Here is a 56,275-nt window from a genome sequence, read left to right as displayed (position 1 = left end):
GTCGAATTTGCGACCGATCAGGTTCTTGGCAATCTCACTCATGTCTGGCTCCCCTGCTCACTCTTGAATCACACGAAGGCTGATGGCTGCGGCCGGGCAGTCACGTACCAGTTGTTCGAATTCACCTTTGCGCGAAATGTCCACGAAACGCTGTTTGAGGTGGGCAATGTTCGCCACCGAATCCAGCTCGAAGACATCGTCCGCCCCCAGGCACAGGCCATAGCCCTGGCACTTCAGGGCATCGAGGATCACTTCTACTTTTTCGCTCGCCATAGCACGGCTCTCTTGTTCTTGTTGTTACAGAAATACGCCGAGGTTGGGCGTTTGCAGCACGGCATGGGTGATCAAGGCCTTGCGCTTGAGCAACCTGAAGCCGTCTTCGCTGACACGCAGCAGGTCGTGGCGGCGCACCGGGATGACATCGCCCGGATCATCGTGACCGCGCTGGCGATAGAGGATCATGGCGCTGACAACCTCGATCACGTCCGCCCGCTCGGTGGCATCCACCATCACGCTGCCCACCACGCGCAAGGTGCGTGACGGCGGGACTTCGGCCCAGGCGTGGTCGCTTTCCAGGCGTGCGATTCGGGTCTGGATGTGCGCCTTGCAGTCCTTGATGCGAAACGCGCCGGGCGGGAACTCCTCGGCATAGTTGCGCATGGCAATACGGATCGGTACGTCGTAGTCGATCTCGTCATCGAGCAGGGCGAACCAGTCGCGGAAGCGGCGCTCATCGAGCATCAGCGCTTCACGGGCAAGAAAGTCGGCAGCGTGCTCGTGCAATTCGTGGATCTTCTTCATCACTGGCACCCTCCTTGATCGTCGCACGGCTCGGCGTGTTTGCTGGCACGCTTGCCTTCGGTCATTTCCTTTACCCAGCGGCGCCAGAAGCGCTCCTGGCTGTACTCGCCATAGATCGAGGGGTGGAATTCGCCCGGCCCTTTCCAGTCCGGGTCGGGGCCGCCGCGCTTCTGCTGATAGTGCAAACGCATGCCCTTGGACAGCGCCCAGGGGCTGGCCGCGACTTTAGCGATGCCTTCCCACACCGCGGTATCGTCCTGCTCGAAGATGCCGCCGGAGCCAAAGCCGAACTGGCCCGCCATGTAGGCTTTGTCGTGGAACGACTCGGGCAGGAAGGCGTATTCCAGCTCGTAGTTCCACAGTTCCATCACCCCTGGCGCCACCGGCTGCCACATGCGAATGCTGGTGAACGGAATCGGCATGGCGCCCGGTACGTCGGGCTGCGGAAAGCGCAAAAAACTGAAGTTGGGGAAGACCGTGCCGATGGTAGGCGGCACTTTCTTGAGCATCTCCAGTTGCACTTCGTCGAGCTGGCTCAGATCGAACTGATCGCGGTACTCCGGCGGGTAGCCCCAGAGGTCGAACATCGGTGCGATCAGCTCCGGCAAGGCGTGGCCGATAAAGCTGTTGCCGTTGCCGAAGTCATAACCGCTGGCCAGGCTGCTGACCTGATTGACGCCAGGGATGAACTCCGACAACGATGCCGACAGGTGCGCAGTACTGACGTGGTAGGCATCGCCACTGAAGTTCTCCGCCCCGCTCTTCCAGTCGGCCTTGACCACGAAGCGCTCCGGCTCCTTGAGCACTTTCATGCCATCGGGGTGCAGGCCGAACAGCGCATCGAACATCCACGCGGCGCCTCCCAGGTACTCGCGCAACGGCGGTACGTCTTCGCTCAGCGAGGCGAAGACGAAGCCATGAATCGCCTCGACCTTGGCCGCCCGCAACAGCGACCACTCTTTTTTGTCCAGCGGGCCGCCATAGGCGTCCTTGAGGTGCGGCGCACCGGCCCAGTCGCCGTTGTTGCGATAGACCCAGCCGTGGTACGGGCATTTGAAATGACGGGTATTGCCCTTGTCCTGGTGGCACAGCTCGGAGCCGCGGTGCCGGCAGTGGTTGAGCAGCACGTTGATCTGGTCATCGTCGTCACGGGTGACGATGACCTTGTCGATACCGATGCGGCGCAACACATAATCGCCCTTCTCGGGAATCTCCGAGGTGTGCGCGACAAAGATCCAGTTACGGGTGAAGATCCTTTCCATCTCTGCACGGAACACCGCGTCGTCGCGGAACACCTCGACCGGCAGCAAACCTTCGTCCATGCCCTGCGAGACGCGCTCGCACAGGTCGTCCAGGTACTGGTCCGGGTTGCCCGGATAGATAAGATCATAATTGATCATGGGGGTTGCTCTCCTCACTGCTTGTTCTTGTTTGTCTTGAGCGCTTGATCCGTCCGGCTAGGGACTGGTCTGCTCCAGTACCGGCAGATCCATGTTGCCTGCCACAGGTTGCCGCCCGGTGACCGGGGCTTGCCTGGGTTTCAACAGAAAGACCGACAGCGCAGGTACCAGCACCAGCGCGCCGAGCATGTTCCACAGGAACATGAACGCGAGCAGCGCGCCCATGTCGGCCTGAAACTTGATAGGGCTTGCCAGCCAGGTGGCAACGCCGATGGCCAGAGTGATGCCGGTGAGCATCACCACCTTGCCGGTAAAGATCAACGAGCGGTAGTAAGCCATCGACAGCGGCTGGCCGGCCTTGAGTTGCACCAACATGATCGACAGGATGTACAGCGCATAGTCGACGCCGATGCCGACGCCCAGGGCGATGACTGGCAGCGTGGCGACTTTCACGCCCATGCCCAGGGCGACCATCAAGGCCTCGGCGAGCAGCGAGGTCAGCATCAGCGGCAACACCGCGACAATGACTGCGCGCCAGGAACGAAAGGTGATCAGTGCCAACAGCGCGACCAATGCGTACACCAGCAGATTCATCTGCCGCCAGGCGTCGGCGACGACCATGTTGGTGGCCGCTTCGATGCCCGCGGTGCCCGCTGCCAGCAGGAACTGCACCTCGTCGGTGTTGTTCGCCGCAGCAAACTGCTCGACGTGGCTGACCACCCGCGACAAGGTCGCTGCCTTGTGATCGGTCAGGTACACGTACAGGGTCAGCAGCGAGCAGCTGTCGTCGTAGAGCCCCCGCGGGGCACTGGCGGTAATGGTATTGAGCATGTCCTGGTTGGGCACGAAGTCGTACCACTTCGGGTTGCCCTCGTTCAGCGCAGCACTCATGCGCCGGCTCAGCAAGGCCAGGGTGTCGGTGCTTTCCACCCCTTGCAGCTGGCGCAGCTGCCACTCCAGTGCGTCGACCTTGTTGAGGATCGGCAACGCCGAGCACAACCCCGCCGGGGTCTTGACCATGATCGCCAGGACATCGCTGGAGGCCCCGTAGTTGCCGTTCATGAATGCCATGTCACGGTTGTAGCGGCTGTCCTGGCGCAACTCCGGCGCGCCGGGATCGAGGTCGCCAATCTGCAGATGCCGGGCAACCCCCCAGCCCCCCAGGGCCAGCAGCAGGCTCACGGCTATGGCGCCGATGGCCCAGCGCCGCTGGGTAAAGCGGTCGAGCAAGCGCCACAGCAGGTGCCTGGCTACGCCCTGTTGCTCGGCGTGTTCGGCACGCAGGCTGCGCTGTGCGGCACGGGGCGAAACCCCGACGTAACTGAGCATCACCGGCAGCAGGATCAGGTTGGTGAAAATCAGGATGCCGACGCCAATCGATGCCGCCAGGGCCAGCTCGCGAATGACCTCGATGTCGATCACCAGCAGCACGCCGAAGCCCACCGCATCGATCACCAATGCTGCCAGGCCGGCGCCGAACAGCCGGCGAAAGGTCAGGCGCGCGGCCGTGAGCTTGCTGACGCCACGACCGACATCCTGAAGGATGCCGTTCATTTTCTGCGAACCATGGCTCATGCCGATGGCGAACACCAGAAACGGCACCAGGATCGAATAAGGGTCGAGGGCAAACCCCAGGGTCGGTAGCACGCCGAGCTGCCAGACCACCGCGATCAGCGACGCCACCACCACCGCAGCGGTGGAGCGCCAGCAGCGGGTGAACCAATAGAGCACGGCGCTGCTCAGGGCCAGGGTGATCAGGAAGAACACCAGCACGCTGCGCACCCCCTCGATCAGGTCGCCTACCAGCTTGGCGAAGCCGGTGACGTGCAGGGAGTAGCCGCGTGCTTCGTACTTGTGGCGCAACTGGTCGAGTGTGGCGGACAGCGCTGCGTAGTCCAGTGGCTGCCCTTGTGCATCATTGGCCAGCAACGGCAGGAAGATCGCCGTGGAGCGGCCGTCGGTGGCCACCAACCGGCCGATTTCACCGGAACGTGCGAGGTTGGCACTCAGTTGCTGCAGGCTTGCGGGCGAGCCGTCGTAACCGTCGGGAATCACCGGACCACCTTCCAGGCCGTCTTCGGTGACACCCGCCCAGCGGGTTGACGGCGTCCACAGCGACTTCATCTGCAGGCGGTTGACGCCGGGCATGAGGAACAGCTCGTCGTTCAACTCGCGCAAGGCCTCCATGTACTGCGCGTCATAAATCGTGCCGTTGGGATTGCCCAGGGCGATGCGTACCGCGTTGCCCAAACCCACGAGGTCTTTCTGGTGGGCAGTGAAATTCTGGATGTAAGGGTGCCCTTGCGGAATCATTTTCTCGAAACTGGCCGACAGTTCGAGGTGACGCAGCTGGTTGGCGAAAAACACCGTCAACAGCAGGCACAACAGGACGACGATCAAGCGGTTGTTGAAAATTGCACGTTCGACCAGAGAGCCTGAGCGCGGGTCAAAATCAGCCATCGGGGCACGTCCTGGCAGCGAGATGTTCAGGTTCATTTCAGGTTCTCCGCCTGCCCGTCGAGACGCAGCGTGGTCACCCCGCGGCTACTGAGCAGTGCGACGCTTGCGCCACTGACCGGCACGATGCCATTGAGCGAAGGCAGCGCCTGCTGGCTCAACTGCACCAGGCTGTCGTGCTGCAGGCCCAGCACATGCCCGGCCTGCGTCACGAGGTAAAGACCGCCATCGGCATCAAGGGTAGAGCCGGTAAAGGAAGACGCATCGCTGGCCGTAAGGCGCTGCCAGCTCGCGCCGCCATCCTGGCTGCGCAGCAGGCTGCCCTTGAGACCGGCAACGACGATGTCGTGATCACCCGGCAGTTCAGCGGTGAACAAACTGCCTTTGTAAGGCGTCTCCAGGCGCGCGAAAGTCGCACCGCTGTCAACGGAACGCAGCACCAGGCCGCGCTCACCGGCTACCAGCAGGTCGTTGCCGCGTTGGCGAATGGCATACAGGTGAAGACCGTCGGGATTATCCAGGCGCCCCATCCAGGAGCTCCAGTTTTGCCCCAGGTCAGGTGAGGCGAAGATCATCCCGTAGGCGCCGACTACCAGCAGACGCCCTTCCTGGTTGATCGCCACATCCAGAAACGGCTTGTCTGGCCCCTCGTCCACCAGTTGCTGCGCACTCTCGGCCAACACGGTGTTATCGCCCGCCTTCGCCGCCTGCAGTGCCAATTGCGCAGCACGGCGCCCGTCCAGGCGCAACACCCAGTGTTCGCCACCGTCACTGCTGGTCAACACCACCCCGCCATGACCGACCGCCACTCCCAGCTCACCGGAAAAGCGCACGGCAGTGAGGGTCACGCTGACCGGAACGATGCCCTGGCGCCAATGGGCACCGCCATCGTCGGAGAGCAACACCATGACACGCTCGCCGACGACCACCAGCCGCTTGCTGGCGGTAACGGCAGCGCCGAGCAGAACTGCCTGGCCTGCCTGGTTGGTCATCAATGCATTGCGCTGGGCAGGCTCGCCGACCTCGGCGCTGGCGAGCGACGCATTGGCACACAAGGAGATGGCACTGAGCATCGCCCCAAGCACGCGACTGCGCACCTCGTTGGTTTTGCGACTCATGGGCATTGCCTCTTTTTGTTGTTGTCATGACAGCCGTACTGTCCGGCTGCTGCGAATCGAGTGTATGGACTGCACCCGGCAGCAGCTACGTAGCGGCCTCTAATTCAGATATCTAGAAAATGCACAGCTTTGTGCCGGACAGACTCAAACGATGAACAGCGGGGTCAGGTGGCAAACACCGCGCTGCTGATCGCCTTACCGTTTCAGGTGCGGCGGTGCACGACCGGTGCACCGCCTGACAGCGGGTACAGCACCTGCGCAGAATCAGCGCACGCTGCTACCGGCCAGACCGTCCGGTGAGAACACCTTGTCGTTGTCGATTTCCTTGAGCAGGTAGTGCTTGGGCTTGCTGTTGTTCAGCTGAGCGACAAACGCGGTGCCCGTTTGCAGGTCGTTGTAGCCAAAGGAGGCAATCGCCGAACCTGGCAGCTCTGGCACCACCACCACCTGCGACCACAAGGTGCGCCACAACTGGCCGTTGGCATCCCAGCGGTCTGCCAGCACGCAGATCCAGGTGTCTTCGTCGCAGTAGTAACGGCTCTTGGCGGCCTGATGGCGCTGGCCGGCGCGCACGTTCGCCTCGACCACCCACACCCGGTGCTTTTCCCAGCGCACATGGTCGGGATTGAGGAAATTGCCCTTGAGCATCTCCTCGTCCTTGGTCGGTTGCAGGGTGCGGTTGGCGTTGTAGGGGATGAACAGCTCCTTCTTGCCGATCATCTTCCAGTCAAAGCGGTCCATGCGCCCGGTCCAGGTGTACATCTCGTCAAAGGTCATCACCCCGGCAGCGGCGGGCGTCGGCGTATCGCAGCAGCCATTGGGCAGCTTGCGCACACGCCGCTGGCCCTTGAGGTAGACCCAGGTCTGCAGCTTGTCCGGGTCCAGGTATTCATGCGCCAACAGCGCCTCACCCGCTCGCAGCGGCGGGCCGATGTTGCGGATCGCCACCTGCCAGAACGGCTTGCCCTGGCTCTGGAACTGCTCAAGGGTGCTGTTCTTGTCGTAATACGGCAGTTGCTCGTTGATCTCGGCATCGGTCACCAGCACCGCGCGGCCATCGGCGAGAATCTGGTACCAGTTGTTGAAGTGCTGGAAGCGCGCGCCGCGCCAGCGCAGCACATGATTCCACATCACCTCCTCGGCGCTTTGCGGGATCGGATAGGGAATACCGCCGTAAACGCCCTGGGGCACGCCGTTTTCAAGGGTGCCGCGGGTTGCGTTGGCGAAGGTGTTGTCATACACCCATTGCGGCGCCGCCGCGGAACGGCGGGTCGGGTAGACATCCAGGCGATAGTCCGGGTACTTCTTGAGCATCGCCTGCACCCCGTCGCTGAGGTTGCCGGCGTACTGCGCCATGTTCTGTGCCGTGATCGAAAACTGCGGTTTGTCATCCTTGAACGGATCGCCGCGCCGCCCACCCGGCACATCGCCGGGTGTTGGCGTGGTCAGGCCGCCGGTCCAGGCCGGGATCGAGCCGTCAGCGTTAGCCGCCTTCTCGGCACCGGTGGGCGTCAGGTCGGTTTTCAACCGCTGGGCCTGGTCGGCCGGCACCGCGGCATGCAGCGGCAAGGCGATGGCGCAGGCCAACAGTGCCAACCCTTGTCCCAAGGCAATAACCTTGTTCATGATGGTTTCCTCGTTCTTGTTGTTAAACGGACTGGTCAAAAGCTGCGGCGCACGGTGAAAGCGATGAAATCGCGGTCAGCACGGGCCTGCTTGTAGCTGTAGGAATTGCTCTCATCCAGGAAGCTGCCGGCCGATCCGAAGAAGCGCGTGTAGGCCAGGTTCAGGTCCCAGGCGTTCATGTACAGGCCACTGACACCAATGGTGAAATCGCCGCCGTTCTCTGCCGGTACGGCCGAGGGGCCCAGGGCGTTACGCGAGCCGTTGGGGGTAAAGCCGACGCCCATCGGTACGCTGATGTCCCAACCGAGCAGGGCCTGGCGGTACATGGGTTCGAACACCGCGCGCATCGCCCAGGCGTCGCGGGTGATGTTCGGATCAAGCGCGGCGGCACCGGCGACACTGTCGTCGCAGTTCTGCTTGCACTTGAGCAGACGGGTCCAGGCCACTTCGGCAGCCAGGTTCGCTTCGTTCCACAACGCCGTACGCGGCACCGTCCAGATGGTCGAGACGTTGATGTGCGCGGTATCGCCCACTGCATAGGCGGGATGATCACGATTGTCCGGCACGGCGCCGCCCAGTGCCGAGGTATCCACCGCGTGCGTGGTCGCCAGCGACTGATCCTTGCGGATGGACGCCTCCAGCGCGAGGTTCAGGTCGCCGAAGCTGCGGCTGGCACTGAAGCCATACAGCTGGGTGTCTTCCTGATAGGCCAGGTAGTAACCCGTAGGCAACACCGGGCCAAAGGGACCGAACGGCTGCCCCATCCGGGTAACCTGCTGGAAGTCCTTGTCATGAAACTGCAGCGCATAGAAGCCCAGGTCGAACTCGCCCACCTGCCAGCGCAGCTGCAGGCCGAACTGACCGGAATCCTTGGCATCGCGGTCCGACTCCTTCGGCGCAGACAACCCGGTGGCCGGATCGAGCACCAGCCGCTCGGCGCCAGCGCCGACGATATCCGACACCGAGAAGTAACTCCCGGAGCCTGGAATACGGTTATGCACGTAGCGGAACTGGTAATACGCACCGATCGACAGGGTGTCGCTCAGTTGCCATTGCGCCGACACCTGCGGCACCGGCAGCACAAACTCCTTGGCCTCGGCGGTCGGGTCATCCAGCAGGCGGGTGGTATCGAACGGGCTTTGTGCACCGGCGATTGCGTTGTTGGCGAAGAACAGGCTTTCGCCCCACACCAGCGAATGCTGGCCAAGCCGCCCGCTCAGTTCGGTGCCACCCAGTTGCAAGCGGCCGAACACAAAGGCGTCGCGCAACTCGACATCGCGGCCATGCTGGTCGCGGGTGGAGTCGGTGAATTCATCCGGCGCGCTGGAAAGCTGATTGGGATAAGCACCGCCGGCCACCCCGGGGTTGTCGTTGTCACGGTTGTAGACGGTGTCGTACCAGGCGCTGGCACTCACCCGTGCACCGATGCCATCGGGATGGACAAGGTCCAGCTCGCTGAACAGCTCGCCGCGATTGGACACCAGCCCGGTGCTGAAATTCTGGTCGCCGTCGTCCAGGTTGGGATTGGACAACAGTTCACTGTCGCGCTTGTCGACCCGGAACATCGCCGAGTACCGCAACGCATTGTTCCAGTCGAGTTTCAGGCCATCGGCCGATTCCCAGCTGAACGTCGCCCAGCTCTTGCTGGGAGACAAGGCGCCGACCGCAAGGACGATACCAAGGGCGACGGGCAAACGAGCACACTTCTTCTGACGATATGTCATGGCACTACCTGCTTTTATGATTGTTCTGGGAGCCACGTTGCGGTGAAGCGGCCCGCCGCATCGTCATGCCGCGGGCCAGGGGTTGCCGGGTGTCACATGGGATTTACACCGTCCCAGCACAGGTACTTGATCTCGAGGAACTCATCGATACCGTAGTGCGAGCCCTCGCGGCCGAGGCCGCTCTGCTTGATCCCGCCGAACGGCGCGACTTCGCTGGAGATCAGCCCGGTATTGATGCCGACCATGCCGGTTTCCAGGGCTTCGGCCGTGCGCCAGATGCGCGCGGCGTCGCGACTGAACAGGTAGGCCGCCAGGCCGAAGTCGGTGTCGTTGGCCATGGCGACGACCTCGGCTTCACTGCCGAAACGCAGCAACGGCATCACCGGGCCGAACGTTTCGTCACGGGCGATGGTCATCTGCAGCGTCACATCGGCGATAACGGTCGGTTCGTAGAAGGCACCGCCCAGCGCATGACGCTGACCACCGGCGAGCACACGGGCGCCTCCGGCCACCGCATTGCGCAACTGCTCCTCGACCTTGGCCACAGCGGCAGCATCGATCATCGGGCCGATCTGCACCCCGGGCTCAAGGCCGTTGCCGACCTTCAGCTCAAGGGTGCGCAGGGCCAGGCGTTCGGCGAGCTCATCGTAGATACCGTCCTGGATGAACACCCGGTTGGCGGCGATGCAGGACTGCCCGGTGTTGCGGAACTTGGCATTGAGGATGCCCTCCACCGCGAGGTCCGGATCAGCGTCATCGAAGACCACCAGCGGTGCATTCCCGCCCAGCTCCATCGAGCACTTCTTGATGGTCTCGGCAGACTGCGCAAGCAACACGCGGCCCACTTCGGTGGAGCCGGTGAAGGTGATCTTGCGCACCAGGCGGTGACCGGTCAGGACATTGCCGGTGGCCCGCGTTGCGTTGCCGGTGAGCACACTGAACACCCCGGCCGGTACCCCGGCACGGCGCGCAAGTTCTGCCAGCGCCAACGCGGTCAGCGGTGTCTGGCTGGCCGGCTTGACCACCATCGAACAACCGGCGGCCAGCGCCGGACCGGCCTTGCGGGTAATCATTGCCGCCGGGAAGTTCCACGGGGTGATCGCCGCGCACACACCGATAGGCTGCTTGAGCGCGATAATGCGCTGGGTGTCCTTCGGTGCCGGGATCACATCGCCGCGAATGCGTTTTGCCTCTTCGGCAAACCACTGCAGGAAGGACGCGGCGTAGTCGATCTCGCCACGGGCCTCGGCCAGCGGCTTGCCCTCCTCCAGGGTAATCAGGGTGGCCAGGTCTTCCTTGTTTTCGACCACCAGGCGGTACCACTGGCTGATGATCTCGGCACGCTGTTTGGCCGGCACTTTGCTCCAGCGGGTAAAGGCCTCGTGGGCAGACTCGACGGCGAACTCTGCCTGAGCCTCTTTGCACACCGGCAACTCAACCAGTACCTGACCGTTCGCCGGGTTGCGAACGGCGTAGGTGCCATGCGCGGTCTGCTCGACCCATTCGCCGTTGATGAAGGCGCCCTGGCGCCACAATGTCGGGTCTTTCAACAATTGCATGCTCATCGGCGGCGCCTCAGCAAGGGAATCGGCCAATCAGGAACTGGCTGTCATCGTCCGAGGTGCATTCGAGTTTCGACGCCACCAGGCCCTGACGCAGCACCTTCATCAAGCGATCCGGAATACGCCCGCCCGGCGCACGCAGCGGCCCGCCGTTGAAACCGGCCAGCCAGTCCATGTATTTCCAGTGCGCACGGTTGATGTAGTTGGAGCCCGGCATGTAGGCACCGGTGGCCGCGCCCACCGCGCCGCGTGCCGGTTGCACCTGCCAGTGCAGCTGCATGGCCTCTTCCCACTGGCCGTTGCGCGCCAGGTCGAAGGTCTTGGGGAAGTGATCGCCCATCCACTGGGTGTAACTGGTGCCGGAGAACTGCATGTCCATGAACTTCATCAGCGGGATCACATCGCTCTCGATCGGGCAGCTGATCAGCACTTCATCGGCAAAGCGGTGATAGGTCTCGATCAACCCGGCGACATGCGGGAAACCCTGCTCGGCTTTGATCGCGACAATGTTCGGACAGTCGTCGATCAGGCGGCGGATCAACGCCGGCGACATGCCTTGCGGGTGCACACGCTCAAAGCCCCACAACGGGATCGGGAAGAGCATCACCGCGAGGTCGGTGGCATCGCACACTGCCTTGGTGTAGTCGTAGATCTCCTGCTCGCTGGTCGGCCAGAAGTTGGAGGGGTAAGACAGCAGTACGATGTCTGCGCCCGCTTTTTCGGCCAGGGCCAGCGCTTCAATGTTCTCGGCCAGCGTGCCGAAACCGGCGTGGAAGAACAGCCCGAGCTTGTCGCCGGCCGTCTCTTTGGCCCACGCGGTGAACTGTGCGTTCTCCTGCGGGGTGATCGCCACTTCGGTGCACAGCAAGGTGTAGGTGAAGCCCAGGTCCACCAGCTTCTGGATGTCATGGCGGATGCCTTGTTCGTTCAGGCGCTTGAGGTCCGCGCTGTAGCTGGGAATGGTCACCCCCGAGCAACCCACCAGCATTTCATTTGCCCAGGCACGGGCATCGCTGCGTTTGTAGTTGGCCATTGTTGTTCTCCTTGGATGAGTGCTTCAGCGGTCGATCGTCACGACGCCCGCAGGGATGAGTTGAAAGCGATTGCTGGCCAGCGCTTCGCGCAGCAGCATTTCGGCGGTGACGACGTCTTGCAGCGCCGTGCCGACCGATTTGTAGATCACGATGTCGCTGGCCGAGCGGCGTGCCGGTACCTCGCCGGACACCACTTGCGCGAGCCCGACCGTCTTGCCCGCAACGTCCACGCCATCACGGGTGGCAACCAGGGCGTCGCCGGTTTCATGCAGGACTTCTTCGGGCATGTCGGCGATGATCAGGTTGGCCCGGGCCATGGCGGTGGCATCGACCTCGCGCTGTTCCGGCAAGGTCGAGCCCACGGACAGCACCACCATCCCCGGTTGCAGCCACTCACCGAGCAGCACCGGCGACTCGTCGCGGCTGCGCGCGGCGCAGACAACGATGTCGACGCCATCGATAGCGGCCTGGGCGTTGTCGACAGTTTCCAGCTGCAGGCTGTGAGACGCTTGGAAAGCGCTGGCGAATTTCTCGCGACTTGCCGGGGTCGGGCTGAACACCCGCGCCAGGGTCACCTCGCGCACCGATAGCAAGGCGGTCAACAGGCTCTTGGCGACCGAGCCGGAACCGATCACACCGACACGCAGAGTACCTTCGGGGATGACGGCATTGGCGGCGACCACGGCCGTGGCGGCAGTGCGCAGGTCGGTGATGCGGTTACCGTCAACCAATGCCGCCAGCTCCATGGTCCGCTGGTCGAACAGGGAGATGAGGTAGCTGGCGCGGCGAATCTTCGGCGACGCGGCGATCAGCTTGCAGCCCATGTACTCACCCGACGGCGAAACGGCGCAAAGGCTGCGCAACCAGAAGCCTTCGCCGCGGGCCATGATGCGCGCTGGCACCATGGCCGGTTTGATTGGCATGGCATACGCCTGTGCCAGTGCCGCAATCACCTTTGGCCACTGAGCCAGCTCGGCGATGTCGGCGTCGCGAAGAAAGGGGGTGGAGACTTCAATCTTGTCGATGTTTATAGAATCTGCAGCGTCCATGGGAACCTCCGGATCGTGTTGAGCCGGAGTGTATGAAGTGCACTTTGGGTGAGCTACGCGAGCGGGCCTAATACAGATATCTATAAAACAAGACGCTCAAGCGCCTGCCGAAAAACCCGGCGGGCATGCCGTGCCTGGCTGCAGAACGGGTTCCGGGTGACGCAAAACAGATAACTGCTTTGTGCCATTCGAGATGGATTCTGTTGCCCGTTCGGGGTCGGCCTGCTGCCTATAATGCGGCGTCGCCATCAGCCTGATGCCCTGCCCCATGATCGACATCCGTGAACAGCCCGCTCCTCGCCGCAAGCGCCAGAGTCTTTCCCGCACCCTGGTCGCCGAACTTTCCCGGCAGATCAGCGAAGCACTGATCACGCGCGGTGAGAAGCTGCCAACCGAATCACAAATGATGGCGACGTATCAGGTCAGCCGTACGGTGGTACGCGAGGCGATCTCGCGGTTGCAAGCGGCCGGGCTGGTGGAAACCCGACAGGGCGTTGGCACCTTTGTGCTTGGCAGCCACAACAGCCATGGCCTGTGTGTCGACCCGGCAACCATCGCCACCTTGCGCGACATGATCGACGTGCTGGAGTTTCGTGCCAGCCTGGAAATGGAGGCCGCCGGGCTGGCTGCCAGCCGTTGCAGCGACGCCGCTATCGAGCTGTTGCGCCAGGCGCTGGAGGCGTTCAGGCAAGCGACTCACCCAAGCGACAGGGTGGCCTCGGACTTCCGCTTTCATTACCAGATTGCCCTGGCGACCGGTAATCGCTACTACACCGACATCCTCTCGCATTTCGGCCCCGGCCTGCTGCCCAGAACCCGCCTGAACGCGGCCTTGCTGACACCCAGCGATCCCGACCACTACCAGGCCCGTCTGATTGACGAGCACGAGGCGATCTACATGGCAATCGCCCGCCGGGATCCGGATGCTGCGCGGGCGGCCATGCGACTGCACCTTACAAACAGCCGTGAACGCTTGCGCAAGGCATACGATCAGGCACAGCCGTGTTGAAGCTGGGCTCGCGCCCCTACACGTCATACCGAACCATGCACAGGTTGAAAATGGTTGCAGGGCAACTAATAGTCATGCCAGTTGGTCGGGCGTATAAAACTGCATTCAATGAAGTCTCAACTCTTCACGAGACTCAACGTCATGATGCCCGGTAAATGGAAGTCTGAATTTTTGATGGTGGCAGCTTTGCTACTGACGGCGTGCACGCCCTCTTCTCACGCTGCAATGGATGAAAGCGGGAAGGCTTCAATGTTGTTTGAACGACCCACAGCAGATCCGCAGTCGATGCAAAAGCTCATGTCGACACAAGGCATTTATCCCTCGCTTTCTGCGTTACTGGATGCACCTTCCACGGAACAGGCCTGGGAGGTAAAGGTCAATCATGACCTCATTGATGCGGGTAACCATGCACTATCGGTCCCGCCACCTGAGGGTGACGTCGTCCGCTTTGACCTCAAGCGCTTCAGTGACGTCGTGGCAATGTCCGGATGGATTGGAGATGTGGCATCGGACCGCAAGCAGCGCTTCACTTCTGCCGCGGAAGTGGACTTTGATCCCTTCAACTGGATTTCATTGGTCCGCGATGGCGATGAAGTGACCGGGGATATCCACATCAAAGGGCAACTTTATCGACTGGAGCCTATCGGCGCTGGCCGCCATGTATTGATCAAAGTCGATGCGTCCGGAATGCCGCCCGATGGTGAGCCGGTTGTGGAGGCGAATACAGTGCAGACAGCGGCTTCGAACAAGGCGCAGAAACCCGCTCATAGCACTATCAAAGTGCTTTTCGTGACCACCAATGAGCGACGTGCAGCCTCACCAAACTACCGCGCAGCATTAGTACAAGCGTTGCAAAACGCCAACCAGTACCTGATCAACAGTCATGTGCCGTTGACGTACGAACTGGCTGGCTTTTTCGACCCGGACTATAGCGACGCGAACAAAAGTCAGGGGACGATGCTTAATGAAGTGGCGGGCCCCGACACAGCGCTGGCACGAGAAGTCTATGTCCACCGCGACGCACTCAAAGCCAACCTGGTTTCGCTGTTCAACACCGACAGGGCGATATGCGGAAACGCTTTTACCAAGTCGACCAAAGAAAGGGGATACAGCACGATCAGTTGCACAAGCGCTTTGGCGCATGAACTGGGTCATAACCTGGGGGCCGCCCATGGGCTGGAGGTACCGGACCCAGACAAACACTACAATTATGGCTATCGGCATCGTTCGCCAAACTTCCATACCATCCAGGTCAATTCAGATCGTGCGATTCCCTATTTTTCCAATCCGCGCCTGGAATATCAGGGTGTACCCATAGGCACCGTTCAAAACCATGATGTTGCGCGTCAGTTTGATGACTACCGAGACACGGTAGAAAATTTCTATCCATCGATTTTGATGAGAGTCTCAGTGTTTGACAATATCAACATGCAAGGCAACAAATGTACATTCGATATTCAACCTGCGAAGCGCGTTACCTTGATCGAAGAGGAATGCGGAGCGAATTGGACGCATAAAGTGTGGTCTGCCAAAGTAACCAACATGACCGCAGGTGCAACGTTGCGATTGGGTAATGCCTTCGCCTGGCATACCTATATCAGCACTTCCTATCGTGGTGACTTCGATGTGCCTACGTTGACTGGGAAGGTTCACGATGTGCCGGAAGGCATGACGCTTCAGGCAAACCAGGGCAATTTGACCAAACGTATTAGTCAAATAGAAATACTCGAGCAGTGACGAGGATGGTGCAAACCCTCACGGCCTAGCCAGTCCAGCAACCACAACCCCGCCGGCCCCGGCGGGGTCAGCCCGTGGGGCAGTTCGGCCCTGCCGAACCCCTGTTCGGTCATTTCCAGTAGCAGCAGGTAATCCGGTCCGACCACACCCGCCCTTGTGGCTTGTACTCGCTGTCGGCGTAGGTATTGAGGTACAGCTGACGATAGCTGGCCAGGCTCGCCTGAGTCGGCTGCTGCAGTGCCGCCAACGGGTGCGCGCGGGCAACAAAAAGCCCATCTGCGCCGGGTGGGGCAAGCGCCGGGTGGCGATGTCCGGCGGCGAGGCATACGATCAGGCACAGCCGTGTTGAAGCAGGGCTCGCGCACATACACGTCATACCGAACCAAGCACAGGTTGAAAATGTTTTCAGGGCAACTAACAGTTATGCCAGTTGGTCGGGCGTAAAAAACTGCATTCAATGAAGTCTCACCCTTCACGAGACTCAACGTCATGATGCCCAATAAATGGAAGTCTGAATTTTTGATGGTGGCAGCTTTGCTGCTGACGGCGTGCACGCCCTCCTCTCACGCTGCAATGGATGAAACAGGGAAGGCTGCAATGTTGTTTGAACGGCCCACAGCAGATCCGCAGTCGATGCAAAAGCTTATGTCGACACAAGGCATCTACCCCTCGCTTTCTGCGTTACTGGATGCACCTTCCACGGAAAAGGCCTGGGAGGTAAAGGTCAACCATGCACTCATTGAAGCGGGTAACCATGCACTATCGGTCCCGCCACCTGAGGGAGACGTTGTCCGCTTTGACCTCAAGCGCTTCAGTGACGTCGCGGCAATGTCCGGATGGATTGGAGATGTGGCATCGGACCGCAAGCAGCGCTTCACTTCTGCCGCGGAAGTGGACTTCGATCCCTTCAACTGGATTTCATTGGTCCGCGATGGCGATGAAGTGACCGGGGATATTCACATCAAAGGGCAACCTTATCGACTGGAGCCTATCGGCGCTGGCCGCCATGTATTGATCAAAGTCGATGCGTCCGGAATGCCGCCCGATGGTGAGCCGGTTCTGGAGGCGAATACAGTGCAGACAGCGGCGTCGAACAAGGCGCAGAAGTCCGTTCATAGCACTATCAAAGTGCTTTTCGTGACAACCAATGAGCGACGTGCCGCCTCACCAAACTACCGCGCAGCATTAGTACAAGCCTTGCAAAACGCCAACCAGTACCTGATCAACAGTGACGTACCATTGACGTACGAACTGGCCGGCTTTTTCGACCCGGACTATAGCGACGCGAATAAAAGTCAGGGAACGATGCTTAATGAAGTGGCGGGCCCCGACACAGCGCTGGCACGAGAAGTCTATGTCTACCGCGACGCACTCAAAGCTAACCTGGTTTCTCTGTACAACACCAACTATGCGGTATGCGGAAACGCTTTTCGCAAGTCGACCAAAGAAAGGGGATACAGCACGATCAGTTGCTCAAGCGCGTTGGCGCATGAGCTGGGTCATAACCTGGGGGCCGCCCATGGGCTGGAGGTACCGGACCCAGACAAACACTACCATTATGGCTATCGGCATCGTTCGCCAAACTTCCATACCATCCAGGTCAATTCAGATCGTGCGATTCCCTATTTTTCCAATCCGCGCCTGGAATATCAGGGCATACCCATAGGCACCGTTCAAAACCATGATGTCGCGCGTCAGTTTGATGACTACCGAGACACTGTAGAAAATTTCTATCCACCTCAGTGTTTGAAGACATCGAAATGCAAGGCAACAGATGTACATTCGATATCCGACCTGCGAAGCGCGTTACCTTGATCGAAGAGGAATGCGGAGCGAATTGGACGAATAAAGTGTGGTCTGCCAAAGTAACCAACATGACCGCAGGTGCAACGTTGCGATTGGGTAATGCCTTCGCCTGGCATACCTATATCAGCACTTCTTATCGTGGTGACTTCGATGTGCCTACGTTGACTGGGAAGGTTCACGATGTGCCGGAAGGCATGACGCTTCAGCCAAACCCGAGCAATTTGACCAAACGTATTAGTCAAATAGAAATACTCGAGCAGTGACGAGGATGCTGCTAGCCCTCACGGCCTAGCCAGCCCAGCAACCACAACCCCGCCGGCCCCGGCGGGGTCAGCCGCGACCAGGCCGCATCCACGGCGATCGGTCGCGGCCAGCCATCGAGGCGCAACTCCACCAGCTGGCCATACATGTTGAAAATGTTTGCAGGGCAACTAATAGTTATGCCAGTTGGTCGGGCGTATAAAACTGCATTCAATGAAGTCTCAACCCTTCACGAGACTCAACGTCATGATGCCCGGTAAATGGAAGTCTGAATTTTTGATGGTGGCAACTTTGCTACTGACGGCCTGCACGCCCTCTTCTCACGCTGCAATGGATGTAACAGGGACGGCTGCAATGTTGTTTGAACGCCCCACTGCAGATACACAGGCGATGCATAAGCTTGTATCGACACAAGGCATCTATCCCTCGCTTTCTGCGTTGCTGGATGCACCTTCCACGGAAAAGGTCTGGGAGGTACAGGTGAATCCAGCACTGATTGATGCGGGCAACCATGCGCTATCGGTTCCGTCACCTGAGGGTGACGTCGTCCACTTTGACCTCACGCGCTTCAGTGACGTCGCGGCAATGTCCGGATGGATTGGAGATGTGGCATCGGAGCGAAAGCAGCGCTTCACTTCTGCCGTGGAAGTGGACTTCGATCCCTTCAACTGGATTTCATTGGTCCGCGATGGCGATGAACTGACCGGGGATATCCACATCAAAGGGCAACTTTATCGACTGGAGCCTATCGGCGCTGGCCGCCATGTATTGATCAAAGTCGATGCGTCCAGAATGCCGCCCAATGGGGAGCCGGTTCTGGAGGCGAATACAGTGCAGACAGCGGCGTCGAACCAGGCGCAGAAACCCGCTCATAGCACTATCAGAGTGCTTTTCGTGACGACCAATGAGCGACGTGCAGCCTCACCAAACTACCGCGCAGCATTAGTACAAGCGTTGCAAAACGCCAACCAGTACCTGATCAACAGTCACGTTCCGTTGACGTACGAACTGGCCGGCTTTTTCGACCCGGACTATAGCGACGCGAACAAAAGTCAGGGGGCGATGCTTTATGAAATGAAGGGCCCCAACACAGCGCTGGCACGAGAAGTTTATGTCCACCGCGATGCGCTCAGAGCTGATTTGGTTTCTCTGTTCAACACCAACGGTGCGGTATGCGGAAACGCTTTTGGATGGTCGACCAAAGCAACGGGATACAGCACGATCAGTTGCACAGTCGCTTTGGCGCATGAGCTGGGTCATAACCTGGGGGGCGGCCATGGGCTGGAGGTACCGGACCCAACCAAATACTTCAATCATGGCTATCGGCATCGTTCGCCGAACTTCCATACCATCCAGGTCACTTCACATGGTGCGATTCCCTATTTTTCCAATCCGCGCCTGGAATATCAGGGTGTACCCATAGGCACCGTTCAAAATCATGATGTTGCGCGGCAGTTTGATAACTACCGAACCACGGTAGAAAATTTCTATCCACCGATGCCGATGAGTATCACCGTGTTTGACAATGCCAACATGCAAGGCAACAGATGTACATTCGATATTCAACCTGCGAAGCGCGTTACCTTGATCGAAGAGGAATGCGGAGCGAATTGGGCGCATAAAGTCTGGTCTGCCAAAGTAACCAACATGACCGCAGGTGCAACGTTACGATTGGGTAATGCCTTCGCCTGGCATACCTATATCAGCACTTCATATCGTGGTGACTTCGATGTGCCTACGTTGACTGGGAAGGTTCACGCTGTGCCGGAAGGCATGACGCTTCAGGCAAACCCGGGCAATTTGACCAAACATATTCATCAAATAGAGATACTCGAGCAATGACGAGGATGCTGCTAGCCCTCACGGCCTAGCCAGTCCAGCAACCACAACCCCGCCGGCCCCGGCGGGGTCAGCCGCGACCAGGCCGCATCCACGGCGATCGGTCGCGGCCAGCCATCCAGGCGCAATTCCACCAGCTGGCCATGCCCATATTGCTGCACCAGCCCGTGGGGCAGTTCGGCCCAGCCGAACCCCTGTTCGGTCATTTCCAGTAGCAACAGGTAATCCGGCGCCGACCACACCCGCCCTTGCGGCTTGTACTCGCTGTCGGCGTAGGTATTGAGGTACAGCTGACGATGGCTGGCCAGGCTCGCCTGAGTCGGCTGCTGCAGTGCCGCCAGCGGGTGCGCGCGGGCAACGAAAATGCCCATCTGCGCCTGGTGGGGCAAGCGCCGGGTGGCGATGTCCGGCGGGTACACCGGTTGCGCCGCGAGCAGCCCCAGGTGCGCCCGCCCGCTTTGCAACAGGCTCAGGACATCCCCCGCCTCGGCAATCATGCATTCGAGCTCGATGTCCTGATAGCGCTGCTCGAACTGGCGCATGACCTGGTTGTCCGGGGTGAGCTGGTACATGTCCGAGAGGACGATGGTCAGGCGCGGCTCGACATTGTCGGCCAGACGAATGCTCAACGCGTCGAGGCGTTCGCTGGCCGCCAGAATCTCCTGCACATGGCCCAGCACCTTGCGCCCGGCCTCGGTCAACACCGGCTGGCGGCTCTGCCGATCGAACAGGCTGACGCCAAGGTCGGCCTCAAGGTTGGCAATCGCCGCACTGACCGTGGACTGGCTTTTGCGCAATTTGCGCGCCGCCGCCGAGAACGAGCCCAACGCGACCGCTTCGACGAAGGCGTGCAGCGCTTCGGGTGAGTAACGCATGTCGTCTATCGCTTTTATCGATGGAATCCATTTTTAACATACGCATAAAACCGATGACAATCACCCCATCAAAACCAACCACCCAGGTGTTGTCATGATTGCGTCCAACAAAACTTTCGCCGAGCGTGTCGTCCACGCCGTAGGTTTCGAAGCCATTGCCGTACTGATCTGCGCCCCGATCGGCGCCTGGCTGATGAACCGCTCGGTGCTGGAAGTGGGCGCCCTGACCCTGGTGCTGTCGAGCGTGGCGATGCTCTGGAACATGCTCTACAACGCTGTGTTCGATCGCCTCTGGCCAGCGGACAAGGTGGCCCGCAGCGTCAAGGTCCGGGCCCTGCATGCCGGTGGCTTCGAAACCGGCTTTATCGTCATCGGCGTGCCGATTGCCGCGCTGATGCTGAACTTGTCGCTGGTGCAGGCGTTCATGCTGGAGATCGGCTTCTTCGTCTTCATGCTGCCCTACACCATGGCCTACAACTGGGCCTACGACCTGCTGCGTCAACGCCTGTTCAAGGCCCAGGCCCAGCGCCTGCAAGTGCAATAAGCGGGTTTTGTCTGTGGGCGCTTTTGGTTTAGCCTGTTTAGCACAGAGCTAAATACTGGCAGCCGGCGCCCATGAACATCCACGACATCCGTAAAACCAACCTGCTGCAACTGATCGGCAGCCAGCGCAAGGCTGCCTGCGCAGAACGCTGGGGCATCAACCCGGCTCACCTGAGCCAGATCCTGTCGCACAAGACCGAAAAGAACCTCGGTGACGAAGTGGCCCGCCGCATCGAAGCGGCCGAAGGCCTGCCCGGGGGCTGGATGGATGTGCTGCAGGGCCAGGTGCCGCTGGTCGACCCGGCCCTGCCGACAGGCTTTGTCACCATTCCCCATTTCGATATTCGTGGCTCCATGGGCAACGGCACCACACCGCCCGGGCATGTCGAGGTGATCCGCGACCTGACCGTGCACCAGGACTGGCTGCGCAGCCAGGGCATCAGTTATTCGGGGCTGAATAACCTGGCGATCATCTGCGGCGACGGCGACAGCATGGCCGGTACGTTCAATGACGGCGATGCGCTGCTGGTGGACCGTGGCGTCAACGAGGTGCGCACTGATGCGGTGTATGTGTTCAGCCTGGAGGGCGATCTGTTCGTCAAGCGCTTGCAACGCATGACGGGCGGGGGGTTGCGGATGATTTCGGATAATCCGTTGTATCCGCCGTTGATGATTGAGGGCGCGGCGCTGGAGAAGCTACATATTCAGGCGCGGGTGTTGCTCGTGTGGAACGCACGGCGGCTGTAGGCGTGGATTTATCCGCGAAAGGCCGCACTGCAGTCCTTTCGCGGATAAATCCGCTCCTACGGAAATTCAGGCAAAACGTGGGGGTTGGAACCGTGAAATTTATCTGGTAGTTTTTCATGAAAATATACCAATAAAAATTCACGAGGCCCGTCATGTTCAAGCAGTCCGCTCAGCATGTCGCCAGCTACTACGCACAAACCTTCCCCCGCCCCCTGCCCCTGCGCCCAACCCTGAACACCTCGCTCGACACCGAAGTGCTGATCATCGGTGCCGGTTTCAGCGGCCTGCACACGGCCCTGCGCCTGGCTCTGGCGGGTAAACGGGTCACCGTGCTCGAAGCCAGCCGGGTCGCCTGGGCAGCGTCCGGGCGCAACGGCGGGCAGGCCTTGCTGGGTTGGTCGTGCGACATGGGGCCGCTGGAAAAGTCCCTGGGCCAGGAGCGTACCCGCCGTCTCTGGGACAGCATGTGCTGGGCCGCCGAAGAAATGCGCGACCTCCCCGGCCACCATGACTTCGACATCGACTACCGGCCAGGCAGCCTGTGGACCGCCGTGCTGCCCCGCCGCGTCGGCATGCTGCGCGAGGCCCAGCGCGAGGCCGTGGAAAAATGGGGCTACGACAAGCTGCGCCTGATCGAACGTGAAGAACTCCCCGAGTGGATCGACAGCCCACGCTACCAGGCAGCGCTGTACGACCCCGAAGGCGCGCACCTCAACCCGCTGAAACTGGCCCAGGGCCTGGCTACTGCCATCGAGGAAGCCGGCGGGCGCCTGTACGAACAGACCCGGGTGCTCAGCTATCGCGAAACCGCCAACGGTTTCGTCGCCCGTACCGAACACGGCGAAGTGCGCAGCGATGTGCTGGTACTGGCCTGCAATGCCTATATCGACCGCCTCGACCGGCAACTGTCGCGCCGCCTGCTGCCGGTGGGCTCTTACCAGGTGGCCACCGCGCCCCTGGACCCGGCCCTGGCCCGTTCGCTGCTGCCACGTAACAGCTGCGTGATCGACAACCAGTTCGTACCCGACTATTTCCGCCTGACCCCGGACCACCGCCTGTTGTTCGGCGGCGGCTGCACCTACCTGGGCGGCATTCCCGAAGATGTCGCGGCGGCCACCCGACCGGTGCTCGAGCGCGCCTTCCCGCAATTGCGCGGCGTTGCCATCGAGCACGCCTGGGGCGGGCACATCGATTGCAGCCTGCGGCGCACGCCGGACATTGGCCGCAGCGGCCAGCGCTACTGGCTGCAGGGCTTTTCCGGGCACGGCGTACTGCCGACCCTGGCTGGCGCCCGCGCCGTCAGCGATGCCATCCTTGGCGACACCGATTTGCTGGCGTTGTACCAGGCCATCGACAACGGCCGCTTCCCCGGCGGCGATTTGCTCGCTGCCCCCTTGGAAGCCGCGGCCAAGGCCTGGTACCGCCTGCGAGACAACCTTTGAGAGGACAGCTCCATGGACATGCAGGATGAAATCGAAGGCCTGGCGATCCTGATCCGTGACCTGCGCAAACACCGCAACCTGACGCTGGGCGAACTGGCCCAGCGCATCGACCGCTCGGTGGGCTTTCTGTCCCAGGTGGAACGTGGCCTGTCGCGCCCGACCGTGGCCGACCTGACCGCCATCAGCGAAACCCTGGATGTGCCCACCACCTACTTCTACAACCTGAGCAAGCCGCGGGAAGTCGACTGGGTGACCCGTCCTGGCGAGCGGCGCACGCTCTATTACGCCAGCGGCATCACCGACGTGCTGGTCTCGCCCAAGCTCACCGGCGGCTTTTCGATGCTCGAAAGCCTGCTGGCACCCGGTGCCAGCAGCGGTGAAGGCCACCTCGATGACAGCTCCGAGCAAGGCGGCTTTGTCCTCGAAGGCGAGCTGAGCATCTGGCTCGACGACAACCTTGAGCCCGTCACGCTGGGGGTCAACGACAGCTTTCAGCTACCGCCGCACAGCCAGTTCCGCTACGCCAACCTTACCGAACACACGACCCGGGTGCTCTGGGTATTCCGTTGAAAACAAGCCGCAGGATCGCACGTAATGACAACAACAAATGACTGCCCTGATCTGCTTAGTGAAGTTCGCGCGTTTCGCGCCAAGCATCCTCAGGTGCGTTATGTCGACTTGATCAGCCTGGACATTCCCGGGCATTTCTATGGCAAGCGCTACCCCATCGACATGCTTGAAAAAGTCGCCGCCGGCAGCCCGCTGAAACTCCCGCAGAACTGTGTGTTGCTGGGCGTGCAAGGCGGGCTGTTCCCGATCGGCGACTACTGCTTCAACGACGGTGACCCGGATGCACCACGGCGTTTGATCCCCGGTACGCTGAAGCCGGTGCGCTGGGAAAACCAGCCACTGGGGCAAATGCTGATCAGTTCCGACGGCACCTCGGCCCCCATCGAGTTCGAGCCTCGGGAGGTACTCGCCCAGGTGCTCAAACGCCTGGAAAAACGCGGCATTCGCCCGGTGGTGGCGTTCGAGCTGGAGTTTTACCTGTTCGACCGCACCCTCAAGGACGGCCTGCCGCAGTTCCCCCGCGACCCGTTCAGCGATGACCCCGACGATCAGCCGAACATGCATATCGAACGCCTGTCGCGGTACTCCGATGTGTTGCGCGAAATGGTCGAGGCGGCCAACGAACAAGGAGTGGACGCCAACGTCATCACCGCCGAACTGGGCCCCGGCCAGTTCGAAATCAACTTCGGCCACTGCGACGACGGCTTGCGTGCCGCAGACTGGGCCGCGCTGTTCTGCCGCAGCACACGCGGCGTGGCACTCAAGCACGGCATGCGTGCCAGCTTCATGAGCAAGCCCTACCTCGACGCACCAGGCAGCGGCATGCACGTGCATGTCAGCCTGTATGACCGCGACGGCAACAACCTGCTCGCCGCTGATCAGCAGCAACCCCTGCGCCATGCGGTAGCCGGCTGCCTGGAGCTGCTGCCGCACTGCATGCCGATCTTCGCCGCCAACCACAACGCCACCCGCCGCTACGGCGCCATGGTCAATGCCGCCAGCCGCGCGAGCTGGGGCTTCGAGGACCGCGATGCGTGCATTCGCATCCCCGAATCCGACCCGCGCAACTTGCGCATCGAGCATCGCCTGGCCGGCGCCGACGCCAACCCGTACCTGGTGCTGGCCGCCATCCTCAGTGGCATGGAGCACGGCCTGGATGCCGCCCGCGAGCCGATCGCCCCACTCAACGAAGACCGCAGCAGCGGCATCGAATTTCCCAAGGACATGCTCAGTGCCGTCGCCGCCATGCGCCAGCACCCGGTGGTCAACCAGGCCTTGGGCAGCGAGTTCGTGATGGTGTACTGCGAGAACAAGCGTCAGGACCACCTGGCCTTCATGCACGACATCAGCGCCCGGGAGTACCGCTGGTTCATGTGATCAGGCCGTAGTGGACAAGCCCGCCGTGTGCGGGCTTTTTCATGGGTAGCTAAATTAATTTAGCTGCCAGCATTGACGCAGATTTAGCTTGCCGATAAGTTCGACCTCGACTGCGACACATTTTGTCGCAACGTACAGACACTCAGGTCTCACATTTGTTCAGGAGAACATCCCATGACCGTCAACATCGACAAGCTGATCATCACCACACCGGTGGCCACCTCCGCCTCCGAGCCTGTTGCCCTGGAGCTCACCGGCGCCCAGGCGCTGGCCCGTTTTCCCAAGGTCATCAGCACCCTCGCCGACGGCTCGGTGCGTTTCACCGCACCGACCAAGGGCGCCTCCAGCAAAAGCACCCACCGCACCCGCTGCGAATGGAAAGAAGCCCAGTACTGGACGCTGGCCAGTGCCGACCGCCATCGCTGCCACCAGGTCATGACCCTGACCCAGGTCAACCACGCGCAGAAGGTGGTGATCGCCCAGATGCACGTCAAAGACGACGACAGCCCGGTGCTCAAGGTGTTCTGGAACAAAGGCAAGATCACTTATGGCTTTCGCCCAAGCTTCAACCAGGCCGCACCGGCCAGCGTCACCCTGTTGAGCAATGTGCCGTTGAACGCGGTGTTCGCCGTCACCGTGCAGGTCAGTGACGCCGGGGTGTTGACCCTGGAAGCCAAATGCAAGGGCATCAGCGCCAGTACCGGCTCGCTGCGCATGAACAGCAACTGGAAAACGCAAACCTTCAACTTCCATGGCGGGGTCTACAACCAGGTCGACTACACCAGCGCCACAGCGGCCAGCGATGCCTCGGTGTGCGAGCTCAGTACCTTGCAGTTGCTGCACAGCTGAGCAACAGTACAGCCAGCCAATCAGGAGGATTCCCCATGAGCAAAGCAGCAGCTTACGTACCCCCAACGGTCTGGACGCATGATGCCCCTTCGGGTGGCGAGTTCGCCAACATCAACCGGCCGGTGGCCGGGCCGACCCACGACAAGGTGCTGCCGGTGGGCAAACACCCGCTTCAACTCTATTCGCTGGCCACGCCCAACGGCGTCAAAGTGACGATCCTGCTCGAGGAACTGCTGGCGCTTGGCTGCAGCGCTGCCGAATACGATGCCTGGCTGATCCGCATCAATGACGGTGACCAGTTCTCCAGCGGCTTTGTGCAGATCAACCCCAACTCGAAGATCCCGGCCTTGCTGGACCGCAGCGTCGAGCCGCCGATACGCGTATTCGAATCTGGCTCGATCTTGCTGTACCTGGCAGAAAAATTCGGCCACTTTCTGCCCAGCGATCCGGCCGGGCGCACCGAAACCTTGAACTGGCTGTTCTGGCAAATGGGCGCGGCGCCTTACCTGGGCGGCGGCTTCGGGCATTTCTATGCCTACGCGCCAGAAAAGTTCGAATACCCGATCAACCGCTTCACCATGGAGGCCAAGCGTCAGCTGGATGTGCTCGACCGCCGCCTCAGCGAAAGCGCTTACCTGGCCGGTGACGCCTACACCATTGCCGACATCGCGGTGTGGCCGTGGTACGGCCAGCTCGTTCGCGGCAACCTGTACGGGGCCGGCGAATTCCTCAACGTGCAGCAATACACCCACGTACGGCGCTGGGCAGAGGCTATTGCCCAACGTCCCGCGGTGCTGCGTGGCCAACGGGTGAACCGCACCTGGGGCGATGAAGCCAGCCAGTTGCCGGAGCGGCATGCAGCAGCCGACCTCGACTGAAGACCTTGCGCCGGGCGATCGGTAGGCTCATCGCCCGGCGCTGTGTCAATTGAAGCTCACACCGCCACCTGTTCACTCAGTGCGGCCTGCTCCAACTCACGTACCAGCGGCAATACGTGTTGGCCAAAGTATTCGACTTCTTCCTGAAAGTGCAGGAAGCCGGAGAGGATCAGGTCGACGCCCACCGCCTTGAGCGCCACGATACGCTCGGCAATTTGTTGCGGTGTGCCGATCAGGTTGGTCTTGAACCCGTCGTTGTACTGCACCAGGTCTTCAAACGTCGACTTGGCCCAGTTGCCGTCACCTTCCGGGCTGGCGGCCCCGGCGTTTTTGGCTTCACCACCAAAGCCCCTGACGGCCTCGGGGTCGGCTTTGGCGATGATCTCTTCGAGTACCGCACGGGCCTGCTCTTCGGTTTCACGCGCGATGATGAACGCGTTGACCCCAACCTTGACCGAGTGACCATTGAGCGCCGCCTTGGCGCGGATATCGTCGACCTGCGCCTTGATCCCTTCAACACTGTTGCCGTTGGTGAAGTACCAGTCAGACACCCGGGCCGCCATGTCGCGCGCCGCGCGTGAGCTGCCGCCCTGGAAAATCTCCGGGTGCGGTTGCTGCAGCGGCTTGGGTTTGAGGGTGTAGTTGTGGAAGCGGTAGAAGTCGCCCTGAAAGGTGAAGTCGTCCTGGGTCCAGATGCCTTTCAAGGCACGGATGAATTCTTCCGAACGGCGATAGCGCTCGTCATGGTCCAGCCACGGCTCACCGATGGCACGGAACTCGCCCTTGAACCAGCCGGAGACGATATTGACCGCCACCCGGCCGTGGGTGAACTGGTCGATGGTTGCCAATTGCTTGGCCGCCAACGCCGGGCTCCACGGGCCGGGCAGGATCGCGGCGATCACCTTGAGTTTTTCGGTGGCGGCCAGCAACGCGTGGCTGATGGTCACCGATTCGTGCTGGTTGTCAGCACCGTACCCGGCGGTGAAGCGGATTTGCGACAACGCATACTCAAACCCGGCCTGCTCGGCAATTTGCGCCAGCTTGCGGTTGTAATCGATATCCCAGCTGGTGCGTTGTTCGATCTTGCTGACGACAAGACCACCACTGACGTTGGGTACCCAGTAGGCAAATTTGATCGGTTGCTGGCTCATGCAAAGTACTCCACAGGACAAGTACATGAGCTAGAGCAGCTACCGTGCCAAGACAAAAAATCTTTTATTTTCAGCAGCATAGCTATCCCAAGGGATTACTGATCGGTGTCCACCGCAGGTCATGCTGTTGCGCAACTGTTGCCTGGCCAACAGTTGCGGGCACTTCCCCTATCGACTTTACTTTTACTGATGTCCCCTGGTGTTTCTTCCCGACACTCTCCACCGGGAGCACTGCCATGAACAAACCTCTCTTCGCGCTGATCGCCGTGCTGTCAGCAGTAAGCGCCTGCTCGACCGATTCCTACGTGTACCGCAGCCAGCCTTTGGTCGCCAAGGTCGAGACCGGCATGAGCAAGGAACAAGTCCTGCAAATTGGCGGCAAACCCCTGACCGCCTCCGAGCGTAGCGTGGTGCCCGGTACCTGCTTTGACTACCTGCTTACCCAGTCCGGTGAAAAGCAACCCTACAGCGTCAGCTTTGATGACGCCGGAAAAGTCGATCACAAGAGTTTCATGACCTGTAACGAATGGAGTCGCGCCCAGCAAAAAAACAGGGAGCCTCCTCCCAATATGGGGGGCATGGTAGGTGGAGGCTATTAATGCAGTCCAAGCTTGCGCTCGGCCAGGGCTGACCAGAGCGCAAGTCGCCTCGCGACTATCCCTTGACCTGGCAAATCCCGTTGGCTTTGTTCTTCCCGGTGTACGACACGCTCGCCGAGCCATCGGGATTGATCGACAACGAGATGGTGACCCCACTGCCCTTGGCTTCAAAATAGTTATCGTTGAATTTCTTCAGCTTGCCTTCCTTGCCGTTGATGTAAATCGGCCCACCCTCATCAGCGTGGACTTCGATGTTTCCCGGACACGTGGCATTGACCAACGGAATGCCGGCATTGGCGAACCCGGCGACACAAACCAGTAACGCGCCCAACAGTATTTTTTTCATCAAGACACCTCCCTGAATCGGTTTCGTACATCGTAGCCCATGCTGTCGCTGATCGACTCCGATCCCGACCCTGCGCTCCCTTCAGGTGCGCCACGCACCAATTGAACGCACCACGGCCGTTTAACCCACCCAGCCCATTCGTCATGCGACCCTCACCTCTCTTTCTGCGGGCCACGTAATCAGGGCCCTGCAGCCTGTTGTCCGACACGCCGGGCGATTCTGGCATGCCTCTGGCATAGCACTGTGCGTGCAGGAGTAGCGAGCGCTATCGCACCAAAATTCGTAAATGGTTGGCTAGGGTTCCGACTTGCGCAGGCAAGTGCCTGGACCGAGAGCTGACGACCTCCAGTTGAGGTTACACGGCGGGATAAAAGCCCGGGAGACAGAGACCACCCAACGCAATGGGCGGTCGCGCTGCTCCTCGACCGTCTACCGCCAACTGGAGTCTTGCCATGCGAAAGCCACTGCTGACCGCGTTCCTGACAGGCATCGTCCTGTTGACCAGCCTCTCTTCCAAGGCCGCCGTCAAGAACGACTTCAATATCTGCTGGACCATTTACGCCGGGTGGATGCCGTGGGAATACGCGGCGGCGCAGGGCGTTGTCGATAAATGGGCCGACAAATACGGTATCCGCATCAAACTCACCCAGATCAACGATTACGTTGAATCGATCAATCAATACACCGCCGGCCAGTTTGACGGCTGCACCATGACCAACATGGATGCGCTGACCATTCCGGCTGCCGGTGGAGTCGACAGCACCGCGCTGATCGTCGGCGACTTCTCCAACGGCAACGACGGCGTGGTGATCAAGGGCAGCGGCAAAACCCTGGCCGACCTCAAGGGCATGGACGTCAACCTGGTCGAGCTGTCGGTCTCGCATTACCTGCTGGCCCGCGCCCTGGACAGCGCCGGGCTTCGCGAGCGCGACCTGAAGGTGGTCAACACCTCCGACGCCGATATCGCTGGCGCCTTCAACACCGATGACGTGCAGGCGGTGACCACCTGGAACCCGATGCTCGGCGACATCAACACCCGGCCCGAGGTCACCCAGGTCTTCGACTCCAGCAAGATCCCGGGAGAAATCCTCGACCTGATGGTCGTCAACACCCAGACCTTGCAGGACAACCCGGCACTGGGCAAGGCACTGACCGGTGCCTGGTACGAAGTCATGGCGCTGATGGCGCAAGACTCGCCCGCAGGCCTTGCGTCGCTTGAGCACATGGCCAAAGCCTCGGGTACCGACCTTGCCGGGTTCAAGCGCCAGCTCGCCACCACCCACCTGTTCGCCACCGCGCAAACAACCCTGGACTTCGTCACCAGCACGCAGCTGCCAACCACCATGGAAAAGGTCGCTGCGTTCTCCTTCAGCCACGGTTTGCTCGGCGCCAGCGCGCAGGACAGCGGCGCCGTCGGCATGCGCTTCGCCAAGGGCGTGATGGTCGGTGACCAGAGCAACCTAAAGCTGCGCTTCGACACCGACTACGTGCAAATGGCTGCCGACGGCACGCTGTGATCGAGGATTGGCCATGCGACTTTTGAATCGTCACCCGGATCGGTCCACGCGCCTGTTCCTGGTCATGCTGCCGTTTGCCCTGCTGCTCTGTGCCTACCTGATCGGCTCGACGCAGCGGCTGGCCGACAACCCACGGGACAAGCTGCTGCCCAGCGCCGCGCAAATGAGCGACGCGGTCAAGCAGATGGCTTTCACCGAAGACAAGCGCAGCGGCGCCTACCTGCTCTGGCAAGACACCGCGTCGAGCCTCAAGCGGCTGGGCAGCGGGCTGCTGATCAGTGCCGCTCTCGGCCTGGGCCTGGGCGTGATTGCCGGCACCCTGCCGCTGTTTGCCGCCCCCCTGTCGCCGCTGATGGTGGTGGTGTCGATGGTGCCGCCGCTGGCGATCCTGCCGATCCTGTTCATTGTCTTCGGGCTGGGTGAGTTGTCGAAGGTGATGCTGATCGTCATCGGCATCACCCCGATTCTGGCGCGTGACCTGGAGCAGCGCGCCCGTGAGATCCCCGCCGAACTGCGCATCAAGGCCCTGACCCTCGGGGCTTCGACCTGGACCTACATCGTCCGCGTGGTGGTGCAGCAACTGGCCCCGCGCCTGCTGATTTCCCTGCGGCTGGTACTGGGCTCGGCCTGGCTATTCCTGATCGCCGCCGAAGCCATTGCCTCGGAGGATGGCTTGGGCTACCGGATTTTCCTGGTGCGCCGCTACCTGGCCATGGACGTGATCCTGCCCTACGTAGTGTGGATCACCTTGCTGGCCTGGCTCACCGACTGGTCGTTGAAAACCCTCACCCGGCTCGCCTTCCCCTGGTACGAGGGAGCACGCCCATGAACTTCATCGAAGTGCGCAACGTCTGGCAGCAATACGACGACCATGTGGTGCTCGAAAGCCTGAACCTGAGCATTGCCGAAGGCGAGTTCTGCACCATGGTCGGGGCCTCGGGCTGCGGAAAATCCACCTTCCTGCGCTTGCTGCTGGGCCAGGAACGGCCGAGCCGCGGGCAGATCCTGCTGGGTGGCCAGCCACTGGTCGCAGAGCCCGATCCGAGTCGCGGCGTGGTGTTCCAGCGCTATTCGGTGTTCCCGCACCTGAGCGTGCTGGACAACGTTGCCATCGGCCTGGAACTGCCGCGCGCGCCGCTGCTTGGGCGTTTGCTCGGCCGCCACAAGCGCGAAGCGCGCGAGCAGGCGGCGAACCTGCTGACCCGCGTGGGGCTGGGGCCGGCGCTGCACAAATACCCGGCGCAACTCTCCGGCGGCATGCAGCAGCGCCTGGCCATCGCCCAGGCGCTGATCATGAAACCCAAGGTGCTATTGCTCGACGAGCCCTTCGGCGCCCTGGACCCCGGCATCCGCAAAGACATGCACGCCCTGCTCCTTGAGCTGTGGCAGGAAACCCGGCTGACCGTGTTCATGGTCACCCATGACCTCAGCGAAGGCTTCAGCCTCGGCAGCCGCCTGCTGGTGTTCGACAAGACCCGCTTCGACCCGCACGCACCCCACGCGTTTGGCTCACGGGTGACCTACGACCTGCCGCTGGCGAACAAAGCCCAGACGCTGCCAAGCACCGTCAAGGCCGCGCCCCTGCGCACCCTTCAACCGCAACCAGGAATTTGACCCCATGACCGAAACGCATGTTTTTGCCGACGAACACCTGCCCGGTGGCGGGCATTTGTCCTTTGTCCTCAAGCGCGGGCAGCTGGTGCGCTTCACCGACCTGGAAGGCGGCGCCAACGTCAGCCTGATGCTGTTCAACGCCAACGAAAAAAGCGAGCGCCTCAACCTGCCCGACACGCTCAAGTGCCAGCACACCGCCAAGCTCACGGCCGGCCATTGCCTGTACTCCGACATGGGCCGGGTGCTGGCCGCCATCACCCATGACACCTGCGGCTGGAGCGACAGCCTGGGCGGCGTGCTCAACGCCCAGGAGGTGACGGAAAAGTACGGCCAGGGCCGCTATCAGGAACGGCGCAATGCCTTCCTGCGCAACGGCAGCGACAACCTGCTGGTGGAGATGGGCAAGTGGGACCTGCATCTGGCCGACCTGACCATGCCCCTCAACCTGTTCAGCCGGGTGGACGTCGACGCCCATGGCGGCCTGCACTTTGCCAGCGGCAACGCCAAGGCCGGTGACTACATCGAGCTCTACGCGCCCATGGACACCCTGTTCGTAGTCACCGCGCTGCAGCATCCGCTGGACCCGGACGCAGGTTACGCGCCAAAGCCCGTGCAACTGCGCTTCGCCCATGCCGACGAAGCGGTTGCCGAGCACTGCCGCACCTCGCGCCCGGAGAACGTGCGCGGCTTCATCAACACCCAACGCCTGTTTGCCTGAGGACCCGGACCATGAACCCAACCCTGCACGCCGACAGTGCTGTGTCGCAGTCGATCATTCCCGCGGGCGAACCCTGGCTGACCGAAGTCAAAGCCGGGCAAACCCTGCGCATCCTCGACCTTGAGGGCAACCAGGCGGTCGACACCTTGTTCTACAGCGCCACCAACCCGCGCGAGCGTTACGACGTCCAGCGCACCCTGCGCCGTCAGGGCAATGTCTACCTCGGTGCCGGCAGCGTGCTGTACTCGAACCTTGGCCGGCCGATGCTGACCATCACCGAAGACACCTGCGGCCGTCACGACACCCTCGGCGGCGCCTGTGCGCAGGAAAGCAACACCGTGCGCTATGCCCTCGACACACGGCACATGCACAGCTGCCGCGACAACTACCTGCGCGCCTGCTGCCACGACGGCCGCCTGGGAAAACGCGACATCAGCCCGAACATCAATTTCTTCATGAACGTGCCGGTTACACCGGAAGGCGGGCTGACCTTTGAAGACGGCATTTCCGAGGCCGGCAAGTACGTGCAGCTGCGCGCCGAGATGGACGTCATCGTGCTGATCTCCAACTGCCCGCAACTCAACAACCCCTGCAACGGCTACAACCCGACGCCAGCGGGGTTGCTGATATGGGACTGAAAACATTGATCACCCGGCTGCGCCTGGGCCTGTTCGCGGCCTGCCTGTTCCGCAGTGGCCAGCGCCCTTCGAACCCTGCGGGTAGCCGCAGCGAGTGAACCTGACTGTTGTCCGGGGACGACCCTGAGACATTTACAAAACTGCGGGACGGCCCGCAACCCAGTCGGGGCCTTCAGCCGCCTCCAGGGGACGTGTCATGTTCAATACCTTACTGATCGCGAATCGCGGCGCCATTGCCTGCCGCGTACTGCGCACGCTGCGCGAGCTTGGCGTCGAGGGCGTCGCCGTCTATTCCGAGGCTGACATTGCCAGCCGCCACGTGGTCGAGGCCGACCAGGCGCTGAGCCTGGGTGAAGGCGCAGCCGCCAGCACCTACCTGGTGGTCGACAAGATCCTCGCCGCGACAAAAGCCAGCGGCGCACAGGCCATTCACCCGGGCTATGGCTTTCTGTCCGAAAACGCGGCCTTCGCCGAAGCCTGCGAAGCCGCCGGTATCGCTTTCGTCGGCCCGACCGCCGAGCAGTTGCGGGTGTTCGGCTTGAAGCACACCGCCCGCGCCCTGGCACGGCAACAGGGTGTGCCACTGCTGGAAGGCACCGACCTGCTGGACAGCATCGATGAAGCGCTCGCTGCTGCGGCGCAGGTGGGTTACCCGGTCATGCTCAAGAGCACCGCCGGCGGTGGCGGTATCGGCATGCGCGTGTGTCACGCCGCCGATGAACTGCAAGAAGCCTTCGAGACAGTAAAGCGCCTGGGCCAGAACAACTTCAGCGATGCCGGGGTGTTCATCGAAAAGTACATCCAGCGCGCCCGCCACCTGGAAGTGCAAGTGTTCGGTGACGGCGCCGGAGAGGTGCTGGCCCTGGGCGTTCGCGACTGCTCGGTGCAGCGCCGCAACCAGAAAGTGCTGGAAGAAACGCCCGCGCCCAACCTGCCGGAAGGCATGGCCGAGGCCCTGTGCGACGCCGCGGTGAAACTGGCCAAAGCGGTGAACTACCGCAGCGCCGGCACCGTCGAGTTTGTCTTCGACAGTGATGCGCAGCGCTTCTACTTCCTGGAGGTCAATACCCGGCTGCAGGTCGAGCATGGCGTGACCGAGCAGGTCTGGGGCGTCGACCTGGTCGCCTGGATGATCCAGCTCGCGGCCGGCGATCTGCCGCCACTGGCCACACTGCGCGCCGGGCTCGCACCCAGCGGCCATGCAGTACAGGCCAGACTGTACGCCGAAGACCCTGGCAAGGCATTTCAACCCAGCCCGGGGCTGCTCACCTGCGTCGACTTCCCGCCTGCCGATGGCAAGGCGCTGCGCATCGATACCTGGGTGGAAGCTGGCTGTGAAATCCCGGCGTACTTCGATCCGATGATCGCCAAAGTCATCTGCTGGGCCGCCGATCGCCAACTGGCCTGCCAGCAGCTGGACGATGCCCTCGCCCAGAGCGCGCTGTACGGCGTCGAGACCAACCGCAACTACCTGCGCCAGATCATTGCCGACGCACCTTTTGCCTCCGGCAGCCCCTGGACCCGCTGCCTGGAAGGCCTGGTTTATCGCGCCGAGACCTTCGAGGTGCTCAGCGGTGGCACGCAAACCAGCGTACAGGATTACCCCGGCCGCCTCGGCTACTGGGCCGTGGGTGTACCGCCGTCAGGCCCCATGGACAGCCGTGCGCTGCGCCAGGGCAACCTGTTGCTGGGTAACCCTGAAGGCGCGGCGGGTCTGGAAATCACCATGAGCGGCCCCACCCTGCGGTTCAACACCGATGCGGTGATCTGCGTGACGGGTGCGGCATTACCGTTGGCAATCGACGGCCAGCCTGCGCCGCTGAACACCACCTTGTACGTCAGCCCAGGCTCGGTCCTGACCATGGGCAGCATCAGCGGTGCTGGCGCACGCAGCTACCTGTGCGTACGCGGCGGTCTGCAACTCCCGGACTACCTGGGCAGCAAGAGCACCTTCACCCTCGGTCAGTTCGGCGGCCATGGCGGCCGGGCGCTGCGCGCCGGTGACATCCTGCACCTGAGCGCACTGACCGACTTCTCGTTCGGCCGCGCGCTCGACACCCCGCCAGCGCTCGAGCCGGTGCGTCAGGTCCGGGTAATCTATGGGCCGCACGCGGCACCGGAGTATTTCACCGAAGCCTACATCGCAACGTTTTTCGCCACCGACTGGGAAGTGCACTTCAACTCGAGCCGCACCGGTGTGCGCCTGATCGGGCCGAAACCCGAGTGGGTACGTGCCGATGGCGGCGAAGCCGGCTTGCACCCCTCCAACATCCACGACAACCCCTACGCCATCGGCGCGGTGGATTTTACCGGCGACATGCCGGTGATTCTCGGCCCGGACGGCCCCAGTCTGGGCGGGTTCGTGTGCCCGGTCACGGTCATCGAGGCCGACCTGTGGCAACTCGGCCAGCTCAAGGCCGGCGACAAGGTCCGCTTCATCCCCACCCCGCTGGCTGAAGCGCGCCAGCTGGCCACCCTGCCCGTCACCGCGCCCTTGAGCGCACCCGTGCACGGCTGCCCGCTGCAGTCGCCAATCGTGATGGATATCGGCAAGGACGACACCCGCCTGGTCGCGCGCCTGGCCGGCGACACCCACCTGCTGCTGGAGATCGGTGCGCCGGAGCTGGACCTTGTGTTGCGCTTTCGGGGCCATGCCCTGATGCAGGCCCTCGAAGCCCGCGCGCTCAAAGGCGTCATCGACCTGACTCCGGGGATCCGCTCGCTGCAGGTGCACTACCAGCCCGAAACCTTGCCGCTGGATCAACTGCTGGCCGTGGTCTCGGGGCACTGGGAGGCCGTGTGCACCGCGCAGGACCTGCAGGTGCCCTCGCGCATCGTGCACCTGCCGCTGTCCTGGGATGACCCGGCCTGCCAGCTGGCGATCGAGAAGTACATGACCACCGTGCGCAAGGACGCCCCCTGGTGCCCGAGCAACCTGGAGTTCATCCGCCGCATCAACGACCTGCCGGGCCTCGACGAAGTACAGCGCACGGTCTTCGACGCCAGCTACCTGGTGATGGGCCTGGGCGACGTCTACCTGGGCGCTCCGGTGGCAACGCCGCTGGACCCGCGCCACCGCCTGGTCACCACCAAATACAACCCTGCCCGCACCTGGACCGCAGAGAACTCGGTGGGTATTGGCGGCGCCTACATGTGCGTGTATGGCATGGAGGGACCGGGCGGCTACCAGTTCGTTGGCCGCACCCTGCAAATGTGGAACCGCTACCGTCAGGTCGCCGCCTTCGATGGCAAGCCCTGGCTGCTGCGCTTCTTCGACCAGATCAGGTTCTACCCGGTCAGCGCCGAGGAACTGCTGACCATCCGCCGCGATTTTCCGCTGGGCCGCTATCCGTTGGCGATCGAGCACAGCCAGCTGCGCCTGGCTGACTACCAGGCGTTCCTGGCCCGCGAAAGCCAGGGTATCGACGCCTTCCGCAGCCAGCAGAAAAGCGCCTTCGAGGCCGAACGCCAACGCTGGATCGACAGCGGCCAGGCCCACTTCGAAAGCACCGAGGTGGTGACCCCGGCAGCCGACGAGCTACCCCTGCCTGCCGGTCATGCCGGCATCGAAAGCCCGATTGCCGGCAACCTCTGGCAAGTACAGGTTATGCCGGGCGAGCTGGTCGCCCCCGGAGACACGCTGGTGGTGCTTGAGTCGATGAAGATGGAAATCCCGGTACTCGCAACCTGTGCCGGAACCGTGCGCGAGGTCCGCGTGGAGCCGGGTTCGCCGGTACGTGCCGGGCAGACCCTTGTCGTTGTAGAAGCGCTTGTGAGCATTGGAGAACCCGCATGAACACCGACCTGCGCCTGAGTGTGCTGAAAGACCGCTACCTCAGCGGTGAAACCACCCCGCGTGAGCTGATCCTGACCCTGCGCGAGCACGCCGAGCAGCTGAACCCGGACTATCGGATGTTCATCCACCTGCTCAGCGCCGAACAGCTGGAGCCTTACCTCGCGGCACTTGAAGCCCGTCGCCCGGAAGACCTGCCGCTGTATGGCGTGCCGTTCGCCATCAAGGACAACATCGACCTTGCCGACATCCCCACCACCGCAGCCTGCCCGGCGTTTGCCTATGTGCCGGAGCAATCCGCCACGGTGGTGCAACGGCTGGTCGAGCTGGGTGCCATCCCGCTGGGCAAGACCAACCTCGACCAGTTCGCAACCGGCCTGAACGGCACACGCTCGCCCTATGGCGCGTGCCGCAACAGCGTGCACCCCGACTACCCGTCCGGGGGCTCCAGTGCCGGCTCGCCATTAACCGTCGCGCTGGGACTGGCAAGTTTCGCCCTGGGTACCGACACCGCCGGCTCCGGCCGGGTGCCGGCGGCGTTGAACAACCTGGTGGGCCTCAAGGCCAGCAAAGGGCTGCTGTCCACGGCGGGCGTGGTCCCGGCCTGCCGGACGCTCGATTGCGTCACCACTTTTACCGCCACCGCCGAGGAAGCCAGCACACTGCTGGCACTGATCGCACAGGTCGATCCGGCGGATGCCTACAGCCGCAGCAACCCGGGCTGGAACCAGGGCGCAAGCTTCGGCGACCTGCGACCGTTCCGGTTTGGCGTACCGGCCGCCGAACAGCTGGAATTCTTCGGCTGCAGCGAAGGCCCGGGGTTGTTCGCCGACGCGGTTGAACGGCTCAAAGCCTTGGGTGGCGAGGCCGTGAACATCGATCTGTCTCCTTTCCTGGAAGCCGCGCGCCTGCTCTACGAAGGCCCGTGGGTGGCCGAGCGCTACAGCGTGGTGGGCGCGTTGGCCCAACGCCAGCCCGAGGCGCTGTTGCCGGTGATCCACGCGGTGCTGCGCAAGGCTCCTGAAGTCTCAGGTGTGGACACCTTCCGCGCCCAGTACCGTCTGCAGACGCTCAAGGCCGAGTGCGACCGGATCATGGCCGACCTCGATTGCGTGCTGACCCCGACCATCGGGCGCCCGGTAACCTTGCGAGAGCTGGACGTAGAGCCGGTCCTGCGCAACGCCGAGCTTGGCTACTACACCAACTTCATGAACCTGCTCGACTATGCGGCCGTGGCTGTGCCGAGTGCGCTCATGGAAAACGGCTTGCCGTGGGGCGTGACCGTGTTCGGGCGCGCCTTTACCGATCAGTACCTGCTCAGCGTCTCGCATGCCTATCAGGGCGGTACGCCTGTGGGTCACCCGGCACGCAATGACCGCTCGCGGATCGTCGTCTGTGGTGCGCACCTGGCCGGGCTGCCGCTGAACGGCCAGCTTACCCAGCGCGCTGGCCGGTTGATCGAGGCCACCGAAAGCGCGCCGCACTATCGCCTGTACGCCCTGGCCGGCGGCGCCGTGAAGCGTCCGGGCATGGTCCGGGCGCAAGACGGCGTGGCGATTGCTGTCGAGGTGTGGGAGATCCCGAGTAACGAACTGGGTTCATTCCTTGAAGGTATCCCGGCGCCCTTGGGACTGGGGAAAGTACAGCTGGCGGATGGACGCTGGGAAACCGGTTTCATCTGTGAGGGCAGCGGCCTTGAAGGGGCCGTGGACATCAGCGCCTGGGGTGGTTGGCGGGCCTGGCTGAACAGCCAGGTGTAGCGTCCGGCCACATGCGATAGCTGCGTTGTCGAGATCGGTAGCGCGGCTACCGCTCCGCGCTCAAATCCAGCGGCGAACGCGCGCGCAATAGTCCTCCAGGGCATCACCAAACAAACGTCGCAATGCGCGTTCTTCCGGCAAGATCTGAAAACGATTCATGTACAGAACGAACGCCACAACCCCCAGTAAAGCGAAGGCCGAAGCCAGGAACACGGTCCACGCCGCCAAGACCAATGCAAAGCCCAGGTACATGGGGTTTCGGGTCAGGCGATAGACACCTGAAGTGACCAGGACCGAAGCCGATTCGGGCTCCAATGGATTGACTGTCGTTCTCGCCTGGCGGAAGCAGGTGACACCGGCCAAACAGACACCGGCCCCGGTTACCAGCAACACCAGGGCGACGCCCAACCGCCAACTCAGCGGCACCTCTACAGCCGGCCATTGCGCGGCACCGAGCCACATCAACAGGGCGCAAAGCGCCGCCACCAAGGGCGGCGGGATACGGTTCTCGAACCACTGCATGACATCACTCCCTGGTTTTGGCGATCTCATCACGGACCAGTTGACGCAGCGCTTGCGGGCTGAACTCGTTCAGGCTCTGACCATTGACAAAGAACGTCGGTGTACCCTGCACGCCGATGGCTTTGACGTCCTGCATGTCAACCTTGAGCGCCGCATCCACGCCCGCAGACTGCATGTCCGAACGGGCCTTGTCCAGATCGAGACCAGTGGCTTGCGCAGCCTCCCACGCTTTAGCGATCTGAGGGTCATCATGCCAGCCTGGCTGAGCCTCCAGCACCGCCTCCAGCACTGGCTGGTAGAGATTCTGCTTGCGCGAAGCCTCCAGCAGACGGGCAACTTCCTCAGAGCCCTGATGCAGCAGCGTATAGCGCAGAACCAGACGAACATCGTCAGGATGCTCCGCGAGAATCTTTTTGACGTAAGGATAGAAAGCCCGGCACGCCTCACAAGACGGATCGAAGAACTCGACAATGGTAACCGGGGCATTTGCCTTGCCGAACGTAGGCGAATGGAAGCGCACCAAGTTGGCCGTCGTTCTCGCAAGCGGTTCAGCAGAATGTGTTGTCGAGGTTTGAGCAGGAGGGACTGGTGTTGGCTGGTACCACATGACAGCGGCACCAAAGGCAGCCAGCACGAGGATGCTGATGGTCAGGACCAGGGCACGACGGTTCATGGGGTGGCGCTCCGACGGATGATAAGCAACAGGATTGAAATGCAGACAAAGACAGCCAGTGCCAACAGTGGCAGCGGAACAACGCCAAACAGCGTCATGCCCGCGTCAGTGCAGGAGGGGCCGGTCGCCGTACACGGCACAATGGGCTGTGGAAGCAACCCTGCATAAAGCAGGCTGTGCCCCAATGCGACCATGCCGCCAGCGATTGCGAGCGGCAACGCATAACGCCAGACCGCATAATCCGAGCGGTAGCAAGCAATGGCCAAAATGATCGCAAGCGGGAACATGAAGGCTCGCTGGAACCAGCACAGCACGCAAGGCTGCTGGCCCATCACCTCACCAATGAACAGCACCGCTAGCGAGGCCCCCATCGCAAGCAGCCAGGCCAGCAGCAACAACCCCCAGGGACCGGTGGTAGCACCGTGGTCAATTGGTCGCATCATTACCGTCCTTGGACCCACAGCACGACTTGATCTCAGTCGGCGCTGCCGGGGATTGTCCGGGCTCACAGAGATTTACCAGCACAGGCTTTGCCCCTGCGCACGTCGCACCAGCGGCGGAAGCCGGGGCGCAGCAGGCAGCGCCAGGCTCAGTCGCTGGCGCTGCACAGCATTCAGCGGGTTCGGCGACCATTTCAGGCTGCGGGTTGCGCGTCCACTCATGCCAGGCTTCGCGAAGGACCTGTCCGGCGGAATGCAGGAACAATGCGGCAATCGCCAGGCCCACGGCGATATCAGGCCACAGGCTACCGGTCAGGGCGACCAGCACGGCGGCGATGATCACGCTGGTGTTGGCAATCAGGTCGTTGCGTGAACACAGCCAGGTCGAGCGCATGTTCAAGTCGTCACTGCGGTGGCTGAACAGCAGGTAGAAGCAGATGCCGTTGGCGGCCAGGGCGATCAGCCCGACCACGCCCATCCAGTCGGCTGCCGGCACTTCTTGCAGGATCAGCTTGCGAACCGCATCCGCGACCACCACCAGGCCAAAGAGCAACATGAAGCCCCCTTTGAACAAGGCCGCCCCGGCGCGCGCGCGAACACTGCGGTGCAACACGAACAGCGTCACCGCGTAAACCGAGGCATCGCCAAACATGTCGAGCGAGTCACCCAGCAGCGCCGTGGAGCCGGCAATCAGGCCCGCGGCAAACTCCACCACGAACATCAGCGCATTGATGGCCAGAACGATATAGAGAATGCGGCTTTGTCGGGCGCGCAGCTGCGCCAGTTCTCCGGCTTTGTTTTCGCAACAGCTGTCCATTTTCCCACCCTCCGGCATGATCGATTGCGCTAGCATGAAGGTTCTAGCAGCTATAAGGTCAAGCACCATGACGGGGTCGAACTACACCGTGGGTCAGTTGGCCAAGGCCACCGACACCAAGGCCGTGACCATCCGATACTACGAACAGCAGGGTTTGCTGCCTTCAGCTACCCGAACGCCCGCAGGTTACCGCCTCTACACGGAAGTCGAGCGCGATCGCCTGTTGTTCATCCGCCGCAGTCGCGGGCTGGGATTCAGCCTTGATGATGTACGCGAACTGCTTGGCCTGGCTGATCGCAAGGCGCACTCCTGCGCGGCAGTCGATGCAAAAGTCGAACACCAGCTGGCTCAAGTAAGGGAGCGCATCCGTGACCTGCAAGGCCTGGAGAACGAGCTGACGCGGTTGATCGCCTGCTGCCAGGGTGGGGTGATCGAAGAGTGCCGGATCATCGAATCCCTCTCAAACCGGTCTGTTGTAAACCCCATGTCGGCTGACCCGGTTTAACCGCAGGTGCTCAGCCCGCGACCCTGAAGCTCAGGCAAACACGGGTCCCCGCCTGTTCCTGGCTGCTGAGGCTGACCTCGCCGCCAAAGCGTTCCATGATCTGCCTGACCATGATCAAGCCGATGCCCAACCCGCCCAGTTTGGTGGTGTAGAACGATTTGAACGCCATCATCTCCTGCTGGCGGGTCATGCCTTTACCGGTGTCGTTGATCGACAGGTTGAGCGTTTTCCCATCAGCGGACAGTGCGGTGCTGATATCCAGCCGCCCCCCCTCGGGCATCGCCTCGATGGCATTGGCGATCACACTGTTAAGCACCTGGGCGAGCAGCAGTTGATGACTCACCACCAGCGGCATTGGCCCGGACACGAACGCCACCTGGACTTTCGAGCCGGTCAGTTGCTGTTCGAAGGAACTCAATACCGCATGCACCGCACCGATCAGGTCGACCTGCTCCGACTCCCCCTTTAACGGTCGCAGACACAGCAACAGGTCCCTGACCCAGATCGACATGCGGTCAACCTGAGCGACAATATCGGCAATGTTTTTACCGGCCGGCTGCCCTTCCATGCTGGCCGCCAGTTCGGCACTGGTACGGATGTTTGCCAGGGGATTGCGCATACTGTGCGCCACCGCCGTCGACATTTCGACCAGACCGCCATAGGTCTTGTTGGCCACCAGTTGATCCTGCTGGGACGCCAGCAACTTCGATGCGCGCCAGACGATCCAGAAAAGCCCGAAGTAAATCGCCAGGCCGCCCAGCGCGGTCGCCATCCAGATCAAGCGAAAGCCACGATTGACCCGCTCGATCAAGTCCACGGGCTCTTTGTAAATTTCAACCATCGCCAGGACATTGCCTTGCTCGTCAATCAAGGGAATGTAGTTCTCGATAAAGAACTCTTCTGGCGGGTGGATGAACTGCTGCTCGATGCGCCCGTCCTGAACTTCGTTGTACCGCGCCGAAACCCGCCCCCCGGAAGTAAAGGCAGCGTCCAGCGCCGTATCCCCCTCGATCTTGCGCCCGACCAGCGCCGGATTGGTTGACCAGACCACCACCCGCTCGGGCGAGTAGATGGTTGCCAACAGAATATCCGGCAGGTGCGCCAGGTGGTCGAGAAACTCGGAGCGTGCGCGCCCCCGGTTACGTGCCGTCTCATCATTCAACATGCCGTACACCGACGGCGCCAGCACCGCCCCCATCTGCATGCCGGAGAGGTCGTGATGACGAATTTCACCAATGGCAACCGCCTGGATGAATTGGGCGGACAGCAAGGCATCGCGTTCCAGGCTTTCCGTCATCAGGAAACGCGTCGACAACGACCCCAGGCCAATGGCAACGGCACCGATGATCAGCAGGCTGATGATCGAGAACCCGCGCAGCAGGTCGAACTGCTCGCCAGCAGCAATTGGCGCGCCTCCTCGAACAGGCAGGTATCTGGACCAGAATGACGCTGCATTCATAGAAGAGGCTCGCCCAGTGTAGACAGCAACGATTTCAACGTCCTTGAAGGTCGGCGGCCCAGACAGCCTCACCAACGCTACCTACACTTTAGCCGTACATTTGCGCAGCATCGACCGTGCCCCGCGCCCGGCTACAACCCGCGTGCGTAAAAATGCGGGTTGTCCAGACCAGTTTTGCCATACCCCAGCGCATCACCGGCCAGCGTGAGAATCTGCCCACCGGCAGCAGCCAGCACGGCATGCCCCGCAGCAATGTCCCATTCCATGGTGCGCCCAAGGCGTGGATAAAGGTCGGCTTCGCCGGCAGCCACCAGGCAAATCTTCAGCGATGAACCTGCGCTTTTCAGTGAGCGCACCTTGCGTCCATCGAGGAATTTGTCCAGTGCCTCGGCATCACCATGGGAGCGGCTGGCGACCACATCCAGCCCCTCCTCCGACACGGTCCGGCAGCGAATGGGCTGACGTATGCCAGCCTCTTCGATAAAGGCCCCGCAACCACGCGCTCCGGCAAACATCCGGCCCAGCGCAGGCGCCAACACCACCCCCAGCACCGGTTCGCCCTGATCGATCAAGGCGATGTTGACGGTGAATTCACCATTGCGATGGATGAACTCCTTGGTCCCGTCCAATGGATCCACCAGCCAGAAGTGCTGGCCCACATCGGGCACCTGGCCGGCAGCAGCGGCCTCTTCGGAGATCACCGGGATCTGTGGCGTGCGTGCCGCCAGGGCTTGCAGGATCAACGCTTCGGCGCGCTCGTCAGCCTCGGTTACCGGCGAGGCATCGACCTTGCCGCGCACTTCAAAATCCGAGCGGTACACCGCCATCACCTGTTCGCCCGCGGCGCGCGCAATGGCGATGACGTCTTCAAGCAGAACCGTCATTGATTCGTTCATGGAATTTCTCCTGTTTTTGTTCTTGATCTGGTCCGTTCGGCCTATGCGCCGTTTTACCGATCCGGGAACAGTACCTACATCCACGCCACCGCCACTCAGCAATTGGATGTTTAACAGGAGTTCCTGTGCCCCACGGCAATCCGCTCTCCGTTGCGCAGATCAACCAGCTCCGCTTGCGTGCCGTGCAACTGCGCATCGGCGGTAGCACGCTCAAGGCCATCAGCCTGGACACCGGTCTTTCATCGCCGACCATCATCGCCGCCTACAAGGCCTGGCAAGCCGGCGGCTGGAGTGCCGTGCCGGTCCGCGAGCGCGGGCGCAAGCAAGGTGAAGGCCGCAGTCTCTCGGCCGAGCAGGAGCAACACGTCTATCTGTTGCTGGTCAGCACAGCGCCGGAGCACCACCAGTTACCGTTTTTGCTCTGGCAACTGGAAGCAATGCAGGCCCTGGTCAAGCGTCTGCACGCTATCGACCTGCCGGAGCGCACCGCCGCCCACTACCTGCAACGCTGGCAACTGAATGCCGAGCGCCCGGCCAAGCGCATTGCCAAGGCATCGCTGTCAGTGCAGCGCTGGTACCGCAGCACCTACCGGGACATCCTCGAACAGGCCCGCACGCAGAACGGCGAGATCCACTGGATCGACGACTACGGCGCACGCAATGCCCAGGGCAAGCTCAGCCACGGCGTGCTACGCGCCGTCAGCAATCGCGGCAAGGTGCTGTGGCTGCCTTACGAAGACGGCTTGCGCGCCCCGCACCTGGGCGAGTTCTTCGACCGCCTGTGCCGTTCGGCTGAGCGCAAAGTGTTTGCCCTGCTCTCGGGCATGCACTGGCAACGCGCCGCCACCTTCACCACCTGGGCGGGCGAACGCACGGAACAGTTGCATCTGTTCCACCTGCCCGAAGCCAGCGCAATGCTCAGCGGCGCCCAGGAACTGGCGACCCATATCAGTCAGCAAGCCGCGCGCGTCAGCCATGACGACGCGCCTGCGGCGGCCGTTCCCCCCCAACGCGTCGACCCCATGCTGCAGATGCTGCGCCTGATGTTAAAACATCAACTCGCGCATAAGTCCGAATCGCAGCGGTTGTACGTTGAAAAACGACAACAACAAAAAGCGAGAGGAAAATCCATGACGCTTACCCACCTGCAACGACTGGAAGCCGAAAGCATCCAGGCAATGCGCGAGGTCGTCGCAGAAGCCGACAACCCGGTCATGCTCTACTCCATCGGCAAAGACAGCGCGGTCATGCTGCACCTGGCGATGAAGGCGTTCTACCCGGCCAAACCACCCTTCCCGTTGCTGCATGTCGATACCACCTGGAAATTCCAGGAGATGTACCGCTTTCGCGACCAGATGGTGGCCAAGCTCAATGTCGACCTGCTGACCCACACCAACCCCGAAGGCATTGAAATGGGCATCAGCCCGTTCAAGCACGGCTCGCAAATCCACACCGACATCATGAAGACCGAGGGCCTGAAACAGGCGCTGGACCACTACGGTTTCGATGCAGCGTTCGGTGGCGCACGCCGTGACGAGGAGAAATCGCGGGCCAAGGAGCGGATCTTTTCCTTCCGTTCCGACCAGCACCGCTGGGACCCGAAGAACCAGCGTCCGGAACTCTGGCACCTGTACAACACGCGCAAACACAAGGGTGAGTCGATCCGCGTGTTCCCGCTGTCGAACTGGACCGAGCTGGACATCTGGCAATACATCCACCTGGAAAACATCCCGATCGTACCGCTGTACTTCGCCGCCCCGCGGCCGGTGGTGGAGCGCGACGGCATGCTGATCATGGTCGATGACGAGCGCATGCCGCTGAACCCCGGTGAAGTGCCGATGATCCGCAACGTGCGCTTTCGCACCCTGGGCTGCTACCCGCTCACCGGTGCCGTCGAGTCCGAGGCCGACACCCTGCCGAAAATCATTCAGGAAATGCTCCTGACCCGCACCTCCGAGCGCCAGGGACGCATGATCGACCACGACGCAGCGGCCTCGATGGAGAAGAAAAAACAAGAGGGGTATTTCTGATGGCGCACGTATCCAACCTGATCGCCGAGGATATCGGCCAATACCTCAAGGCGCACGAGCACAAGAGCCTGCTGCGCTTCATCACCTGCGGCAGTGTCGACGATGGCAAGAGCACCCTGATCGGGCGCCTGCTCTACGATTCGAAAATGCTCTTCGAAGACCAGATGGAAGCGCTGGAGGCCGACTCGAAAAAGGACGGCACACAGGGCGGCGAGCTGGACTTTGCGCTGCTCGTGGACGGCCTCGCCGCCGAGCGCGAGCAAGGCATCACCATCGACGTGGCATACCGCTTCTTCTCCACCGAACGGCGCAAGTTCATCGTTGCCGACACCCCGGGCCATGAGCAGTACACCCGCAACATGGTCACCGGCGCCTCCACCGCCGACGTCGCCGTGGTGATGATCGACGCCCGGCGCGGCGTGCTCACCCAGTCCCGGCGTCACAGCTACCTGGCGTCGCTGATCGGTATTCGCAAAGTGGTGCTGGCGGTCAACAAGATGGACCTGATGGACTACTCGGAAAAAGTCTTCAACGCCATCGTCGACGACTATCGCGCCTTCGCCAAGCAGATCAACCTGCACGATGTCACCGCCATCCCGATGTCGGCGCTGCGCGGTGAAAACATCACCGAACAAAGCGAGCACATGCCCTGGTACCGCGGTACCACGCTGATGGGCTACCTGGAAACGGTCGAGATCGACGAGGCGCGCCAGCAGAAACTGTCGTTCCGCATGCCGGTGCAGTGGGTCAACCGCCCCAACCTGGATTTCCGTGGCTTCACCGGCACCATCGCCAGCGGCGTGGTGCGCCCCGGCGACCGTGTGCGGGTGTTGCCGGCCGGGCAAGAGAGCCGGATCTCGCGCATCGTCACCCTCGACGGTGACCTGCAACAGGCCGTCGCCGGCCAGTCCATCACCCTGACCCTGACCGACGAAGTCGATTGCAGCCGCGGTGATGTGCTGTCCACCGCCGACGACCTGGCCAGCGTCGCCGACCAATTCCAGGTCAGCCTGATCTGGATGCACGAGCAGGCCATGCTCGCTGGTCGCCCCTACCTGATGAAGATTGGCGGCAAGACCCTGTCGGTCACCCTCGCGGTGCCCAAGTACAAGATCAACGTCAACACCATGGAGCACCTGGCGGCCAAGGAACTGGCGCTGAACGAAATCGGTGTGTGCAACCTGTTCACCAGCCAGCCGATCGCGTTCGATCCCTACCAGGACAACCGTGAAACCGGCAGTTTCATCCTCATCGACCGCCTGACCAATGCCACCGTCGGTGCCGGCCTGATCGAGTTCTCGCTGCGTCGCTCGCAGAACATCCACATGCAGCACGTGGATGTGAACAAGAAGGCCCGCGCCGAACAGATGGGCCAGCAGCCGGTGCTGCTGTGGTTCACCGGGTTGTCGGGTGCCGGTAAATCGGCCATCGCCAACCTCCTGGAAACCCGCCTCTACGCCCGTGGCCGGCACACCTACCTGCTCGATGGCGACAACGTGCGCCACGGCCTGAACCGCGACCTGGGCTTCACCGATGCCGACCGCGTGGAAAACATCCGCCGGGTCGCCGAGGTGTCCAAGCTGTTCGTCGATGCCGGGATGATTGTGTTGACCGCCTTCATCTCGCCGTTCCGCTCCGAGCGCGAGATGGCGCGCGGGCTGCTGCAGGACGGCGAGTTCATCGAGATTTTCGTCGACACGCCGCTGGCCGTCGCCGAAGAGCGTGACCCCAAGGGCCTGTACAAGAAAGTGCGCCGCGGCGAGCTGAAGAACTTCACCGGCATCGACTCGCCTTACGAGGTGCCGAGCAAGCCGGACATCCATATCGAGACCAGCAAGCTGACGCCGGAGGGCGCGGTGGACCGCATCCTTACCGTGCTGATCGAGCGCGGCATCATCAGCAAGGATTTCTGACCCCGTCGCCCGGTACGCCGGGCTTGAACCGGGCACCGCTGCGGCGGTGCCCGCCCAATCAAGAGAGTCTAACAATGACAATCAGCTCTATTGACGAACAACAGCTGTTGGACGGCCAGACCTGGGCCAGCTTTTGCGACCACCTCAAGCGTTGCGGCGAGCAGATCCTGCGCCCCGAAGCACCGGCCGATGCGGCCACCCGCGCCGAAGGCTTCCGCTACCTCACGCGCCTGCTGCGCATTGGTCTGGAAATGCACATCGAGTTTGCCGACCCGGCATTCCCCAGCTTCTTCAAGACCTCCCACGAGACCGCGAAGATCGGTGCCGACAACCCGGACAACCTCTACGAGTACTCGCGCCTCGACGGCACCCTGCAATACCGCATCAAAGGCCAGCGCGGCAGTGTTGCCTACCTGAGTTTCGGCACCCAGAAAGGCGGCTATGAAACCGACGGTACCCTGGTCCAGACCGGCTTCATCGATGCCAGCCAGTTGCAGGTCGATGCCCAGGGCAACTTTGAAATCATCCTCAGCCGCGAACCGCAACCGGGCAACTGGCTGAAAATGGAAGACGCCACCAACGCCCTGATCGTCCGCCAGACCTTCCTTGACCGCCGCAGCGAAGTACCGGCCAAGCTCAGCATCGAACGCATTGGCACCGACAGCAAGCCGCAGGCCCTTGACCCGGCTACATTCCAGCAGGGCCTGGCGCGGGTGTCGAGCTTTGTCGAAAACACCGCCCGGCTGTTCGCCGACTGGAGCCAAAGCTACCTGCCGCACAGCAACCAGCTGCCCCCGGCCAACCAGGCCCTGTGCCAGTCGGTGGGTGGTGATCCGAACATTTTCTACTACCACTCGCACTGGGCGCTGGCCGCGGACGAAGCGCTGGTCATCCACATCGACAAAGTGCCGGACTGCGACTTCTGGAACCTGCAGATCAACAACTACTGGATGGAATCACTGGACTACCGCTACCACCAGATCTGCATCAACAAGCACCAGGCCCGCTACGACGACAACGGTGGCGTCACGCTGGTGCTCAGCGAGCAGGACCCCGGTGTCAGCAACTGGCTGCAAACCGCTGGCGTGCGCCAGGGCACGATGTGCCTGCGCTGGGTCGGCGCCGATGAGCAATGCCACCCGACCACCCGCGTGGTACACGTGGCTGCCGTTGCGGAGGTGGTATGAACGCCCCGACCCGCATTGAAGACCTGACCGTCGACAGGCTGCTGAACAGCGCCATTGCGCGTACCAACGGCCTGACCAACTTTGGCGACGACAACTACCGCGCCTCCCTGCAGGCACTGCTCGAGGCCCTGGCCAGCGAAGCTGACCTGTCTGCTTCCGGCCTGTACTTGCTCGAAGAACGGCTGGTAGGGCAACTGGTCAACCGCCTGGTCATGGAAGACTACCTGCGCCGTTACCCGCACATCACCGAAATAGCGATCGACGATCCGCTGGTCATCGTCGGCCTGCCGCGCACCGGCACCACCATGCTTCAGCGCACCCTGGCAGTTGACCCGCGTTTCTACTCCGCCGCCTGGTGGGAGACCCGCTTTCCGGCACCGCTGGCCGACGAGACCCTGGCCGCGCCGGACAAGCGCATCGCCCAGGCCAAGGCCGAGGTCGAGCTGATGGCCAAGGTGATTCCGCAGATCCTCGCGATCCACCCGCTGGATGCCATGCTCTGCGACGAAGAGTTTATGCTCATGGAACATTCGTTCATGTGCGCCATGGACGCCTACGTCAATGTGCCCAGCTACACCCGCTGGCTGGACCAGCAAGACCAGCGGCCGGTCTACACCCAGCTGAAAAAAATGCTGCAGTTCTTGCAGTGGCAGAAGCAGCAACGCGGTGAACCGGCCGGCCAGCGCTGGCTGCTCAAGGCGCCCCAGCACCTGCACACCCTGGACCTGCTGCTGGAGGTTTTCCCCAAGGCACAGGTGATCCTCACTCACCGCGAGCCGGCACAAACCATCCCGTCGATGGCCAGCATGGCCCACACCCTGTGGCAGATGTACAGCGACAACCCGGACCCGAAAGCCGCCGGCGCGCAGTGGAACACGCGCATGGCGCGTGGCATCCGCCACACCCTGCAAGTGCGCGAGCAGCAAGCGCCCGAGCGCTTTCTCGACATCCACTTTGCCGACACCGTGACCCAGCCGCTGCAGGTGCTGGAGAAGGTCTACGCCTTTGCCAACCTGCCGTTCACCGACGAGGCCCGCGCCGACGCGCAGGTCTGGCTGGCGCAGAACAGCCGGGAAAAACGTGCCAGTCATGCCTACAGCCTGGAGCGTTTCGGCCTCGACGAAGCGCAGATGACCCGCGACTACGCGGACTATCGTGCCCGTCATTTGCAAGCCACTCACTGACCGCGCGAGGAGGAGCAAGCATGGAAAAAGTCATGTTGACCCTGTGGAAGCCGCAGCAACCCAGCGCCGAGCAATGGCGTGCGGACCTGCTCGGCCTGCGCGACGGCCTGACCGCTGCCGGGGCAAAAAGCATCCGCGTCATGCTGGTCGATGACGCGGTGGCCGCCGCCGCTGCCCAGCGCATCACCAACAGTGCCGTGCCCCTCGACGGGCTGCTCTCGGTGTGGCTGGACAGCGCCTCGCAATGGCCAGCGATCAAGGCGCTCGTCGCACCGTTGAGCAGCCGCCTGGAGGCTTACCTGGTGGTGGAGTCCGAACCCTACCCCGAGGAACGTGAGGCGCGCGCCGCGCACTTCCGGGTGCCGCTCGGCCAGCGCACCCCTGGCATGAACCAGGTGGCGTTGCTGCACAAGCCGCACCGCCTGAGCTACGAGCAATGGCACGACACCTGGCGCAACGGCCACGGCCCCAATGCCTATCCGCTGCAGTCGATCTTCGGCTACCGGCAGAACACCGTGGTGCGCGCACTGTCTTTCGGCGCACCGCTGCTGCACGGCATCGTCGAAGAAAACTTCCCGCCCGAGGCCGTCGGCAATCCGCAAGGTTTCTACGCCGCCCTGGGCGACCCGGACACCTGCGCACAGCGCCAACAGGCCATGTACGAATCGACCAGCCGGTTCATCGACTTCGACAAGATCGACTGCATCCAGACCAGCGAGTACCAGCTCAGTGCCTGAGTTGCCCCAAGGAGGCTACCCATGTTGGACCTAGAAGCCATCGAGCTGATCAAACAGCTCAAGGCCCGTTACTTTCGTGCCATCGACACCTGCAACCTCGACATGCTCCAGAGCATGCTCACCGAGGACGTCGCCCTGTCGTTCAAAAGCCCTGCCTATGAGTTTCACCTCAATGGCCTGGGCGATGCGCTGGACTTCTACCGCACCTCATTCACCAAGACCCGCCTGGCCACCCACAACGGCCACACCCCGGAAATCGATGTCGATGGCGACCAGGCCACCGCCCTCTGGTACCTGAGCTACGTGTTCATCAACCTCGAAGACAACACCCATATGCACGGCAGCGCGATCTACCAGGATCGCTACATCAAGCGTGGCGGGCGCTGGCTGATTGCCGCGACCGGCTACGAAACCCTGCTCGAGACGATCCAGCCCTTGAGCGAACAGCTGCAGATCACCTCCAAGCCCATCAACTGAATGCTTAGCAGGAGACCGTCATGGCCAGAGCAGAAAACATAGTGACTTCGCACACGGTGGAGATTGAAGCCCCCGCGCGGGTGGTCTGGGAAGTGCTGACCGACCTGGACAACTACCACCTGTGGAACAGCTTCTGCCCAAGTATCAAGTGCGGCCTGCAGATCGGCGACGAGGTGCACATGCAGGTACTGACCCCCGATACCGGCGAAACCGTCCCGGTCTTCGAATACCTGGTGGCCTGCGACCCGGAGCGGCTGCTGTCCTGGGAGCAGCGCCCGGTCCCGGAAAACATGGACGCCGCGCGTCGCGATCAATACATCACCGCCATCGATGCCAACCGCTGCCGCTACTTCACCACGGACATTTTCCTCGGCCTGAACCAGGACACGATCATGCGCGAGCACGGTGCCTGGGTAAAAACCGGTTTCGACCAGATGGCCCTCGACCTGAAACGCCGTGCCGAAGCACTGCACGCCAGCCGTACCTGAACGCCACTCCCGTCATAACAATAAGAAGGACATTGCCATGTTGCTCAACGATAAAGTCGTCATCATTTCCGGAATCGGCCCAGGCCTGGGCATCAAGCTGGCCGTGCGTGCCGCCGAGTTCCAGGCCAAGGCCATCGTGCTCGCGACCCGCACCCCGGCCAAGCTGGACCAGGCCGAACAGGCCATCCGCGACGCCGGCTACAACACCCCGGTACTGAAAGTCCCCACCGACATTGCCCAGGCCGACCAGTGCCAGACCCTCGCCGACCTGACGGTCGAGCACTTCGGTCAGATCGACGTACTGATCAACTCGGCCTACGCCCATGGCGCCTGGGGCAGTGCCTCCGAGTCATCGATGGACGACTGGCGCAAGGCGATGGACGTCAACCTGTTCGGCACCATGCAGATGACCCAGGCCGTGCTCGGGCAGATGAAAAAGCAGCAGTCGGGCAGCATCGTCATGATCAACACCATGGCCACCCGCATGCCCAACCAGCTGGAGTCCGGCTATGCCGTCTCCAAGGGCGCGTTGAAAACCGCCGTGCAGTACCTGGCCCAGGACCTTGGCCCGTACGGCATCCGCGTCAACTCCACGTTCATGGGCTGGATGTGGGGCGCACCGGTGATCGGCTACTTCGAGGGTGAAGCCAAGCGCCAGGGCGTGCCGATGGCGACGCTGGTCGACCAGGTTGCCGGGCAGATTGCCTTGCGCAAGATCCCCGATGACGGCGACTGCGCCATGGCCGCCCTGTTCCTGGCCAGCGACTACGCCAAGGTCATTACCGGCGCGCAACTGGACGCCAACGGCGGTCACTTCCTGCCCTGCTGAGCCTCGCCGAGGCGACAGTAATGTCGCCTCATTGCCAAGTTCGGCCATTCCCGGAGACTACCGACATGCTGGACCTCGTTGCCATCGAGCAGATCAAACAACTCAAGGCCCGTTATTTTCGTGGTATCGACACCTGCAACCTCGACCTGCTGCGCACGCTTTTCGCCGATGAGGTGAAAATCCGCTTCGACAGCCCGACCTATCAGCTCGAACTCAACGGCCTGGACGAGGCCATGGCGTTCTACAGCACCAGCTTCACCAACCGCCGTTTCGGCATGCACAACGGGCATACCCCGGAGATCGAGGTGAACGGCGACGAAGCCACCGGGCGCTGGTACCTCAACGATGTGTTCATCAACCTGGATGCGCAGACCCTGCTTAACGGCAGCGCGATCTATGAGGATGCATACATCAAGGTGGATGGCGAGTGGCGCATTCTGCGCACCGGGTATAAACGTCTGCTGGAGATGATTACGCCGCTGGGTACGGAGTGGAATATCACTTCGAAGCCGATCAACTGAGGGGGATTGAATCAAAAAAAGGCGACAGGAATGTCGCCTTTTTTTATTCGTGGCGCCTCTACAGGAGCAACTGTCTTTCACCCGGTTAACTGTGGGAGCTGGCGAAGCCTGCGATCGAGCGCGCAGTGGTCGCAGGTTTTTCAGCCAACTGCGCCCGCGGAGCTGCTACGCAGCTCATCGCAGGCTACGCCAGCTCCTACAGGTACGTCACTGTTCTCCTGCAGCACCTGCTCGGAAAAGGCAATCAGCATCCCCCCATCAACGGGATAAGCCCACCGCCCGAACAGCCACCAACCTAGCGAAAATTCAGCCAGTTCGGCGCATTCTGGGTAAACGCGACGCAGCCCGAATACTTTTTACAGGCCTTGACGCTCGGTGTCTCTGCCGGCTGCGACAGCTGAACCGTCAGCACCAGCAGGGACAAAATCGAAAAGCAAACATAATAGGCAAGAAGACTTTTTGTTTTCATTGTTAGTGCTCTCGTGACCGTTAAGTCGAACCTATGTACCGCAACACCTTCACAACGGGTTGCCCCGCTACTGCCACCCCTTGCGAGTGACAAGCCAGGGCTTGCCACTCACAGGGAGCCAACCAATCAGCGCTCGTCGACCGTAATGATCTCGCGACGCTCTGCCATGCTCGCCGGCACCTGGTCCTCATCGGTAAAGAACTGCTGGTACCACTCGCGCAGCTGATACACCGGGCCGTCGTTTTCAGCCAGCACCGGCTTGTCGATACGGATCTTGTGCTTCCAGATATCAACGTCCTGGTAGAACGAGGTACGGTTACCCATGACATAGGCCTTGGCCACTTCAAGGTTCTGCTCTTCAGTCCAGCCGGGCACTCGCTTGACCATGCAACCAAAACGCAGGTCGAAGCTGTCAGGCGTCACCGGCACATGACTGTTTAACAGGATCGCGTGAATCCGTACATCACCGAACATCGAACTGATGTGGGTGAAGTGAGTGGCCGGGCCGTAGTAGGCCGACGGTGCGATCAGGTCACCGCCCAGGCGCTCGGAGTCACCGTGGAAAATCTGGTGGCCGATGTGCCCTTCGAAGATATTGGCGAAATACTTGGTCGGTGTGCCATGCACAGGGCCGAAGTGCATCGCGTCCACCAGGTTGTCGACCAGCTCCCGTGGGTTGGTTTCGATCAGCATGGTGTCGATGTTCCAGTCGTGGATCCAGTCCTCGTCGTCCATCTCGGCCAGGTGCGGGATGATCACGCCTTCTTTCGGCGGGTTGCCTTCCGGGTTGTTCCAGACGAACAGCAGGTTGTTTTCTTCACAGGTCAACCAGCTGCGGGTCTTGGCCTTTGGCGGAATGCGCTTGCAGTACGGAATCTCGACGCATTTGCCGCTGGTGTCGTATTTCCAGTGGTGGAACGGGCAGACCACACGATCGTTCTCGATGGTGCCCTTGGACAGGTCGGCGCCCATGTGCGGGCAAAAGGCGTCGAGGATGCTGATCGCGCCCTTGCTGTCGGCAAAGGCCACCAGGCGGGTGCCAAAGATGTTCAGGGTGTGCAACTGGCCATCACGGTAATCATTTGCCACGCCCAGACAATGCCAGCCACGCGCGTAACGGTGGGTACGCTGGGCGCTTTCGATGCTGATCTCAGCGAGTTTCGTCATTGTTATTGTTCCTCGGTTGGAAACTTGGGGGGCTAATACCCCCAAATAAAACAGGGTGAAGCCATGGCAGGTATCATTGAGCGTCGCGGCAAGGGTTTCATCCTTCACTTGGACTAGATCAAACGAGACCTGCTCTCAACGGGCTCACCCGTCAGCTTGTGCTGTGCCGAAACGCCGCTGGCTACTGGCCAAAACGACGAGCGGCTTCCGGGCCAAAGTCGCGCGGGCTGAAGCCCGGCTTGTTCAGTTGATAACCGTTGCGCTGCTCGTTGATCAGGTTGAACGCCAGGTAGCTGCCGGCATTGAGGTCGTAGTACAGGCCCACGCCCGCTTGCGGCCGCTGGGACTCGTAGGCGTAGAAGTAGTTGACCATCGAGGTGCGCCACAGCTCGCCACGGTTGTCGTAGTTGTCAGCGAGCATCGGGAACCAGGTGTCTTCGTCGATGTACAGCTTGCGTTTGCCGTACAGGTGGCGATAACCCGGCTTCAGGGTGCCTTCCAGCTCCCAGACCCGATGACGCTCGTAGCGCATGGCGTCCTGGTTGATGTGGCCCGGGGTCAGCAGATTGGCGTAGGTAAGGTTGGCCGCGTGCAGGCGATAGGTGTTGTAAGGGATGAACATCTCGCGCTTGCCGACGATCTTCCAGTCATAACGCTGGCCCGAACCGTTGAACAGACGCACCTCGTCGACGGTGATCGAACCACCGCTGCCGGGGAACGACATGTCGAAACCATAACCTGGCGACTGCCGTACACGACGGGTGCCCGGGTCGTAACGCCAGGCCTGGCGAGGCTCGGCCTTGTCGTTCCAGAACTCGGTGCCGGTGTTGATCTCACCCTTGTCACGTTGCGGCAGCAGGGTTTCGTTGAGGTAGAACGCCGAGTTGCCGACGGTCTCGCCCTTCTTGCCCGGCTCCAGCGACGGTGCCAGGTTGCGCGAATGCACGCGGCCCCAGTTGATGTTGCCGTCCTTGAGTACATAGGCGTTGTCGGAGGTGTATTCCTCGGTCCAGGCCCGCAGGGTAAAGGTCGAGGCGTTCTTCAACAGCTCCAGGCCACTGCGCGGTACCGGAAAGGGAGTGCCACCGGTTTTCCCCACAACCCCTTCACCCTCATCCACC

The 56,275-nt window shown here is 61.8% G+C and carries 54 protein-coding genes, 1 pseudogene and 1 riboswitch (2 of these 56 only partly in view); of the genes and pseudogenes, 30 read left to right on the top strand and 25 right to left on the bottom strand.

Annotated elements, in window-relative coordinates:
- The 11 genes from DM813_RS26900 to DM813_RS26850 all read right to left on the bottom strand — a co-directional run.
- A protein-coding gene (locus tag DM813_RS26900; RefSeq protein WP_128326420.1) for a VOC family protein crosses the window boundary here: on the bottom strand, nt 1-42 show its 5' end (the start). The gene continues 498 nt to the left of window position 1, outside the view; only the first 42 of its 540 coding nucleotides appear in the window; the start codon lies at nt 40-42; its stop codon lies beyond the left edge, outside the window.
- Nucleotides 43-57: 15 nt separating this feature from the next.
- Entirely contained in the window at nt 58-273 is a 216-nt protein-coding gene (locus DM813_RS26895; protein WP_128326419.1) for a ferredoxin, read from the bottom strand.
- A gap of 24 nt (nt 274-297) precedes the next feature.
- Nucleotides 298-801: an aromatic-ring-hydroxylating dioxygenase subunit beta gene (locus DM813_RS26890; protein ID WP_128326418.1), complete on the bottom strand. Its 504-nt coding sequence runs from the start codon at nt 799-801 to the stop codon at nt 298-300.
- The gene (locus DM813_RS26885) at nt 801-2,201 is read right to left on the bottom strand and encodes an aromatic ring-hydroxylating oxygenase subunit alpha (protein ID WP_128326417.1); all 1,401 of its coding nucleotides are present in this window, start codon (nt 2,199-2,201) and stop codon (nt 801-803) included. The genes DM813_RS26890 and DM813_RS26885 overlap by 1 nt, the downstream gene beginning before the upstream one ends.
- 57 nt (nt 2,202-2,258) lie before the next feature.
- The gene (locus DM813_RS26880) at nt 2,259-4,697 is read right to left on the bottom strand and encodes an efflux RND transporter permease subunit (RefSeq protein WP_128326416.1); all 2,439 of its coding nucleotides are present in this window, start codon (nt 4,695-4,697) and stop codon (nt 2,259-2,261) included.
- Entirely contained in the window at nt 4,694-5,776 is a 1,083-nt protein-coding gene (locus DM813_RS26875; RefSeq protein WP_128326415.1) for a sialidase family protein, read from the bottom strand. Before DM813_RS26875 ends, DM813_RS26880 begins: the two co-directional genes overlap by 4 nt.
- Before the next feature lie 264 nt (nt 5,777-6,040).
- A complete protein-coding gene (locus tag DM813_RS26870; protein WP_128326414.1) occupies nt 6,041-7,402 on the bottom strand; it encodes a DUF1329 domain-containing protein in 1,362 nt (453 codons plus the stop codon).
- A gap of 35 nt (nt 7,403-7,437) precedes the next feature.
- The gene (locus DM813_RS26865; protein WP_128326413.1) at nt 7,438-9,126 is read right to left on the bottom strand and encodes a DUF1302 domain-containing protein; all 1,689 of its coding nucleotides are present in this window, start codon (nt 9,124-9,126) and stop codon (nt 7,438-7,440) included.
- Between the two features lie 92 nt (nt 9,127-9,218).
- Nucleotides 9,219-10,691, bottom strand: a complete 1,473-nt coding sequence (locus DM813_RS26860; RefSeq protein WP_128326412.1) for an NAD-dependent succinate-semialdehyde dehydrogenase — start codon at nt 10,689-10,691, stop codon at nt 9,219-9,221.
- Between the two features lie 10 nt (nt 10,692-10,701).
- Nucleotides 10,702-11,721 (bottom strand): dihydrodipicolinate synthase family protein, encoded by a 1,020-nt coding sequence (locus DM813_RS26855; RefSeq protein ID WP_128326411.1) that lies wholly within the window; start codon nt 11,719-11,721, stop codon nt 10,702-10,704.
- A 24-nt stretch (nt 11,722-11,745) separates the two neighbouring features.
- Nucleotides 11,746-12,771 carry an ornithine cyclodeaminase family protein gene (locus DM813_RS26850; RefSeq protein ID WP_128326410.1) on the bottom strand — a complete coding sequence of 342 codons (1,026 nt, stop codon included), beginning with the start codon at nt 12,769-12,771 and terminating at the stop codon, nt 11,746-11,748.
- A 268-nt stretch (nt 12,772-13,039) separates the two neighbouring features.
- Between DM813_RS26850 and DM813_RS26845 the strand changes: the two genes are divergently transcribed.
- The gene (locus tag DM813_RS26845) at nt 13,040-13,780 is read left to right on the top strand and encodes a FadR/GntR family transcriptional regulator (protein WP_128326409.1); all 741 of its coding nucleotides are present in this window, start codon (nt 13,040-13,042) and stop codon (nt 13,778-13,780) included.
- Between the two features lie 141 nt (nt 13,781-13,921).
- Nucleotides 13,922-15,517, top strand: a complete 1,596-nt coding sequence (locus DM813_RS26840) for a zinc-dependent metalloprotease family protein (RefSeq protein WP_164897301.1) — start codon at nt 13,922-13,924, stop codon at nt 15,515-15,517.
- A 109-nt stretch (nt 15,518-15,626) separates the two neighbouring features.
- On the opposite strand, the gene DM813_RS28565 is transcribed toward DM813_RS26840, so the two are convergent.
- Nucleotides 15,627-15,764: a hypothetical protein gene (locus DM813_RS28565; RefSeq protein WP_206617434.1), complete on the bottom strand. Its 138-nt coding sequence runs from the start codon at nt 15,762-15,764 to the stop codon at nt 15,627-15,629.
- Between the two features lie 242 nt (nt 15,765-16,006).
- Between DM813_RS28565 and DM813_RS26830 the strand changes: the two genes are divergently transcribed.
- Together DM813_RS26830 and DM813_RS26825 are read left to right on the top strand one after the other, a co-directional pair.
- Complete coding sequence (locus tag DM813_RS26830) at nt 16,007-17,332, top strand: reprolysin-like metallopeptidase (RefSeq protein WP_128326407.1); 1,326 nt, start codon at nt 16,007-16,009, stop codon at nt 17,330-17,332.
- On the top strand, nt 17,329-17,586 hold the full coding sequence (locus DM813_RS26825; RefSeq protein ID WP_128326406.1) for a hypothetical protein: 258 nt from the start codon (nt 17,329-17,331) through the stop codon (nt 17,584-17,586). The genes DM813_RS26830 and DM813_RS26825 overlap by 4 nt, the downstream gene beginning before the upstream one ends.
- Before the next feature lie 11 nt (nt 17,587-17,597).
- Here the strand turns inward: DM813_RS26825 and DM813_RS26820 are convergent.
- Nucleotides 17,598-17,726 (bottom strand): annotated as a pseudogene (locus DM813_RS26820) (LysR family transcriptional regulator); the annotation flags it as partial.
- A gap of 104 nt (nt 17,727-17,830) precedes the next feature.
- Between DM813_RS26820 and DM813_RS26815 the strand changes: the two are divergent.
- Nucleotides 17,831-19,426: a zinc-dependent metalloprotease family protein gene (locus tag DM813_RS26815; protein WP_164897300.1), complete on the top strand. Its 1,596-nt coding sequence runs from the start codon at nt 17,831-17,833 to the stop codon at nt 19,424-19,426.
- A gap of 11 nt (nt 19,427-19,437) precedes the next feature.
- Here DM813_RS26815 and DM813_RS26810 read toward each other — a convergent pair whose 3' ends face one another.
- Entirely contained in the window at nt 19,438-20,298 is an 861-nt protein-coding gene (locus DM813_RS26810; RefSeq protein WP_128326404.1) for a LysR family transcriptional regulator, read from the bottom strand.
- 94 nt (nt 20,299-20,392) lie between these two features.
- On the opposite strand from DM813_RS26810, the gene DM813_RS26805 reads away from it, so the two are divergent.
- The 7 genes from DM813_RS26805 (at nt 20,393) to yghU (ending at nt 26,704) form a co-directional block, all read left to right on the top strand.
- On the top strand, nt 20,393-20,842 hold the full coding sequence (locus DM813_RS26805) for a multidrug/biocide efflux PACE transporter (protein ID WP_128326403.1): 450 nt from the start codon (nt 20,393-20,395) through the stop codon (nt 20,840-20,842).
- 71 nt (nt 20,843-20,913) lie between these two features.
- Nucleotides 20,914-21,588: a S24 family peptidase gene (locus tag DM813_RS26800; protein ID WP_128326402.1), complete on the top strand. Its 675-nt coding sequence runs from the start codon at nt 20,914-20,916 to the stop codon at nt 21,586-21,588.
- A gap of 152 nt (nt 21,589-21,740) precedes the next feature.
- Nucleotides 21,741-23,030 carry an NAD(P)/FAD-dependent oxidoreductase gene (locus tag DM813_RS26795; protein WP_128326401.1) on the top strand — a complete coding sequence of 430 codons (1,290 nt, stop codon included), beginning with the start codon at nt 21,741-21,743 and terminating at the stop codon, nt 23,028-23,030.
- Between the two features lie 12 nt (nt 23,031-23,042).
- Entirely contained in the window at nt 23,043-23,600 is a 558-nt protein-coding gene (locus DM813_RS26790) for a helix-turn-helix domain-containing protein (RefSeq protein ID WP_128326400.1), read from the top strand.
- Nucleotides 23,601-23,624: 24 nt separating this feature from the next.
- Nucleotides 23,625-24,977 (top strand): glutamine synthetase family protein, encoded by a 1,353-nt coding sequence (locus DM813_RS26785; protein WP_128326399.1) that lies wholly within the window; start codon nt 23,625-23,627, stop codon nt 24,975-24,977.
- A 174-nt stretch (nt 24,978-25,151) separates the two neighbouring features.
- On the top strand, nt 25,152-25,826 hold the full coding sequence (locus tag DM813_RS26780; protein WP_128326398.1) for a polysaccharide lyase family 7 protein: 675 nt from the start codon (nt 25,152-25,154) through the stop codon (nt 25,824-25,826).
- A 35-nt stretch (nt 25,827-25,861) separates the two neighbouring features.
- Nucleotides 25,862-26,704 carry a glutathione-dependent disulfide-bond oxidoreductase gene (gene yghU, locus DM813_RS26775; RefSeq protein ID WP_128326397.1) on the top strand — a complete coding sequence of 281 codons (843 nt, stop codon included), beginning with the start codon at nt 25,862-25,864 and terminating at the stop codon, nt 26,702-26,704.
- Nucleotides 26,705-26,760: 56 nt separating this feature from the next.
- Here yghU and sfnG read toward each other — a convergent pair whose 3' ends face one another.
- Nucleotides 26,761-27,855, bottom strand: a complete 1,095-nt coding sequence (sfnG, locus tag DM813_RS26770; protein WP_128326396.1) for a dimethylsulfone monooxygenase SfnG — start codon at nt 27,853-27,855, stop codon at nt 26,761-26,763.
- A 236-nt stretch (nt 27,856-28,091) separates the two neighbouring features.
- On the opposite strand from sfnG, the gene osmE reads away from it, so the two are divergent.
- A complete protein-coding gene (gene osmE, locus DM813_RS26765; protein ID WP_128326395.1) occupies nt 28,092-28,454 on the top strand; it encodes an osmotically-inducible lipoprotein OsmE in 363 nt (120 codons plus the stop codon).
- 55 nt (nt 28,455-28,509) lie between these two features.
- On the opposite strand, the gene DM813_RS26760 is transcribed toward osmE, so the two are convergent.
- On the bottom strand, nt 28,510-28,800 hold the full coding sequence (locus DM813_RS26760) for a hypothetical protein (RefSeq protein WP_128326394.1): 291 nt from the start codon (nt 28,798-28,800) through the stop codon (nt 28,510-28,512).
- Between the two features lie 283 nt (nt 28,801-29,083).
- Nucleotides 29,084-29,184, top strand: a riboswitch (guanidine-I (ykkC/yxkD leader).
- A gap of 68 nt (nt 29,185-29,252) precedes the next feature.
- On the opposite strand from DM813_RS26760, the gene DM813_RS26755 reads away from it, so the two are divergent.
- The 7 genes from DM813_RS26755 (at nt 29,253) to atzF (ending at nt 38,840) form a co-directional block, all read left to right on the top strand.
- Entirely contained in the window at nt 29,253-30,317 is a 1,065-nt protein-coding gene (locus tag DM813_RS26755; protein WP_128326393.1) for a putative urea ABC transporter substrate-binding protein, read from the top strand.
- Nucleotides 30,318-30,330: 13 nt separating this feature from the next.
- Nucleotides 30,331-31,146, top strand: coding sequence for an ABC transporter permease (locus DM813_RS26750; RefSeq protein WP_128326392.1), 816 nt, complete (start codon nt 30,331-30,333; stop codon nt 31,144-31,146).
- Complete coding sequence (locus DM813_RS26745) at nt 31,143-31,931, top strand: ABC transporter ATP-binding protein (RefSeq protein ID WP_128326391.1); 789 nt, start codon at nt 31,143-31,145, stop codon at nt 31,929-31,931. The genes DM813_RS26750 and DM813_RS26745 overlap by 4 nt, the downstream gene beginning before the upstream one ends.
- Before the next feature lie 4 nt (nt 31,932-31,935).
- Entirely contained in the window at nt 31,936-32,649 is a 714-nt protein-coding gene (locus DM813_RS26740) for an urea amidolyase associated protein UAAP1 (RefSeq protein WP_128326390.1), read from the top strand.
- A gap of 11 nt (nt 32,650-32,660) precedes the next feature.
- Nucleotides 32,661-33,287, top strand: coding sequence for an urea amidolyase associated protein UAAP2 (locus tag DM813_RS26735; protein WP_128326389.1), 627 nt, complete (start codon nt 32,661-32,663; stop codon nt 33,285-33,287).
- A gap of 196 nt (nt 33,288-33,483) precedes the next feature.
- On the top strand, nt 33,484-37,083 hold the full coding sequence (gene uca, locus DM813_RS26730) for an urea carboxylase (protein ID WP_128326388.1): 3,600 nt from the start codon (nt 33,484-33,486) through the stop codon (nt 37,081-37,083).
- Nucleotides 37,080-38,840, top strand: coding sequence for an allophanate hydrolase (atzF, locus tag DM813_RS26725; RefSeq protein ID WP_128326387.1), 1,761 nt, complete (start codon nt 37,080-37,082; stop codon nt 38,838-38,840). The genes uca and atzF overlap by 4 nt, the downstream gene beginning before the upstream one ends.
- A gap of 60 nt (nt 38,841-38,900) precedes the next feature.
- On the opposite strand, the gene DM813_RS26720 is transcribed toward atzF, so the two are convergent.
- Genes DM813_RS26720 through DM813_RS26705 form a run of 4 tightly spaced genes read right to left on the bottom strand, consistent with a single transcriptional unit; the run spans nt 38,901 to nt 41,292 of the window.
- Nucleotides 38,901-39,362: a methyltransferase family protein gene (locus DM813_RS26720; RefSeq protein WP_128326386.1), complete on the bottom strand. Its 462-nt coding sequence runs from the start codon at nt 39,360-39,362 to the stop codon at nt 38,901-38,903.
- A gap of 4 nt (nt 39,363-39,366) precedes the next feature.
- On the bottom strand, nt 39,367-40,035 hold the full coding sequence (locus DM813_RS26715) for a DsbA family protein (protein ID WP_128326385.1): 669 nt from the start codon (nt 40,033-40,035) through the stop codon (nt 39,367-39,369).
- Nucleotides 40,032-40,475, bottom strand: a complete 444-nt coding sequence (locus DM813_RS26710; protein ID WP_128326447.1) for a disulfide bond formation protein B — start codon at nt 40,473-40,475, stop codon at nt 40,032-40,034. The genes DM813_RS26715 and DM813_RS26710 overlap by 4 nt, the downstream gene beginning before the upstream one ends.
- Nucleotides 40,462-41,292 (bottom strand): cation diffusion facilitator family transporter, encoded by an 831-nt coding sequence (locus tag DM813_RS26705; protein WP_128326384.1) that lies wholly within the window; start codon nt 41,290-41,292, stop codon nt 40,462-40,464. The genes DM813_RS26710 and DM813_RS26705 overlap by 14 nt, the downstream gene beginning before the upstream one ends.
- A 67-nt stretch (nt 41,293-41,359) precedes the next feature.
- Here DM813_RS26705 and DM813_RS26700 point away from each other — a divergent pair, with 67 nt between their 5' ends.
- Nucleotides 41,360-41,797: a MerR family transcriptional regulator gene (locus DM813_RS26700; RefSeq protein ID WP_128326383.1), complete on the top strand. Its 438-nt coding sequence runs from the start codon at nt 41,360-41,362 to the stop codon at nt 41,795-41,797.
- A gap of 10 nt (nt 41,798-41,807) precedes the next feature.
- On the opposite strand, the gene DM813_RS26695 is transcribed toward DM813_RS26700, so the two are convergent.
- Both DM813_RS26695 and cysQ read right to left on the bottom strand, forming a co-directional pair.
- The gene (locus DM813_RS26695; RefSeq protein ID WP_128326382.1) at nt 41,808-43,256 is read right to left on the bottom strand and encodes a sensor histidine kinase; all 1,449 of its coding nucleotides are present in this window, start codon (nt 43,254-43,256) and stop codon (nt 41,808-41,810) included.
- A gap of 131 nt (nt 43,257-43,387) precedes the next feature.
- Nucleotides 43,388-44,152 (bottom strand): 3'(2'),5'-bisphosphate nucleotidase CysQ, encoded by a 765-nt coding sequence (gene cysQ / locus DM813_RS26690; RefSeq protein WP_206617433.1) that lies wholly within the window; start codon nt 44,150-44,152, stop codon nt 43,388-43,390.
- A gap of 437 nt (nt 44,153-44,589) precedes the next feature.
- On the opposite strand from cysQ, the gene cysD reads away from it, so the two are divergent.
- The 9 genes from cysD (at nt 44,590) to DM813_RS26645 (ending at nt 53,518) form a co-directional block, all read left to right on the top strand.
- Nucleotides 44,590-46,182: a sulfate adenylyltransferase subunit CysD gene (gene cysD / locus DM813_RS28840; RefSeq protein WP_347233035.1), complete on the top strand. Its 1,593-nt coding sequence runs from the start codon at nt 44,590-44,592 to the stop codon at nt 46,180-46,182.
- A complete protein-coding gene (cysN, locus tag DM813_RS26680) occupies nt 46,182-48,095 on the top strand; it encodes a sulfate adenylyltransferase subunit CysN (RefSeq protein ID WP_128326380.1) in 1,914 nt (637 codons plus the stop codon). Before cysD ends, cysN begins: the two co-directional genes overlap by 1 nt.
- Nucleotides 48,096-48,169: 74 nt before the next feature.
- Nucleotides 48,170-49,282: a DUF1214 domain-containing protein gene (locus DM813_RS26675; protein ID WP_128326379.1), complete on the top strand. Its 1,113-nt coding sequence runs from the start codon at nt 48,170-48,172 to the stop codon at nt 49,280-49,282.
- The gene (locus DM813_RS26670; RefSeq protein ID WP_128326378.1) at nt 49,279-50,466 is read left to right on the top strand and encodes a sulfotransferase family protein; all 1,188 of its coding nucleotides are present in this window, start codon (nt 49,279-49,281) and stop codon (nt 50,464-50,466) included. Before DM813_RS26675 ends, DM813_RS26670 begins: the two co-directional genes overlap by 4 nt.
- A gap of 20 nt (nt 50,467-50,486) precedes the next feature.
- Nucleotides 50,487-51,203, top strand: a complete 717-nt coding sequence (locus DM813_RS26665; RefSeq protein ID WP_128326377.1) for an EthD domain-containing protein — start codon at nt 50,487-50,489, stop codon at nt 51,201-51,203.
- A gap of 21 nt (nt 51,204-51,224) precedes the next feature.
- Nucleotides 51,225-51,680: a nuclear transport factor 2 family protein gene (locus tag DM813_RS26660; protein WP_128326376.1), complete on the top strand. Its 456-nt coding sequence runs from the start codon at nt 51,225-51,227 to the stop codon at nt 51,678-51,680.
- Nucleotides 51,681-51,700: 20 nt separating this feature from the next.
- On the top strand, nt 51,701-52,168 hold the full coding sequence (locus tag DM813_RS26655) for an SRPBCC domain-containing protein (RefSeq protein WP_128326375.1): 468 nt from the start codon (nt 51,701-51,703) through the stop codon (nt 52,166-52,168).
- A gap of 37 nt (nt 52,169-52,205) precedes the next feature.
- Entirely contained in the window at nt 52,206-52,997 is a 792-nt protein-coding gene (locus tag DM813_RS26650) for an SDR family oxidoreductase (protein ID WP_128326374.1), read from the top strand.
- 65 nt (nt 52,998-53,062) lie between these two features.
- Nucleotides 53,063-53,518, top strand: coding sequence for a nuclear transport factor 2 family protein (locus tag DM813_RS26645; RefSeq protein ID WP_128326373.1), 456 nt, complete (start codon nt 53,063-53,065; stop codon nt 53,516-53,518).
- A 295-nt stretch (nt 53,519-53,813) separates the two neighbouring features.
- Here the strand turns inward: DM813_RS26645 and DM813_RS28525 are convergent, their stop codons facing one another.
- The 3 genes from DM813_RS28525 to DM813_RS26635 form a co-directional block, all read right to left on the bottom strand.
- Nucleotides 53,814-53,987 carry a hypothetical protein gene (locus tag DM813_RS28525; RefSeq protein WP_164897299.1) on the bottom strand — a complete coding sequence of 58 codons (174 nt, stop codon included), beginning with the start codon at nt 53,985-53,987 and terminating at the stop codon, nt 53,814-53,816.
- Between the two features lie 126 nt (nt 53,988-54,113).
- Complete coding sequence (locus DM813_RS26640) at nt 54,114-55,154, bottom strand: Rieske 2Fe-2S domain-containing protein (RefSeq protein WP_128326372.1); 1,041 nt, start codon at nt 55,152-55,154, stop codon at nt 54,114-54,116.
- 181 nt (nt 55,155-55,335) lie between these two features.
- Nucleotides 55,336-56,275 carry the 3' portion of a DUF1329 domain-containing protein gene (locus DM813_RS26635; RefSeq protein WP_128326445.1) on the bottom strand. The gene runs 395 nt beyond the window's last position, so 940 of the gene's 1,335 nt are visible here — the last part of the coding sequence; the start codon falls outside the window, past its right edge; it ends in the stop codon at nt 55,336-55,338.

The sequence above is a fragment of the Pseudomonas alkylphenolica genome (assembly GCF_004025535.1).
Classification (GTDB): Bacteria; Pseudomonadota; Gammaproteobacteria; order Pseudomonadales; family Pseudomonadaceae; genus Aquipseudomonas; species Aquipseudomonas alkylphenolica_A.
Note: the sequence above shows the minus strand (reverse complement) of the source record. Positions and strands in the feature narration are given on the sequence as shown.

What these genes read in the sequence shown, in the direction of transcription:
- DM813_RS26895 (WP_128326419.1), bottom strand. Translation starts at nt 273, where the DNA reads ATGGCGAGCGAAAAAGTAGAAGTGATCCTCGATGCCCTGAAGTGCCAG.
- DM813_RS26890 (WP_128326418.1), bottom strand. Translation starts at nt 801, where the DNA reads ATGAAGAAGATCCACGAATTGCACGAGCACGCTGCCGACTTTCTTGCC.
- DM813_RS26885 (WP_128326417.1), bottom strand. Translation starts at nt 2,201, where the DNA reads ATGATCAATTATGATCTTATCTATCCGGGCAACCCGGACCAGTACCTG.
- DM813_RS26880 (WP_128326416.1), bottom strand. Translation starts at nt 4,697, where the DNA reads ATGAACCTGAACATCTCGCTGCCAGGACGTGCCCCGATGGCTGATTTT.
- DM813_RS26875 (WP_128326415.1), bottom strand. Translation starts at nt 5,776, where the DNA reads ATGAGTCGCAAAACCAACGAGGTGCGCAGTCGCGTGCTTGGGGCGATG.
- DM813_RS26870 (WP_128326414.1), bottom strand. Translation starts at nt 7,402, where the DNA reads ATGAACAAGGTTATTGCCTTGGGACAAGGGTTGGCACTGTTGGCCTGC.
- DM813_RS26865 (WP_128326413.1), bottom strand. Translation starts at nt 9,126, where the DNA reads ATGACATATCGTCAGAAGAAGTGTGCTCGTTTGCCCGTCGCCCTTGGT.
- DM813_RS26860 (WP_128326412.1), bottom strand. Translation starts at nt 10,691, where the DNA reads ATGAGCATGCAATTGTTGAAAGACCCGACATTGTGGCGCCAGGGCGCC.
- DM813_RS26855 (WP_128326411.1), bottom strand. Translation starts at nt 11,721, where the DNA reads ATGGCCAACTACAAACGCAGCGATGCCCGTGCCTGGGCAAATGAAATG.
- DM813_RS26850 (WP_128326410.1), bottom strand. Translation starts at nt 12,771, where the DNA reads ATGGACGCTGCAGATTCTATAAACATCGACAAGATTGAAGTCTCCACC.
- DM813_RS26845 (WP_128326409.1), top strand. Translation starts at nt 13,040, where the DNA reads ATGATCGACATCCGTGAACAGCCCGCTCCTCGCCGCAAGCGCCAGAGT.
- DM813_RS26840 (WP_164897301.1), top strand. Translation starts at nt 13,922, where the DNA reads ATGATGCCCGGTAAATGGAAGTCTGAATTTTTGATGGTGGCAGCTTTG.
- DM813_RS26830 (WP_128326407.1), top strand. Translation starts at nt 16,007, where the DNA reads ATGATGCCCAATAAATGGAAGTCTGAATTTTTGATGGTGGCAGCTTTG.
- DM813_RS26815 (WP_164897300.1), top strand. Translation starts at nt 17,831, where the DNA reads ATGATGCCCGGTAAATGGAAGTCTGAATTTTTGATGGTGGCAACTTTG.
- DM813_RS26810 (WP_128326404.1), bottom strand. Translation starts at nt 20,298, where the DNA reads ATGCGTTACTCACCCGAAGCGCTGCACGCCTTCGTCGAAGCGGTCGCG.
- DM813_RS26805 (WP_128326403.1), top strand. Translation starts at nt 20,393, where the DNA reads ATGATTGCGTCCAACAAAACTTTCGCCGAGCGTGTCGTCCACGCCGTA.
- DM813_RS26800 (WP_128326402.1), top strand. Translation starts at nt 20,914, where the DNA reads ATGAACATCCACGACATCCGTAAAACCAACCTGCTGCAACTGATCGGC.
- DM813_RS26795 (WP_128326401.1), top strand. Translation starts at nt 21,741, where the DNA reads ATGTTCAAGCAGTCCGCTCAGCATGTCGCCAGCTACTACGCACAAACC.
- DM813_RS26790 (WP_128326400.1), top strand. Translation starts at nt 23,043, where the DNA reads ATGGACATGCAGGATGAAATCGAAGGCCTGGCGATCCTGATCCGTGAC.
- DM813_RS26785 (WP_128326399.1), top strand. Translation starts at nt 23,625, where the DNA reads ATGACAACAACAAATGACTGCCCTGATCTGCTTAGTGAAGTTCGCGCG.
- DM813_RS26780 (WP_128326398.1), top strand. Translation starts at nt 25,152, where the DNA reads ATGACCGTCAACATCGACAAGCTGATCATCACCACACCGGTGGCCACC.
- yghU (WP_128326397.1), top strand. Translation starts at nt 25,862, where the DNA reads ATGAGCAAAGCAGCAGCTTACGTACCCCCAACGGTCTGGACGCATGAT.
- sfnG (WP_128326396.1), bottom strand. Translation starts at nt 27,855, where the DNA reads ATGAGCCAGCAACCGATCAAATTTGCCTACTGGGTACCCAACGTCAGT.
- osmE (WP_128326395.1), top strand. Translation starts at nt 28,092, where the DNA reads ATGAACAAACCTCTCTTCGCGCTGATCGCCGTGCTGTCAGCAGTAAGC.
- DM813_RS26760 (WP_128326394.1), bottom strand. Translation starts at nt 28,800, where the DNA reads ATGAAAAAAATACTGTTGGGCGCGTTACTGGTTTGTGTCGCCGGGTTC.
- DM813_RS26755 (WP_128326393.1), top strand. Translation starts at nt 29,253, where the DNA reads ATGCGAAAGCCACTGCTGACCGCGTTCCTGACAGGCATCGTCCTGTTG.
- DM813_RS26750 (WP_128326392.1), top strand. Translation starts at nt 30,331, where the DNA reads ATGCGACTTTTGAATCGTCACCCGGATCGGTCCACGCGCCTGTTCCTG.
- DM813_RS26745 (WP_128326391.1), top strand. Translation starts at nt 31,143, where the DNA reads ATGAACTTCATCGAAGTGCGCAACGTCTGGCAGCAATACGACGACCAT.
- DM813_RS26740 (WP_128326390.1), top strand. Translation starts at nt 31,936, where the DNA reads ATGACCGAAACGCATGTTTTTGCCGACGAACACCTGCCCGGTGGCGGG.
- DM813_RS26735 (WP_128326389.1), top strand. Translation starts at nt 32,661, where the DNA reads ATGAACCCAACCCTGCACGCCGACAGTGCTGTGTCGCAGTCGATCATT.
- uca (WP_128326388.1), top strand. Translation starts at nt 33,484, where the DNA reads ATGTTCAATACCTTACTGATCGCGAATCGCGGCGCCATTGCCTGCCGC.
- atzF (WP_128326387.1), top strand. Translation starts at nt 37,080, where the DNA reads ATGAACACCGACCTGCGCCTGAGTGTGCTGAAAGACCGCTACCTCAGC.
- DM813_RS26720 (WP_128326386.1), bottom strand. Translation starts at nt 39,362, where the DNA reads ATGCAGTGGTTCGAGAACCGTATCCCGCCGCCCTTGGTGGCGGCGCTT.
- DM813_RS26715 (WP_128326385.1), bottom strand. Translation starts at nt 40,035, where the DNA reads ATGAACCGTCGTGCCCTGGTCCTGACCATCAGCATCCTCGTGCTGGCT.
- DM813_RS26710 (WP_128326447.1), bottom strand. Translation starts at nt 40,475, where the DNA reads ATGCGACCAATTGACCACGGTGCTACCACCGGTCCCTGGGGGTTGTTG.
- DM813_RS26705 (WP_128326384.1), bottom strand. Translation starts at nt 41,292, where the DNA reads ATGGACAGCTGTTGCGAAAACAAAGCCGGAGAACTGGCGCAGCTGCGC.
- DM813_RS26700 (WP_128326383.1), top strand. Translation starts at nt 41,360, where the DNA reads ATGACGGGGTCGAACTACACCGTGGGTCAGTTGGCCAAGGCCACCGAC.
- DM813_RS26695 (WP_128326382.1), bottom strand. Translation starts at nt 43,256, where the DNA reads ATGAATGCAGCGTCATTCTGGTCCAGATACCTGCCTGTTCGAGGAGGC.
- cysQ (WP_206617433.1), bottom strand. Translation starts at nt 44,152, where the DNA reads ATGAACGAATCAATGACGGTTCTGCTTGAAGACGTCATCGCCATTGCG.
- cysD (WP_347233035.1), top strand. Translation starts at nt 44,590, where the DNA reads ATGCAGGCCCTGGTCAAGCGTCTGCACGCTATCGACCTGCCGGAGCGC.
- cysN (WP_128326380.1), top strand. Translation starts at nt 46,182, where the DNA reads ATGGCGCACGTATCCAACCTGATCGCCGAGGATATCGGCCAATACCTC.
- DM813_RS26675 (WP_128326379.1), top strand. Translation starts at nt 48,170, where the DNA reads ATGACAATCAGCTCTATTGACGAACAACAGCTGTTGGACGGCCAGACC.
- DM813_RS26670 (WP_128326378.1), top strand. Translation starts at nt 49,279, where the DNA reads ATGAACGCCCCGACCCGCATTGAAGACCTGACCGTCGACAGGCTGCTG.
- DM813_RS26665 (WP_128326377.1), top strand. Translation starts at nt 50,487, where the DNA reads ATGGAAAAAGTCATGTTGACCCTGTGGAAGCCGCAGCAACCCAGCGCC.
- DM813_RS26660 (WP_128326376.1), top strand. Translation starts at nt 51,225, where the DNA reads ATGTTGGACCTAGAAGCCATCGAGCTGATCAAACAGCTCAAGGCCCGT.
- DM813_RS26655 (WP_128326375.1), top strand. Translation starts at nt 51,701, where the DNA reads ATGGCCAGAGCAGAAAACATAGTGACTTCGCACACGGTGGAGATTGAA.
- DM813_RS26650 (WP_128326374.1), top strand. Translation starts at nt 52,206, where the DNA reads ATGTTGCTCAACGATAAAGTCGTCATCATTTCCGGAATCGGCCCAGGC.
- DM813_RS26645 (WP_128326373.1), top strand. Translation starts at nt 53,063, where the DNA reads ATGCTGGACCTCGTTGCCATCGAGCAGATCAAACAACTCAAGGCCCGT.
- DM813_RS28525 (WP_164897299.1), bottom strand. Translation starts at nt 53,987, where the DNA reads ATGAAAACAAAAAGTCTTCTTGCCTATTATGTTTGCTTTTCGATTTTG.
- DM813_RS26640 (WP_128326372.1), bottom strand. Translation starts at nt 55,154, where the DNA reads ATGACGAAACTCGCTGAGATCAGCATCGAAAGCGCCCAGCGTACCCAC.